27 protein-coding genes and 3 tRNA genes are annotated in these 52,569 nt (G+C 53.7%); 19 read left to right on the top strand and 11 right to left on the bottom strand.

What is annotated here, in order from left to right:
* Positions 1–6,467 (bottom strand): Ig-like domain-containing protein (locus J0A68_RS19000; protein WP_206579828.1); only part of this gene is annotated, 6,467 nt, incomplete at its 3' end.
* 127 nt (positions 6,468–6,594) lie between these two features.
* Positions 6,595–8,835 carry a hypothetical protein gene (locus J0A68_RS18995; RefSeq protein ID WP_206579827.1) on the bottom strand — a complete coding sequence of 747 codons (2,241 nt, stop codon included), beginning with the start codon at positions 8,833–8,835 and terminating at the stop codon, positions 6,595–6,597.
* Between the two features lie 674 nt (positions 8,836–9,509).
* On the opposite strand from J0A68_RS18995, the gene J0A68_RS18990 reads away from it, so the two are divergent.
* Together J0A68_RS18990 and J0A68_RS18985 are read left to right on the top strand one after the other, a co-directional pair.
* Positions 9,510–10,160: a LytR/AlgR family response regulator transcription factor gene (locus tag J0A68_RS18990; protein ID WP_206579826.1), complete on the top strand. Its 651-nt coding sequence runs from the start codon at positions 9,510–9,512 to the stop codon at positions 10,158–10,160.
* Positions 10,161–10,600: 440 nt separating this feature from the next.
* Entirely contained in the window at positions 10,601–17,908 is a 7,308-nt protein-coding gene (locus J0A68_RS18985; RefSeq protein WP_206579825.1) for an Ig-like domain-containing protein, read from the top strand.
* A 322-nt stretch (positions 17,909–18,230) separates the two neighbouring features.
* On the opposite strand, the gene J0A68_RS18980 is transcribed toward J0A68_RS18985, so the two are convergent.
* Both J0A68_RS18980 and J0A68_RS18975 read right to left on the bottom strand, forming a co-directional pair.
* A complete protein-coding gene (locus J0A68_RS18980) occupies positions 18,231–20,696 on the bottom strand; it encodes a GumC family protein (RefSeq protein ID WP_206579824.1) in 2,466 nt (821 codons plus the stop codon).
* 3 nt (positions 20,697–20,699) lie between these two features.
* Positions 20,700–21,518: a polysaccharide biosynthesis/export family protein gene (locus J0A68_RS18975; protein ID WP_206579823.1), complete on the bottom strand. Its 819-nt coding sequence runs from the start codon at positions 21,516–21,518 to the stop codon at positions 20,700–20,702.
* Between the two features lie 135 nt (positions 21,519–21,653).
* Here J0A68_RS18975 and J0A68_RS18970 point away from each other — a divergent pair, with 135 nt between their 5' ends.
* The 3 genes from J0A68_RS18970 to J0A68_RS18960 all read left to right on the top strand — a co-directional run bounded on the left by J0A68_RS18970 (position 21,654) and on the right by J0A68_RS18960 (position 25,006).
* Positions 21,654–22,583 (top strand): GNAT family N-acetyltransferase, encoded by a 930-nt coding sequence (locus J0A68_RS18970; protein WP_206579822.1) that lies wholly within the window; start codon positions 21,654–21,656, stop codon positions 22,581–22,583.
* 203 nt (positions 22,584–22,786) lie between these two features.
* Complete coding sequence (locus tag J0A68_RS18965) at positions 22,787–23,788, top strand: polysaccharide deacetylase family protein (RefSeq protein WP_206579821.1); 1,002 nt, start codon at positions 22,787–22,789, stop codon at positions 23,786–23,788.
* Between the two features lie 42 nt (positions 23,789–23,830).
* Positions 23,831–25,006, top strand: coding sequence for a glycosyltransferase (locus J0A68_RS18960; RefSeq protein ID WP_206579820.1), 1,176 nt, complete (start codon positions 23,831–23,833; stop codon positions 25,004–25,006).
* 140 nt (positions 25,007–25,146) lie between these two features.
* On the opposite strand, the gene J0A68_RS18955 is transcribed toward J0A68_RS18960, so the two are convergent.
* The 3 genes from J0A68_RS18955 to J0A68_RS18945 all read right to left on the bottom strand — a co-directional run bounded on the left by J0A68_RS18955 (position 25,147) and on the right by J0A68_RS18945 (position 28,308).
* On the bottom strand, positions 25,147–25,503 hold the full coding sequence (locus J0A68_RS18955; RefSeq protein ID WP_206579819.1) for a hypothetical protein: 357 nt from the start codon (positions 25,501–25,503) through the stop codon (positions 25,147–25,149).
* A 258-nt stretch (positions 25,504–25,761) separates the two neighbouring features.
* On the bottom strand, positions 25,762–27,933 hold the full coding sequence (locus J0A68_RS18950; protein WP_206579818.1) for a TonB-dependent receptor: 2,172 nt from the start codon (positions 27,931–27,933) through the stop codon (positions 25,762–25,764).
* A 45-nt stretch (positions 27,934–27,978) separates the two neighbouring features.
* Positions 27,979–28,308, bottom strand: coding sequence for a hypothetical protein (locus tag J0A68_RS18945; protein ID WP_206579817.1), 330 nt, complete (start codon positions 28,306–28,308; stop codon positions 27,979–27,981).
* A gap of 239 nt (positions 28,309–28,547) precedes the next feature.
* On the opposite strand from J0A68_RS18945, the gene nirB reads away from it, so the two are divergent.
* The 9 genes from nirB to J0A68_RS18900 all read left to right on the top strand — a co-directional run bounded on the left by nirB (position 28,548) and on the right by J0A68_RS18900 (position 44,464).
* On the top strand, positions 28,548–31,058 hold the full coding sequence (gene nirB / locus J0A68_RS18940; RefSeq protein ID WP_206579816.1) for a nitrite reductase large subunit NirB: 2,511 nt from the start codon (positions 28,548–28,550) through the stop codon (positions 31,056–31,058).
* Between the two features lie 17 nt (positions 31,059–31,075).
* Entirely contained in the window at positions 31,076–31,453 is a 378-nt protein-coding gene (gene nirD / locus J0A68_RS18935) for a nitrite reductase small subunit NirD (protein ID WP_206579815.1), read from the top strand.
* 9 nt (positions 31,454–31,462) lie between these two features.
* Complete coding sequence (locus J0A68_RS18930; RefSeq protein ID WP_206579814.1) at positions 31,463–32,053, top strand: DUF4202 domain-containing protein; 591 nt, start codon at positions 31,463–31,465, stop codon at positions 32,051–32,053.
* Positions 32,046–33,854 carry a sensor histidine kinase gene (locus J0A68_RS18925; protein WP_206579813.1) on the top strand — a complete coding sequence of 603 codons (1,809 nt, stop codon included), beginning with the start codon at positions 32,046–32,048 and terminating at the stop codon, positions 33,852–33,854. Before J0A68_RS18930 ends, J0A68_RS18925 begins: the two co-directional genes overlap by 8 nt.
* Before the next feature lie 60 nt (positions 33,855–33,914).
* Complete coding sequence (locus tag J0A68_RS18920; RefSeq protein ID WP_206579812.1) at positions 33,915–34,574, top strand: response regulator; 660 nt, start codon at positions 33,915–33,917, stop codon at positions 34,572–34,574.
* A 238-nt stretch (positions 34,575–34,812) separates the two neighbouring features.
* Positions 34,813–36,237: an MFS transporter gene (locus J0A68_RS18915; RefSeq protein WP_206579811.1), complete on the top strand. Its 1,425-nt coding sequence runs from the start codon at positions 34,813–34,815 to the stop codon at positions 36,235–36,237.
* A gap of 96 nt (positions 36,238–36,333) precedes the next feature.
* Positions 36,334–39,858 carry a molybdopterin-dependent oxidoreductase gene (locus J0A68_RS18910; RefSeq protein ID WP_206579810.1) on the top strand — a complete coding sequence of 1,175 codons (3,525 nt, stop codon included), beginning with the start codon at positions 36,334–36,336 and terminating at the stop codon, positions 39,856–39,858.
* Positions 39,859–40,160: 302 nt separating this feature from the next.
* Positions 40,161–41,603: a rubredoxin gene (locus J0A68_RS18905; RefSeq protein ID WP_206579809.1), complete on the top strand. Its 1,443-nt coding sequence runs from the start codon at positions 40,161–40,163 to the stop codon at positions 41,601–41,603.
* Between the two features lie 1,583 nt (positions 41,604–43,186).
* Positions 43,187–44,464: an alginate export family protein gene (locus tag J0A68_RS18900; protein WP_206579808.1), complete on the top strand. Its 1,278-nt coding sequence runs from the start codon at positions 43,187–43,189 to the stop codon at positions 44,462–44,464.
* A gap of 153 nt (positions 44,465–44,617) precedes the next feature.
* On the opposite strand, the gene moaCB is transcribed toward J0A68_RS18900, so the two are convergent.
* The 4 genes from moaCB to J0A68_RS18880 form a co-directional block, all read right to left on the bottom strand.
* A complete protein-coding gene (gene moaCB / locus J0A68_RS18895; protein WP_206579807.1) occupies positions 44,618–45,499 on the bottom strand; it encodes a bifunctional molybdenum cofactor biosynthesis protein MoaC/MoaB in 882 nt (293 codons plus the stop codon).
* A gap of 105 nt (positions 45,500–45,604) precedes the next feature.
* The gene (gene cobA, locus J0A68_RS18890) at positions 45,605–46,405 is read right to left on the bottom strand and encodes a uroporphyrinogen-III C-methyltransferase (RefSeq protein WP_206579806.1); all 801 of its coding nucleotides are present in this window, start codon (positions 46,403–46,405) and stop codon (positions 45,605–45,607) included.
* A 1-nt stretch (position 46,406) separates the two neighbouring features.
* Entirely contained in the window at positions 46,407–47,030 is a 624-nt protein-coding gene (gene mobA, locus J0A68_RS18885) for a molybdenum cofactor guanylyltransferase (RefSeq protein ID WP_206579805.1), read from the bottom strand.
* 2 nt (positions 47,031–47,032) lie between these two features.
* Entirely contained in the window at positions 47,033–48,214 is a 1,182-nt protein-coding gene (locus J0A68_RS18880) for a molybdopterin molybdotransferase MoeA (RefSeq protein ID WP_206579804.1), read from the bottom strand.
* A 367-nt stretch (positions 48,215–48,581) separates the two neighbouring features.
* Here J0A68_RS18880 and J0A68_RS18875 point away from each other — a divergent pair.
* From J0A68_RS18875 to J0A68_RS18855, 5 genes are all read left to right on the top strand, one after another.
* A tRNA-Pro gene (locus J0A68_RS18875) sits at positions 48,582–48,655 on the top strand.
* Between the two features lie 297 nt (positions 48,656–48,952).
* Complete coding sequence (locus tag J0A68_RS18870) at positions 48,953–50,380, top strand: sulfatase family protein (protein WP_317195133.1); 1,428 nt, start codon at positions 48,953–48,955, stop codon at positions 50,378–50,380.
* A 224-nt stretch (positions 50,381–50,604) separates the two neighbouring features.
* Positions 50,605–52,026 (top strand): alanine/glycine:cation symporter family protein, encoded by a 1,422-nt coding sequence (locus J0A68_RS18865; RefSeq protein ID WP_206579802.1) that lies wholly within the window; start codon positions 50,605–50,607, stop codon positions 52,024–52,026.
* A 109-nt stretch (positions 52,027–52,135) separates the two neighbouring features.
* Positions 52,136–52,218: transfer RNA gene (locus J0A68_RS18860), tRNA-Leu, on the top strand.
* A gap of 138 nt (positions 52,219–52,356) precedes the next feature.
* Positions 52,357–52,429, top strand: a tRNA-Thr gene (locus tag J0A68_RS18855).
* Positions 52,430–52,569: the final 140 nt, after the last annotated feature.

The following is a 52,569-nucleotide window of genomic DNA, read 5'->3' as shown; positions in this document are numbered from 1 at the left end:
ACCGTGCCGGAAAGGGCGGAAAGCACCACGCTTTCCCCTTCGCAGATCGTCAGGTCCGACACATTGATGTCGGCGGCGGTTGCAGCCGTATTTACATTAACAGTCAGCACAGCGGCTTGGCCGGGGGAATTTTCGCAGACCCCGTCGCCTGCCACGGTCACGTAGTAGCTCGTGGTCACCGTCGGGCTGACGCTGAGGTTGGTCAGCTCGGTGGTCAGGGCCGCGTCGGTGTAGAAGCGGAAGACCGGATTCGAAACCGTGCCGGAAAGGGCGGAAAGCAACACGCTTTCCCCTTCGCAGATGGTCAGGTCCGACACATTGATATCGGCAGCGCTTGCAGCCGTATTTACATTAACAGTCAGCACAGCGGCTTGGCCGGGGGCATTTTCGCAGACCCCGTCGCCTGCCACGGTCACGTAGTAGCTCGTAGTCGCAGTAGGGCTGACGCTGAGGTTGGTCAGCTCAGTGGTCAGGGCCGCGTCGGTGTAGAAGCGGAAGACCGGATTCGAAACCGTGCCGGAAAGGGCGGAAAGCACCACGCTTTCGCCTTCGCAGATCGTCAGGTCGGACACATTGATGTCGGCGGCGCTTGCCGCACTATTAACGGTGACCGCTACTGGGATTCTTTGCGGATCTTCGCATCCGTCTCTTACCACCGCGATATAGAAGGTTTGCTCACCGGCTGAAGAAAGAGGAGCTGTGGTGAAAGAAGCGCCAGTTCCCAGCAGGCTGCCGCCAGTAGCTTGCCCATACCATCTGATAGCGGTTCCGGCTGCCGCTGTGGCCGTCAAGGTTGCCGTCTCTCCTTGGCAAACCTCGACCCCTTCGGAAATAGCGCTAGGTCCAGGGAAGTTGATCGCTGCCTGATAGATCCTCCAACCGCTTGAGAGTGCTCCCAGCAGGGGTCTATATTCTATTCTTACCCGATCAAATGAGCCTCCCGCCACAAACCTGACCTGCCCTTTGGCATCTCCACCGAGTAGGCGAAGGTGCACAAGGTTATTGTCCGCAACTCCCCCGTCGTTGTTTCCGGAGGCACCGTTGTAGGATTCAAAAGAAAGTCCGCCGAGCAGATCCAGATCCAAAAGGGAACCGCCTGTGCCCAAAGTGACCACAATCGTATCTCCTGCCGCTCCGCTTTGGCCAAAAACCAGTTCTTGCCAAACCCCGCCAGTCACGGCAACCGGCGCAACGAACCGGGCATAGCTTTCCAGATCTCCATCCACGGCAGCACCGGGATTATCCACGGTACACAAAACACAGACCGCGTAAGTGCCGTTGTTCTGGGCGTTTGCTTGGGTACATTCCGCATCGTTTTCTATCGGCTCTACTACCACCCGAACTTCGTCCCTTCCGATGGAAAGACAGCCAGTCAGGGTATTTCTTGCTCCTGCGAAATAACTGTACACTCCTATCGAAAGCGCTCCGGTATCAAACGTGTTGCCGGTACCCAGCTCCGTTCCCCCTGCGCCATACCATACTATCTCTACGTCAGCCGGCATGGGGTCCAAGTTGGCAGACAACGTGGTGCCAAATCCCTCGGAGATCGTCAGGTCTGCGCTCGCCGTCGGGATCTCAGGCAGGTCGCCCACCGTGATCTGGAAAGCGGCAGCAGGGGTAGAATAACAAAATCCATCTGCCACGACGATCACATAGTAGGTCTGGCTTCCTGAAGGCGTGACCGAGTAGTCTGGCCCGGTAAAGTACGAGCCGCTCAAGTCCGCACTCAGATACCAGCGAAACTCCGGATTGGAAATGGCCACTCCAGTCAGGCTTGCGTGCAGAACTGTGCTTTCCCCTTCGCAAAGGGTAGCGCTATCGGCAGTCAAAACGACATTTTCGGCATTGACTACCACGCAGTCCGTCGCCATGCTATGCTGCGCGGTCTCGGACTCCGTCCCGCCGGTAGGGTTGGAGTAAAAGGCCTCGGCATTGTTGATGATTGGGTCGGAGCCGCTTACGGCATCCACCCTGACGGAAAAGACAAGTTCCTCCGACTCCCCAACCATTAGCGAAGCAATGGTGAAGGTCAGGGCACCATCGGCTAGTGTTCCTCCACCGTTGTCGATCACGGTCGTGTTTGCAGGAATCTGATCCACTACCGACACATTGCTCAGTGCTTTGTTTCCGGAATTGCTGACTGTCAGGGTGTAGGTGATCTCATCCCCCACTACTGCCTTTCCATCGCTCTCCGCATTGTTGCTGAGGCCGATCTTTGCAAAGTCCAACACGTGGAGCGGCGCTACGTCGAGTACCGTCCCCGGCTCTGCAGTGGTATCCGGGTCTATAGGATTGGTGTTGTCCAGGGGAGGCAAGGACTGCAACTCAGATGCCAGCTCTGCTGAGCTCAGGCGCGCGATGTTTCGAATCTCCTCCACTCCGGTCAGGTCTTCGTTGACGGTGGCGGTAAAAGTCCCTCCGACGATGGTCTCTCCCACCGCAAGGCTAGGAATGGAAAAGCCAACGGTGTTCCCAGTGAGCGTACCTCCCGAGCTGTAGCTCAGCCCAAGAGGGAGGTCGTCCCCGATGACCAGATCGATCAGATCCTGATTCCCAGTGTTTCTTATATAAATAGTGTAGACCAGCGTCTCTCCACCCTGTACTTCCAGGGTTGCCGCATCACCATCGACGGTTACGGCTTTCCATATTTCAGCAGAGAAAATCTTCTGAACGGGAATATCCGTAACTGGCTCCCCACTCTCGTCCGGGTCGCTTGGGTTTTCGTTTTCCAAGGGCGGAAAAGTCTCTGTGCCTGGATCTTCCGGAAGGGACTTGACCAGTGCGACGTTGGATATCTGATCTACCCCCGTCAGATTTTCATTCACCAAGACACTAAAACTTACCGTCTCAGTAGCACCTGGAGCGATGTTCAACCCGGTAAAAGTGACCACTCCGGCACTTTCCACTCCCCCACTTCCTGCGATGTAAGTAGTATTTGCCGGGACGGCGTCTGTCACCAGATAGTCCGTCATCGCCACGGTACCGGTGTTTCGTACATGGATGGTATAGCGTAGGGTCTCACCGCCCGAGACGGAGTTCAGGGCCGGGTCTCCGTCCACGACGTAGCTTTTCCAGGCTTGGAACAAAGGAGTCTCACAATCCTGCTGAATGTAATACAGCCTCAGATCGGGCACCGCAGTGACAGACACGAGCGACCTAAGCCGTACGGCCACCTCATCGACCTCGACGCCCATTGCGACGCGGATCTCCCCATTGTTTCCGTTGTTGAAAAGATCGACCAGGTTTACGTTGCCGAGCACCGCATTTTCCAATGTCTCATCATACACCTCTACTCCGTCCAGATAGCCGAGGACATCAATCCTCGCAAACACCCCCGCATCCAACACACCGGAACCTACCCCAATTTTGATCTTGAAGGCTCCGCTTGCAGGGATGGTCTGGCGGAACTGGATGTTTTGCTGGATCGAGCCCGCTACTCCCAGTGTTCCAAGGCTGATTTCGGAGTAGTCGTCGTTGTTGTTATTGTCAAGAGCGTGGTCGGCATTGGTCACGCCATAGCCACCTATTGCTCCCGCATCGAGCGTCAGTCCGGTTCCATCAAAAGAAGTCGTAAACCCAGTGGCACAGGCCTCAGCTCCCTCATCGTAGCAGAGGCCGTAGATATTGATGCTGTTGGCCTGGCCTACGAGTAGGGAGGAAGTATGGTCCTCGATGCGTATGCTGCTGTAGTCCTGATCAGGTGTGATGGCCAGATAGTATCTTCCAAGCTCGTCCTGGACGACTTTTACCTGGTCGTTAAAGCCAAAGAAAGCATTTGCGCTGCTGGCGGTGAAAATCGGCAGGCCGTCTGTCCCATTGACCACGACATTAAAATAGTGGTTGCCCAAAACGACCGTGTTGAGCAAGTCGCCCAAGACCTCTCCCAGACTTCCAGCCAAGAGTGCCTCCAACAGGCCCGCCTCCGCATCTATCCTCATGTAGGAAGTGGTGCCGGCACCCGCCGTCACCCCATCTCCAAATCCCAAGGCAATGTGACCAGAAAACGCACCCAGATCTCCGACAAGGCCCCCACGGGAATTGATCGTGGCATAGCTGTTGAAATTTCCGTCGAAGAGATTCTGGAGATTGTCCGCAAACCTCGAGCTCACCAGCTCCTCCGCGCACACAGGACTCAGGTAGGGCGGCTGAGCTACCTCTGGATCTGGACAGGCATCGGAAATCCGGGCTATCCCATACAGTCGGATCGGGGCACTTGTATTGATCGCCGCGACAGACTGGAGGCCAAAGCTCACCCTGTCATAGACTACGCCCGGTTCGATGGTCAATTCTTGGACCCCTCCTGAATTCAGGAGTCCCAGTAGGTCCAAATTGTTCAGCACAGCTGCCTGCAAAGGCTCGTCGTAAACCAGCTCGCTGCCGCTGTAGAGCATCACGCGATAGGAACCGACCAGATCCAGATTGAGGATACCCGGTTGGTCCAGTTGCAGGCGGATCCTCAGGGCGTCACTGGCCTGGGACTTGGTTTTGAAATAGACATTTTGGTACACGCGGGCACCTACGCCAGCTACTCCCAGATTGATGGTCGAGTAGTTGGAGGAGTTTTCGTCTATCGCATTCTCGGGAGCAAACACGCCGCCGGCAGAGATATCCGCCAGGCTCAGCGCGATACCCGATCCGTCGAAATCGGTAAATACCGCCTGCTCGCAGAGGTCAAACTCCGTCTCCCTGCACATGCCAAACACGTGCATGGTGGCGGTGTTTTCCATCCCCAGCAGGGAAGTAAGGAAGTGCTCGATCCTCACCGACTGGTAGGCTTGGGCAGCCGTCACTGCGATGTAGAATTTTCCAGACGCATCCCTGACTACCCTTACATTTTGGGCTCCAAAACCATTCTGGCTACTGGCAGTATAGATCCCGGAGCCGCCAGGCGTCTTGGGGGTCACGGTAAAGTAGTGGTCACCCAGTGCCACGGTACCCAGCAGGTCCGCCAGCTCAGAGCCGAGGCTGCCGCCCAAAAGGGCATCGAGCTCGTCATCCTCAAACCCAATCCTGATGTAAGAGGTCTCCCCAGCTGGGACAGGGGAACTGTATCTTAACTCGATATGGCTGCTATAAGCTCCCAGCCCCAGCGCTGTCCCGGCACTTGCTGAGAGTACCGCAAAGGAATCCCCGTTTCCGTCTATCGCGTTTTGGGGAAAATTGGCATAAGACCAATCGACCAGTTCCACGGCACAACTCGGGGCGGTAAATGGCGAAATCGTCTGTGCGGGCTCTGCCAGCTCGGGATCGGGACATTCCGCATTGAACCGCTCGATGCTGAAAATCCTCACCGGATTCTGGATCACATTAGCACTCACCAGGGATTCAATCCCGACCGACACCCGGTCAAATGCACGTCCAGGCCCAAAGGGGAGGTTTAGCGTCGCCCCACTTTGCAATAGCGCCAGCAGATCCAAGCCTGAGATCAAGCCATCCCGCAATCCTTGGGAATAGACCTCGGTGTCTCCAAGGTAGGCTTTGACGACGATGCTGCCCAAAACCTCCGCAGTCAGCAGGTTGCCGCCTTCCATAGCGAGCTTCACCCTGAAGTGGTCCCCAGGCGCGGACGGGGAATCAAAATATACGTTTTGATAGATCCCTGATCCCAAGCCCAAGGTACCAATGCTGATCTCGGAGTAGGTCAAAGGGTCTGAGTCGATGGCATTTCCCGCATTGGAAACACCTGCCCCACCCAAGTCCAGCACATCCAGCAAAATGCCGCTTCCGTCAAAGGAGGTGAAGGGATTCTCCCCGCAAGTATCTTCGCCCGAGAGGTAAAAAGCATTGAATACATCCAAGGAGTATTCCGTACCGAGCCCTACCAGGGAGATGGAGCGGTTGATGATCCTGATTCTATCGTATGCCTGGGCAGGTTTGATCGCCAAAAAATAGCTTCCCTCTCCGTCCTGCACGAGCTTGACCCGGCCTGATCCAAACCCCTGGGTGCTCGTCCTCGACAAGACAAGGTCGTTAGACGCATTGCGAGCCTGAATCTCTATGCCTTGGTTTCCAAGCAGCGCCACTCCGAGTACCTCACCGAGCAGCTCTCCCAGACTCCCTCCGAGCAAGACATCCAGCAAGCTCTCATCCGCATGGATGCGTACATAGGACCAAGTCTCCGCAGGCAAGCTTGTGCCAAACTTCAGCTCTAGGACTCCGCTGTACGCCCCAGCACCCAGGAGCAGGCCCGGACTCGCCAGCAACCTGGCGTATTGGGCGTCGTCAGAAAGTGCGTTGGCCGCATTTAAAACCGTGGGCTCATAGCACGGCCCTAGCCCACAGCCCAAGAGAGAGGTAACCTTGTCGTTGGGACTGGTATAGCTCACCTCGTTTGCCAGGGTCTTGGTCACCTGGGAATAGGCCCGATTCCCCAAAAGGAAAGCCGCCAAAAAAGTCATACAAACGACCAGAAATACATGTCCGCCCCTTCTCTCACCCACTCCCATCACTGTATCCATTCTACTCATAGTCAAAATATTATCATTTAAAAACTGTTTCAATTATCCTATCTCAGGAGGCTCGGAACCCAAATCCCACTCGCTTGCTGCGTAGGTGGGCATCCCCAGCCTGTTCCTCTTTTTTCTTCCCAGCACCTCACTTTTTCACCAGATGCAGCGAGACCGCAGTCTCCTTCGTGGCGATCTGCAGCACGTAGTTTCCAGTCGGCAATCCATGAAGCCCTTCCATGGAGAATTCCCTTTGGCTTCCTGCAAAGGCTACCCGCTCACGCCTCAGCAGACTTCCCCTGCCGGAGTAGAGCAAGACCTCGGCTTCCACCCTTTCCTTTTTGGTATAGGCGAGATGGAGGCGGTTTTCAAAATGGTTGGGAAACACGCGGAACGCAGCCTCCTCGGCAAAAGCAACCTCAACCAGCTGAAGTGCCGAGACGAAGACCACTTCCCCGGCTTCGCTTTGCAGCTCCAGCCGATAGTAGTTTGAGCCGGCTAGGGGCTTTTGGTCCAGAAATTCCCCAGGGCTGTGGGCCTCGGCAGTGAGGCTGGCCAGTTCCACAAAGCACATATCGAGTCCAGCCCTCATGACCTTGACCCGCTCAATGTTGGCATTGGCGGCTAGCTGCCAAGTCAGGCGAACCTGCTCGGCACCAAACTTCCCTGCGGTAAATCCCCTCAGCGTGATCGGCAAGATTCTGAGCTGGGCCACTAGATCTACCTGCTTAGGCTGTCGGGAGGCGCATCCGTCTGCCGGATTCCAGTTGAGATAGTAGCGGAGAGGATTTGCTTCCTCTGAATAAGGCAGGCCGCTGATTCGCAGCACTCCGTCAGCTCCGACCTCATAGACCACTTCGTCCCTGACGCTGCCATGGTAGATGGTATCCTGCATATCGGTATCGAAATACCATTCGAAATACCCATCGCCCACGGCAGCGTCGGCTACAGGAGTGAGGACAACGGGGTCAGGCCCTTCCTTATATCGGTAGTTTCCATGTTCATCCCGGGGCAGCTCCTCGGAGGACTCCACTTCAAAATCGTCCGGCAAAGTCCTGGCAATCACCTTGACGGTAAAGCTGGACGGCAGGCTCTCCGCTGCGCAGCTCTCCAGCGCAGTCCTCACGAAATAGTCGTACTCGCCGGGGACCAGGTCATCCGGGATGGCATAGGATGCGGCCTCTCCTATATAGTCCGCTCCCTCCCGGTCATGATACCAATGCAGCACCCGCCCAGCGAGAGCCTGGGGTGTGATCGTTACCGTATTTCCCTCACAGACCACAAAAGAGTCTTCCTCCCAGACAGGGTCAATCGTGGGGGGAGACGGAGCTACTGTCACGGAGTTGACAAGCAGCTTGCCCTCCAATACCCCTACCGCCAACAAGGAGGAGACGCGTATTCCTATTCGGTCGATGGAAAGTGTTTCGCTGCTGATGGGAAACTGGAAGACCTGCCCCGAGGAAAACAGTCCCAAGAGATCCAGATCAAGGAGAGAGGACAGCTCCAAGGCCTTGATTTCCACATCTTCGGCATAGGCGACCAGCTCGACATGGTTGAGCAGGCTCAGATCGACCAAAGAAGCATCCTTGGACATGCTCACGAGGATGTCGTTGCCAGGCGCTATAGGGGTATTGAAAAATACCATCTGCTCTACTTGGCCGTTGAGGCCCACGACGCCGAGGGAAATTTCGGAATAGGTAGTGGTAGGTTCGTCTATCGCTTTGTATAGCCCTGCGCTCTGCTGGTTTAGCGTCAGCAGATCCAGCGTGGCTCCACTTCCATCAAAGCTCGTGAAGGTAGGACGGTCGGTACATCTGTCTTCCGTCCCAAAATAAAAGGCATGATACACGTCCAGGGTGTACTCCGCCCCCAGCCCCACTCCTGCCACGGAAAAATTCCGGATTCGTATCCGGTTGTAGGCTTGGCTAGGTCGTATGGCGAGGTAGTAGTGCCCGTTTTTGTCCATGACCAAGCGCACCCGGTCGGTGTTGAATCCTTCGGTGCTCCTTCTGGACAGGACTGCGGTACCGGCTGAGTTTAGCGCCTGCACGCGGATCTCCTGCCTTCCCAACAGGACAGAACCTAGAATACCACCGATAAGATTTCCCAAAGACCCGCCCAGCAGCGCTTCGAAAAGATCCGAGTCCCCCTGAATCCTGACATAGGACCAGGTATTGGCGGCAAGGTTGGATGCGAAGCTCAGCTCGATCTCGGCTTGATACGCGCCCGCGTAGCCGAGAATGCCCGGACTGGAGTAGAGTCGTGCATAGTTGGCGTCTTCGGCCCCCACCGCATTTGCCCTATTCTTGACAGTGGACTCAAAGCAGAGACCACCGCAACTCCTACTGTCGCTGCTGATGGTAGAGGAAGCGGTAGGGTACACTTTCACGGATTGGGCATAGCTCCAGGAACAGCCTCCAAAGCAAACGGCCACAAAAAATAAAAGCCTCCTCAGTCCAATATGGTCAAAATCTCCGCTGGTCATCACAGTCTCAGTCTCCTTTTGCCCAAGTATAGCCGATCCCAAACGAAAATCTTAAACCACGATTTTCACCCTCTCAGAGACCTAAACAGATTCCATATATGTGCTTCCAAACAGCAAAAAACACCGCTCCTATGCATATCCCCAGAAAACCAAAGCACATTGGATAACATAACACTATCTTTTTCTTACATAAAAAAGCCATTCGGTCACAAAACAGATGTAAATTTGGACTTTCGTAGTTATCCAGCCGATTACGCAGGATGTTAAGACAAAAACAGAAGCTTAATTTGGATAAGCAGAATTAATCCACTCTAATATTTTGACTACAAAAACAGTTCAACACATAGCTCCCCGCAAGGCAATCGTAGCCTTCCCTTTTGAAAAACGGAGCCCTCTTTTACTTTTTTAAAACAAGCCCTAGCCATATGAATACCAAACCAGCCTGTCCACTCACTAGAGGACCAGGCCATCCCTTTTTCAAATTTTAAGATGAACTTCATTTTTTTTCCGGCCACCGAGCCATTCAAGGCCGATTGGACAAGAGAGTGGCATTCGAGCACCCGCAAAACCCCTAGCTTATGCACTTGAACAGCAATGAAGCCCAACAGCGAATCCTGATCGTGAAGGACACGCCCGATTCCGATGAAGACATCAAAGCGCTATTGATTGCGTCGGGCTACCCAACGACGACTATCCCACCAGGGGCTGAGCCAATGCTCAACCTGATGGCAGACCATACCACAAACGCCGTCCTTGTCGATATCCATCCAAAAAGGGCGAGCTCCGGTATCCAGCTTGTGAAGCAACTCCGCGAGCGCTGTGGCGTGCCCCTAGTCCTACTGACATCGCCCTCTGAGCCTGAGAAGGAAGACTTGCAGAAGCAGCTGCAGCCGGAAGTAACGCTCGGGAAGCCATGCACTCCGGAGAGCATGGCTGCCGCCATCGAATTGGCTAGGGAAATCTTCAGGAAAAAAGGCGACAATCCGCAAACTGACGCGTCCAAAACGAAAAAGACGACAAGGGAGCTCTTTGTCCGGGAAAGTGGCTGGCTTAGGAAAATCCACGTGGCGGACATCCTATGGATCAGGGAAGAGGGGAGCTATATTCACATTTTTGCCAAAGGAAAACAGCACACGCTACGGGCCAGTTTGAGCGAACTGTCTGTCGGACTTCCCCTGGTCAATTTTACAAAACCCAGAAATCCCACCTCGTCAAGCTCCAAAAGCTAAAGGCACCGACTACTGCGGAGCTACCCTAGAGGACAAAACATAGCCTATCGAAAAAAGATCTGCCTATAGCTCCTAGCCCTCCCCTTGGAAGCACGATGCGGGTCGCTTTTTCCCATTCTTGGACAGCTGCCGTACCTCTTCCGCGGCCGCTGCCAAGAAATCCCCAAATACATAGGGCACTTTTGCTGACTTTAATCAGGAAACTCAAAATAGCAACCCGATTAATTTATGCCAAATACATTTTTCGGTATATTTTGAGCGTTACAGGAAGGATTTTTAGACAAAAAAGCATGGCTATCGCTAGCGTCCTACTGCAAGCAAGCCTGCCCGAGCAGATGACCTGAGGACGAACCAACCTTCCCACACACCGGACTTCCGCAAAGGCAAACCGGATAAGTTTTTAGTTCTTAAACCTTTTATTTTCACCAACCGACAGGGCCATGGAACCTCTCTACACCCGATGCAAATCCGATTTGAGGCTTTGCAAAAATCCCATCAGCGCACTTCCCATTCTTGGGCTTTTGGCGTTTTGCCTGTTGTACCCCCTGGCTGGCTACAGCACCGACTACTACTTCTCCACCAGCAGAGGGGATGACAACCGCTCGATCACCGAGGCACAAAACCCGGACACGCCCTGGAAAACCATCGACAAGCTCAATGCGGTGGCCAGCGCCCTGACGGCCGGTGACCGGGTGCTTTTTGCCGCAGGCGAAGTCTTTTACGGGACGATCAACATCGTCAAGGGAGGAGACACCGGAAACCCCATCGTATACACTTCTTATGGCACTGGAGCCCCGGCGATCATCACTTCCCTGGAGGAAATCCAGACCTGGAGATCCTTGGGCGGAGGCCTCTACGAAGCCTCCCTTCCCAACCTACACAGTGCGAAAATCCAGGTTCTGGAGATGGACGGCCAGCTTCGTGAAATAGGAAGCTACCCCAATGCGGGCAGTGAAAACCGCTTTTTGGACATCGTAAGTATCGCCAGCCCCAACTCGCTCGTGGGCCAAGCCAACGGAACTGACTGGACCGGAGGGGAAATAGTCATCCGCAAAAACAACTGGATCATCGACCGCCACCCCATCACGTCGGTCTCCGGCAGCACCATCAACTACGAGACCATCAACACCCCCTATGCAGCCAAGGTAGGCTATGGCTATTTTATCCAAAACCATGTCAAGGCTTTGGATCAGTTTGGCGAATGGGCCTACAATGCCGGCCTGAAGACCGTCACCGTCTACGCTGGCCCGACCCGTGCTTCCGGTACCACCGTCAAGGTCGCCAATCGGGACTATCTGGTGACCAACCAAGCCTATGTGAAGAACATCACCTTCACCAACCTCCACTTCAAAGGCAGCAACAAAAGCATCTTCTACGTCACAAAGTCGGGTAACTTCACCATCACCAACTGTACCCTTGAGTCTGCCGGTGAAAACGGGGTGTATATGGAGGAGGTGCCTGACTTGAACATCAGCGACAACACCATCAAAAACAGCCTAAACAGTGGCGTTTTTGTGTTTTACGGTAGCCCCAGGATCACGCTGCGAAACAACCTGGTGGAAAACTCCATGCCCTTCCAGGGAATGGGAAAATCCAGCGACCTCCAGAGCATAGGCCTGTATATCGGCTCCGATTCTGACAATTCCATCATCGAGAAAAACCGCATCCTCAATACCGGATACAATGGAATCCACTTTGGCGGGGACTATACCATCGTGAGAAACAATCTGATCGACCGCTTTTGCGTGTACAAGCAAGACGGCGGCGGAATCTACACCAACGCGGATGGACAAACCACCCAAAACAACCAAGGGAGGGAGATCCATGGCAACATCATCCTGAATGGACTCGGCAACATGGAGGGAAATGAGGAAAAGGAACTCCTGGCCCATGGCATCTATGCTGACGACATGGCAGCGGGGATCAAGCTGTACGAAAACACCATCCACAACATCAGCGGCAGCGGAATATTCCTCCACAACAACAACAACCTGGAGCTCACCGAAAACACCATCTACAAAGTTCCCATCAACATTCTGGCTTCCCATGACAACATCGGCACGCCCATCCGGGATATCACCATAGAAAACAACCATCTTTCCCGGGTGTTTGATGAAGAACTGGTCATGTCCCTGACGACCAATGACTACGATATCGCCGAATTTGGACAGCTGGACAACAATTACTTTCTCGACCCTTACAACAGCGAATTTATCTTTCACTCCAAGGACGCCGGCGACACGCCCTCCGGACAGACCCGAAACATCACCAGCTGGCGAGACGCGTTTGCCTACGACCTGAACTCCAACAAGCCGCGCTTCAACCTACAGCGCTACGACATCGTCACCAGTTCGCCCATCAAATCAAGTTCATTCGATTCCAATATCGACATCGTGGCGGGCACCTATGGAGGAGTTTCGGAATGGCTCCCAGACGGAATCGAGGGTGGTTCGCTATCCATCACCCCCAATCCCGGAGAGCACGTTTTAACCTACATACAGATCGGTGCCGTAGAGGCGGGAGAGGAAATCCTGATCGAGTTTGACTCGAAAAGTGAGGTGGAAAACAAGGAAATCCAGTTGTTTTTGGAAAAAACCTATGACGACAACCAGGAGGGAACTCTCCGGTACTTTGCCACCAGGCTAGAGCCTCAAAAAATACAAATCCTGTTTCAAGCCGGCGTCTCCGCTTCCAACGAGAGCGTGGTCATCAAAATCAACCAACCTTCAGAATCCGTCATATTTGATAACATGGCTATTTCCAAGGTCACCACCAAGGAGCTCAATATCCTCGAATACATTCACTTTGAGTACAACTACTCCGATACAGAAATCGAAGTCCCCCTACCCGGAATCTACAGAAATGCCAAAAACGAGATTTTCAACCAGAAAGCCACTATCCCCCCCTACGGCTCGGTGCTGCTGGTCAAGACGAACATCAACCTGCCTGATCTCCCTCCTTCACCCATTGGAATAGCCATATCCGAGCCCGAACCCGACGAGACGTTCTATGCCGGAGAAGATATCTTCATCAACACCGAGATCAACGACCCAACGGGATTGCTCAACCGGGTTTTTTTCTTCCAGGGGGACACCATTATAGCCAGGGTGTATGCTCCCCCCTTCCAATACACCTGGCCGGCACCTATTCCGGGAAACTATGATCTAAAGGCAGTAGCGCTCGACAACTTTGGACAGCGGGCCGAGTCGGAGCTGGTCCCCATTTCGGTTTTGGTAGGAAGCCCCCCAAACCTTCCTCCGACGGTTGAAATCACTTCTCCCGCGGACAACCAGTCCATCGACCTGGGAGTGGACATTCTGGTCAGCACCTTGCCCAGCGACCCCGACGGAACGGTGGATAGGGTGGAGATTTTTGAGGGAAACAACCTGCTCGGCACGCTCACCGAGGCTCCCTATGAACTGATCTGGTCACCAAGCGATATCGACTACTACACCTTACAGGCTGTGGTCTACGACAACCTGGGTAGCAGTGGGGTCTCTGCGCAGATCAAGGTCAACATCACTGAACCTCCAACGCCAAACCAAGCTCCCAGCATCCAAATCAGTGAACCAAGCGAAGGGGACTATTTCCTTTATGGCCAAGGTATCCTGATCCAGACAGACCCCAAAGACCCGGAAAATGACATCGACAAAGTCGAGTTTTACAGCGGATCGGACCTCATCGGCACAGCAAGTAGCGCGCCTTTTGATCTAAATTGGCCGAATGCGGCTGCGGGATCACATGCCCTAAAGTCGATCATCTACGACAGGGAAGGTCTAACAGGAGAATCCGACCTGGTAAATATCAGTGTGATAGACACTGCCTTGGTAAACTTCCCTCCCATCGTCACGGTCGAGGAGCCTATCCGCGAGTCGGTAGTCGGCACGGGAGCGATCCTCAAAGTATTGATTTCCATCTATGATGCGGAAGACGATGTAGAACGAGTCGAGTTCTATGCCAACGGAGAATTGGTAGGAACGATAGAAAGCGATCCGATAGAACTGGATTGGCCTGTCCAACTCGGCGTAGGCACCTATCTGACCTATGCAGTGGCCTATGATGCGGGAGGAAACCAAACCCAGTCCGACATCGTCATCCTCCACGTGGTCCCACAGTCCGAAGTCAATCTTCCCCCCACCATCTCCATCAGCCATCCTACTGATGGCTACGACTACAGCTACGGGGAGAGTATTTTGGTCAAGACCAACCCGTATGATCCAGAGAATGGAATAGACAATGTCTCGCTCTACATAGATGGTACGCTGATGGCGCAGATGCAAGAAGCGCCCTACGACTGGGAATGGGCATCAATACCAATTGGCACTCACCAGCTGTATGCGGTCGTCACCGACCAAAGTGGTCAGACTGGAACTTCCGAAACCATAGAAGTAAGCATCTCAAATTACGCCCCCTCAATCGCAATTGTCGAGCCGTTTGATGGGCAGGAATTCGCCCTGGGAGAGGACGTCCTGATCAAGACCAACCCGATCGATCCCGAGAATGAAATCCAACACGTGGAATTCTTCTACAACGAAGAGATTTTCGCCCTGATCACTGAGGCTCCATGGGAATACAACTGGGTGAGTCCGCCAGCCGGCACCTACACATTGAAAACCAAGGTATTTGACATACATGGCCTGACGGCCGAGTCATCGAGACCGGTGATTTCGGTCATCGAAAACCTCGCCCCGACCGTAGTACTCACCACTCCTACCGACGGAGCCCTAGTGGACCTAGGCGATGACGTCCTGCTGAGCGCCACTCCAAACGATCCGGAAGGGCTGGTCGAAAGGGTTGAATTCTACTCCAACGACGGCCTTCTCGCCACGGTCAACGCAGCTCCATACGAATTCATTTGGCCGACGCCGCCTGCGGGAACCCACGCGATCAGGGCGATTGCATTTGACCAAGCTGGATTCAGCGGCGAGTCAGAAACAGCGACGGTCACCGTCAGGGAAAACCTTCCTCCTAGCATCACGCTCGTCGAGCCAGTGGACGGTCAGGTCTTCAACCTTGGTGACGACGTCCTGATCAAAACTGAACCTGTAGATCCCGAAGGCCAGATCGAGCACGTCGAGTTCTTCTACAACGAGCAGATCTTCGCCATCGTCACCGAGGCGCCATACGAGTTCAACTGGGTCAATCCTCCCGTGGGAACCTATACGCTCAAGACCAAGGTCTTCGACGCCAAGGGCCTTACCGCTGAGTCAGCCAGGCCGACTATCGCCGTCGTAGAAAACCTGCCGCCTACCGTCAGCCTGACCGCACCGGCAGACGGGGCAGTCATCGACCTGGGCGATGATGTCCTGCTCAGCGCAACGCCTAGCGATCCGGAAGGAAGGGTGCAAAAAGTCGAGTTCTTTGCCAACGGCAGCCTGCTCGCCACGCTCACGGCGGCTCCTTACGAGTTCAATTGGGAAAGCCCATCGGCAGGAAACTACGCGGTCAAGGCCGTGGTGACCGACGATGCCGCACAGACCGGAGAGTCCGCCGAGGCGACGATCACCGTCAGGGAAAACCTACCGCCTAGCATCACGCTCGTCGAGCCAGTGGACGGTCAGGTCTTCAACCTTGGTGACGACGTCCTGATCAAAACTGAACCTGTAGATCCCGAAGGCCAGATCGAGCACGTCGAGTTCTTCTACAACGAGCAGATCTTCGCCATCGTCACCGAGGCGCCATACGAGTTCAACTGGGTCAATCCTCCTGTGGGAACCTATACGCTCAAGACCAAAGTCTTCGACGCCAAGGGCCTTACCGCTGAGTCAGCCAGGCCGACTATCGCCGTCAGGGAAAACCTGCCGCCTACCGTCACCCTGACCGCTCCGGCAGACGGGGCAGTCATAGACCTGGGCAATGATGTCTTGCTCAGCGCCACACCAAGCGATCCGGAGGGAAGGGTGCAAAAAGTCGAGTTCTTTGCCAACGGCAGCCTGCTTGCCACGCTCACGGCGGCTCCTTACGAGTTCAATTGGGAAAGCCCATCGGCAGGAAACTACGCGATCAAGGCCGTGGTGACCGACGATGCCGCACAAACCGGAGAGTCCGCCGAAGCAATGATCACCGTCAGGGAAAACCTGCCGCCTACCGTCACCCTGACCGCACCGACAGACGGGGCAGTCTTAGACCTGGGCGATGATGTACTGCTCAGCGCCACACCAAGCGATCCGGAAGGAAGGGTGCAAAAAGTCGAGTTCTTTGCCAACGGCAGTTTAGTTGCCACGCTCACGGCGGCTCCTTACGAGTTCAATTGGGAAAGCCCATCGGCAGGAAACTACGCGGTCAAGGCCGTCGTGACCGACGATGCCGCACAAACCGGAGAGTCCGCCGAGGCGACGATCACCGTCAGGGAAAACCTGCCTCCTAGCATCACGCTCGTCGAGCCAGTGGACGGCCAGGTCTTCAATCTTGGCGACGACGTCCTGATCAAGACCGAACCTATGGATCCCGAAGGTGAGATCGAACACGTCGAGTTCTTCTACAACGAGCAGATCTTCGCCATCGTCACCGAGGCTCCTTACGAGTTCAACTGGGTCAATCCTCCCGTGGGCACCTACACGCTCAAGACCAAGGTCTTCGATGCCAAGGGCCTTACCGCGGAATCATCCAGACCGACTATCGCCATCGTAGAAAACCTGCCGCCTACCGTCACCCTGACCGCTCCGACAGACGGGGCAGTCATCGACCTGGGTGATGATGTACTGCTCAGCGCCACACCAAGCGATCCGGAGGGAAGGGTGCAAACAGTCGAGTTCTTTGCCAACGGCAGCCTGCTTGCCACGCTCACGGCGGCTCCTTACGAGTTCAATTGGGAAAGCCCTTCGGCAGGAAACTACGCGATCAAGGCCGTGGTGACCGACGATGCTGCACAGACCGGAGAGTCCGCCGAGGCGACGATCACCGTCAGGGAAAACCTACCGCCTAGCATCACGCTCGTCGAGCCCGTGGACGGTCAGGTCTTCAATCTTGGCGACGACGTCCTGATCAAGACCGAGCCTGTCGATCCCGAAGGCCAGATCGAGCACGTCGAGTTCTTCTACAACGAGCAGATCTTTGCCATCGTCACCGAGGCTCCTTACGAGTTCAACTGGGTCAATCCTCCCGTGGGCACCTACACGCTCAAGACCAAGGTCTTCGATGCCAAGGGCCTTACCGCGGAATCATCCAGGCCAACCATCGAAGTGAGGTCAAACCAAGCGCCAAGTATCACGATAGTCGAACCTACCGATGGACAGGTATTCCAAGCTGGGGAGAATATCCTGATCAGGACTGAGCCTAGCGATCCGGAAAACAGAATCCAGCACGTAGAATTCTTCTACAATGAGCAGATCTTCGCATTGATTACCGAACCTCCCTATGAGTTTAACTGGGTCAATCCTCCCGTGGGCACCTACACGCTAAAGACGAAGGTGTTTGACCTAGACGGATTGACTGCCGAATCAGCCAGACCGACTATCATGGTGGTCGAGGGTAGCGCGGCAGGAACCTTAGGAGAGCAGCCTATGGTACATGCGAGCCCGAATCCCGCCCAAAAGTTTGTCAACCTCCGTCTTTTCAATTTCCGCCAAGTGCAAACAATCAGCATCCAAGTCGTGGACATGACAGGAAGACTGGTTGAAACATTCGAACTGGAAAAGGGAACGAGCAAGATCAAGGTCGATTTGGAAGACTATGTGCCGGGCATCTACCTCTTCAAAATCCTGGGAGACAACAATGTCCTCGTAGTCAAAAAAATAATCAAGCACTAAGCAGCGCCCTGCCTCCAAGCGGGCCGAGCTTTAACTAAACGAGAAAACTCCAGCGCGGGAAGCTATCGCTTTCCTCGTTGGAGTTTTTTTTGGCCACATATCAGCCTGCTTAAGACTTGTTAGAAAACTATGAAACAGGGCATCCAAAGGCTATTTTCTAGGTTTTTTGACAAAAGTGTTCCCTACTTGCGTCAGTTGCAAAACCATCCCCGTCAGATAAGTAGGCAATTACGCCCGGTCAACAGCAGCGCAAAACCCGAGTCTCCTCAAAAAAAAAAGCCCGGAAATTTCCCGAGCCCCAATTGCCTGCTTCTATTTCATTTTATTTCCTAAGCCTAAATGCTCTTTTCAGAACCTTGACGGGATCAAACGACTGGGTCTTTTTGATCTTCTTTTTCTTGGCATCCAGGTCCTCCCCATAGTAGTTGTACATGTATTTGTTGTTTTGTGAATACAGGTAGGTATTCCCATAGCCGTAGTTGTACCCTTCGTAGTGATAGCCGGAATTAATGATTCCATTGAACACCCCGTAGACATTCTTCACCTGTTTGTTGTTAAACAAGTCATTGATCATGACGAGGTGATCCTTGTTGGTGTAGTTTTGGCGTACCACATAGAGATTGATGTCAAAGAGTCGCATGAGGTCAATGGTCTCGGAAACCAGGCCCATGGGAGGAGTATCGAAAATCACGATATCAAAACGCTGCTCCAAATAGTCCAAAAACTCCGGCAGCTTTGGGGTCTGGAGGAGCTCTGCCGGATTCGGCGGAATCACACCTGAGGGCACAAAAAAAAGATTTTCCTGCTGCGTCGGCATGACAATCGATTCGGCGCTCGCCTTCCCGATAAGGTAGGTGGACAAGCCCACTTTTTCGGAGTGTTCGAAATAGCTGGCTAGCTTGGGCCTACGCAAGTCCGCTCCCACCACCACGGTTTTCTTGGAGCCCAGCGCCATCGCGGAGGCCAGGTTGAGTGAGGTAAAAGTCTTCCCTTCACCGGAAACAGAGGAGGTGACCAAGATTTTCTTCGTGTTTTTGCCCGAAGCCAAATAGGTGATTGCCGACCTCAGAGACCTAAACGACTCAGCAACCGCAGACTTGGGATGGTCCAACACCACCTTGTTGGTGTCTTTGGTACTGTAGCCTATGACGCCGAGCTGGGGGATCATGAAGTGTTTTTTCAGGTCCCGCTGGTCCTTGATGCTTTCGTCAAACATATCCCTCAGGACGATGAAGCCAAAGGGCAAAAGCAAACCTAGCGCTACAGCCAAGCCATAGTTTTGTGTCTTCTTGGGAAATACCAAAGTACCCTTCTTTGCCAAGTCCAAAATAGCATTGTCCGATACGTTGGCCGCCCGGGCAATCCCCGCTTCGGCCCGCTTCTCCAAAAGATAGGTGTAGAGGGATTCCCGCAGTTTGAACTCCCTGAAAATACTCGTGTACTGGGACTCGGACTCGGGCAAAGTCGCAAACTGCGCATCGTACATCCTGATCTCGTTCACGATACCCTGCTTTTGTTTTCTTGTGTTCTCGATCAGGTTGACCACGTTTTCAAATAGCGCATCTTGCACCTTGGTCATCTGAACGTCTATCTTGATTACTTCCGGGTGGTTTTCGTTGACAGTAGCCAAGAGCTTTCTCCGGTCTTGGGAGAGCGTCACCAGGGTTTGGATCAGCCCGTTTAGCAGAGGATCCGGCACCCCGATCACCGAGGGTGCGATCACATCAGAGTAGTCCTTGCTTTTGCGCTCCATATAGCTACGGATTTCCTCAAAGTACTGAAGCTGAAAATCGAGCTCGGCACTCCGCTCGTCCAGCGTATTCATCTTGCCAAGAATATTGGAAAATTCGGCCGAGACATCCAGCATCTTGTTGTCCACTTTGAATCGCTGCAGCTCCCGCTCTTTTTCCTTGAGTGAATCTTCCAAAAAGCCCAGCTGCTCCTCAATGAAGCCGATTGTGTTTTCCTGGATTTTGTTTTTCTCGTTTAGGTCATATTCGATATAGGACTGCATCAGGGCATTGATGTAGTCTCTGCCCTTTTCAGGGACTTTCGTGGTGGTACTGAGTCTCAAGACTGAGGAGTAGTTGTTTTCCAAAACTACCTGCACGGAGCCTGCCAGCCGCTCTTCCAACACCGTAGGATTGATCAGCCTGAAGACTATCAATTCTCCAGAGCGGGAAGGATTGACCAGATGAACGACAAACTTAGACCTGGAGGTCTCAATTTCCTCCCCAAAGGTATAGGTCTTGTCGTAGATCGACTCGTCGCCCGCCGCCTGTACCGAATTGAAGTCCATCAGGCCTCCCTCTGGTTGGTTGAGTTTGAAATTGGATTCGGAGAGGATCTCCAGCTCCACGGGTACATCCGTCACCTGAAGATGGTCCCAATCCACCGCAATCCTCACCGGGGAGCGGTCGTATAGCTCTATATCTTTGATGTTGGTTTTTGCATAGTACTCCACATCAAAATGAAGCTTTCCCAGGGCCTCCCGAGCCATGTTTTTGGAGCGAAGGCGGAGAATGTCATTTTCAAGGTTGATCCCCGAGTTGAAAATATTGGACCTATCCATGATCCTCGACTCGGGAGTATTGCTGTTTTTGATCACCAAGGACCCAGTCACTTCGAATTCGTCCACCGTGTAGCGATGAAACAAAAAGACCCCGGTGACAAAGATCAGGATGAAAAGCACATACCAAGGCCAGTAGCGGATGTACTTGGCTATCACATACTGGATTTCCAGTGCCTTTTCCTCATTGTCCAGCTGACTGAGATCTAACTTCTCCATAGTTTACAATTCCCCGCTTACCAAATTTACTATTAATAGTACGGATGCCAATAGTCCGGCGATCAGGGCAAGTGAGGCCGTCAGGTTGTCCGCCGTACCGATCTGCCGGATTCTCATAGGTTCGAGGTAGAGGATATCGTTGGGCTGGATAAAATACCAAGGGCTGCCCAACAAAGCCCGGTCGTTTAGGTTGATCTGGTGGATTTTTGTCCCGTTGTCGTATTGACGGATAAGGAACAGCTTATTCTTCTTGGCAAGAAGGGAAGTCTCCCCCGAATTCGCCAGCGCATCAAATATGGTCGCCCGGTTTTTGTAAATGATCTGTACACCCACTGAGTTGAACTCACCCAGCGTGGTGTAGCGGATACCGGCGATCCTGAGTCGGACAAAGACCTCCTCCTTGAAGTATTCATTGATTTCCCTTTGCACGAGCTGCTTTGCTTCTTCCTCAGTCAGGCCGGCTATCCTCAGTTTTCCGAGTTTGGGAATCTCCACCATTCCGTCTTGGTCTATGGAAAAGCCCGTCATATACAGCGGGTCACTGCCAGCCCCGCCACCTCCGCCTCCTCTCATCCCCAAATTTTGGGGCTCATTGAGAAAAGTAAATCCCTCTACCAGCTCCGGATCTGCGCTGGCAAAGTCTATCTGCACGATATCAAAGGGTTGGAGCACGTACTTGTACTCCACCTCCGCAAAGGGAATAAACTCATCCAATTCGATCGCTGTACTGTCGGATAGATTTTGTAAATACGTGATCCGCTTGTTGCTGATACAAGATACCGTAAGCAATACCAGGCAGGATAGGTAGAAAATACGCTTCATTCAGGGTGATTTGAACTCAATGAATCAAATATATACAAATGTGATTGAGTATCCTCAACTGGGCCCCTCCCCCTTCTCTTTGCCTTGCCCAAACCTGAGCATGACCAGCGGCAGACATCCAAAGCAAACCGGCCGATGACTATACGCCCAGCAGACCAAGGCGACCTCCCTGCCATCATAGACCTCCTGCGAGCTTCTCTTGGGGAAAAACTCACCCCCAAGTCGGAAGCGTTGTGGAGATGGAAACACCAAGCCAACCCCTTCGGAAAATCGCCCGTACTCCTCGCCGAGGATGCCGGGGAGCTGGTCGGTGTAAGGGCTTTTTTGAGGTGGGAGTTTGAGCATCGAGGCAAAACCATCCGGGCATGCCGGGCAGTCGATACCGCCACCCATCCTGATTTCCAAGGAAAAGGGATATTTAGCAGGCTAACGACCAAGCTCGTCGAGCAGGTTTCCGGCGAAGGCGTCCACGTGATTTTCAATACCCCCAACGTCAAAAGTGCTCCGGGCTATCTGAAAATGGGCTGGAAAGAGTGGGGAAAGCTTCCCCTTAGAATCAGTCCCCACCTGAATGCCAGATCCGGCTCCAAAGACTCCGTCGACTGGAAAAGCATCGCCACTCTAATCCAAAATTTAGAAAACCAAGAAAAATGCAGCCCCAAAATTCGGACACGACTGGTGCCCGGATACATCAGGTGGAGATACCAAGACATTCCACTGGCTGACTACAAGTTTTTGAGCGACGGTGAAAGCTACCTCTTGGTATATAGGATCAAAGCGGGAAAATTGGGAAGGGAATTCAGGCTTTGTGATATTTTCACCACCCACGACCTGAGAGAGCAACAATCCAAAGACCTCGGGAGGCTTCTCGGCATGGAAATCAGGAGTTCCGGAGCCAGATTTTCATCATCTTCCGGGCTCGCCCCCCAGATCGGAAAGTCATTGCCGACTGGGCTGGTGACGCTACCCTTCGGCCCCTTGGTGACCATCCGCGAGCTAAGTTCAGGTGAGGCCATTCTCGACCAAGATTGGGGCTGGACCTTAGGGGATCTGGAAGTGTTTTGACGGATACAATCCCCCACAATCCATTTCTGTACAGCCTCACACCATTGGATCTTTACTAGATCGATCTATCTTTAGGCGAACTACTTGTCGAGCAAGCCCAAAAACCAAGAAGCGCAAGTCGAAGTATAGGCCGGTTTCCTTCAGGCCGAAAAGAAATAGACGAACCATAGAATTTTTGCCAATTTCAAATTTTTAAGACCTCCATGCCCCAGCCTGTCTTCACCATCTCCCTTGACTTCGAGCTGCTTTGGGGTGTATTTGACAAAGTAGGCAATTCCTACCCGCCCGATTACTTCGCCAATACCCGCGAGCTGGTACCACGGATACTTGACGCCTTTGGTAATCACGGCATCGAAGCGACCTGGGCCACGGTAGGGATGCTTTTCGCTGAAAATGAAGAGGAATGGCACCACTACTCCCCCGTCCACAAGCCATCTTATCGCGACGTAAAACTGTCGGCTTACGAGTTTGCAAAACAGAAGGGACTGGATCCAAAAGTCCATTTCGCTCCTGAGCTGATCAAGAGAATTTTGGAAACCCCAGGCCAGGAGCTCGGTTCCCATACCTTTGCCCACTACTACACCCTCATGCGGGGCCAGAGCCCCGAACAATTCCGCCATGACCTGAAAGCCTCGCAACGTATCGCGAACGAAAAATTTGGCGTACGCCTGAAATCGCTGGTCTTCCCGAGGAATCATATCAATGAGCTGTACCTGCCCATATGCCTCGAAGAAGGCTACACCCAGGCAAGAAGTAACCCAAAGGACTGGTTTTGGCAGGAGACCCAACACGAAGACTTCAGCAAAAAATGGTTTCGCTCGGCGGATTGCTTTTTCCCAATTGGCAAAAGGACCTCATTCGTGCCAAATGAGCTTATTGCCCTTCCTTTAGAACCTTTGTTGATTCCCGCTTCGCGAATTTTGCGTCCCATATCGAAAAACAACATGCTATTCAATGCGGTGCGTCTCAGCAGGGTAAAAAAAGAGATGTCACTGGCTGCTAGATTGGACGAAACCTACCATCTTTGGTGGCATCCCCACAATTTCGGCACTGATCCAGCGGCAGCGATGGCCGAGCTGGAGGATCTGCTCTCCCACTTCCAAAAGCTAAAGGCGGAATACGGGATGGTCAGCAGAAACATGGAAAACCTCGCCGCAATGGTCTGCTCAAGAGCTAATCCAGAAACAATGGCGGTGGGTCGCTAGCCTACCCGGTGACCGGGGCCAACAATGGGGAAAAGCAACCGTATGCAGCGCAAAGTAAAAGACAAAATAAAAGTACTTCACCTGATCAAAAGCTTGGGCCGCGGCGGAGCCGAAAAACTGATTCCGGAAACTGTCTTGGTCCATGATCAAAGCCTTTTCGAATTCCATTGCATTTACTTTTACCATCAGGAAAGCAACATCGCCGAAGAACTGGAAAAAGCGGGGATAAAAGTAAGCCTCATCCCCTCAAGCAACTTGGGTCTCTTTTTCCAGATCGGAAAAGTCCGGGATTTCATCGTCCGGCACCAAATCGACCTCATTCACGCACACCTTCCTTGGGCGGGAATTCTCGCCCGCGCCGTCGGGAAGATGCTGCCGGTACCCATCGTCTACACAGAACACAACACATGGGAACGGTACAACTTGGTATCCTACTGGGGCAACCGGCTAAGCTTCAAAAAACAGGACATTGCCATAGCCGTATCCAATGAAGTTGCGCTGTCAATGCGGCTCAACACGATCTGGGATCCTTACCGAAGAGGAGGCCGCATGAAGGTAAAAGTCATCCAAAACGGCGTCAATACAGACACGTTCTACAGAGCGGCCTCATCGGAGCTTTCCCCATCCCATCAGGATACCTTCAGCACCTTGCGATCCAAGCTTGGGATTCCCAAAGAAGCGCCTGTGGTCGGGAAAGTCGCAGTCTTTCGATCGCAGAAAAGACTTTGGCTGTGGGTACAGGTGGCCTTGGATATTCTGGAGAGCTGTCCGCAGACACACTTTCTCCTCGTTGGTGACGGAGAGTGGAGAGGCAGAATACTACAGCAAATTCAAGCCTCGGGCAAGGAAGCAAATTTTCACTGGGTAGGCGTGCAAAAGGAAGTTGTCCCCTATTTGTCGATCATGGACATTTACCTGAGCACTTCGGAATTTGAAGGATTGCCCATCGCCATGCTAGAAGCCATGTCTTGCGAAGTCGCCGTGGTCGCCACCAGTGCCGGTGGAATCGGTGAAGTGATCCAACACGGCTACCAAGGCTATCTCACCGAAATCGACAAATGGCAGGATCTCGCCGAGCACTGCATCGAGCTCATCAATAACGCGGAGCTATTGGAAAAAATGCGTACAGCCGCTCGCCAAAGAGTGCTGGACGGCTTTAGCATGAAAAGGATGGTGAACGAGCTGGAAGAGACATATCGCGAGGTCCTTTACAAATAGTCCCGCTCCTGTGTTTCCCAAAAGCTCACTTTTCCCCAACAGCCGCACCGAAAGGCTAGCCCCCTTAGACCGGATAAAAAGAAAGGGGCGCACTGCGCTTACGTTCCCATCCAGACAAAAAATCGAGCAGATGCGGAACGCTAGTCAGCCTTCTCCTTCTGCTCGGTTGCCATAGCCAAGGCCATCATCTCCAGCTCTTCCTCAAAGAAGATCGGCATGTAGTCGATCACGAATTTGGAAGTCTCCTCTCGCTCTACTGACGTGGTGTGGCCCTCAAGGTGGCTCTTTTTCTGGTTTTGCATTGTCAACAACTTTTTCTTTTCAAAATTAGACTTCACCTTAATCCTCTGTGTCGGAAGCTTCGCGCAAGCGCTGATCTCCCTGACTCCGAAGCCGGCATTTCCATAAGCTAGTGTCGGTTTTACTCCCCCTTTTAATGGCAAAAGTTTGATGCTGGGGATAGAGGTGTTGCCTTTAACAATCGTTTTTGTTCTCATCACACAAAAAATTTAGTACCCCACGAAGGTAAAAAGTAATAGGTCCAAAAACATACCCAGTACTGGGTATTTTTCTCATTTTCAACAAGAACCCGGTCATTTCCCAATCCAGCTGCCAGGTTTTGCCCAATTTTAATAAGGGCATCCGCCCCTAATTTCCCGCAAAACGCCCCCCATTCGTACCAATAGCGGCCTAAAAAAACCTGTCCTTAAAAAGACAGGTTTTTTGGAAAACAAAGCAGAGACTTGCCGGGAAACCTACAATATCCTGAGCTTAAAGCCTCCGTTGATCACAAAGCCATCCACGGGAGCGTAGATGTCACGAAACTGGGGATCGCTGATCGAGCCGGTGAAAATCGTGTCAAACGCAGTCTGCCGGGTGTCCAGAAAATTCTCAAAGTTCAAAAACACGGAAAGCCGCTCCCCAAAGCTTTTCTCGGTCATCAGGCCTGTAATCCAGTAGGACTTTCCGGTCTCGCCATCACCAAGCAGCTGGGGGCTGTAGTAGTAGGCTTCCAGCCCTATCCTGAAATTTTCGTGTTTCTCGTACATCAGCACATTGTTTAGCCGATGTTTTGCCACCAGAGCGTATGCTTGGCTTTGCCCGCCGTACTGTTGGGCCACGTCCGCCAGCGTATAGCCAACAAACAACTTGAAGTCCCGATAGGCCCACTTCATGTTCACCTCCATGCCCTGCGTCCTCAATTGTCCCTCAGGTTGCTGAAATTCATAGAACTCTCCCACCCTGGTCAACACCAGTGGATCTTGGATTTGGGTCCAGAAAAGCAACGTGTTCACGTTCAGCGTCAGCTCGTTTCCCAGCGCAAGCCGATAGTTGACGTCGAGGTTTGCCCCTGCAGAGCGCTCGGCGTGGACCTGACTCGGGTCAATCGGCAGGATATTGCGAAATTGCAGGCGCTCGGCCTCTTCCGAAAAGACGGTGGGAGACTTATATCCCAGCCCTCCTCCGAGGCGAAAAGTCAGGAGCTCACTGGGCTCAAACATGGCCGACACTCTTGGCAAGGCGAAGAAGCCATAGTCCTTCTGGTAGTCCAGACGAAACCCAGACTCCAGTGTCCACTGCTCGGCGGCATTCCAGATATTTTGGACGAATCCCCCAAAGGTATTCAGGCGATAGTCCAGCGGGGCCTCGGCGTTGCCTTCCTTTTGGACAAATTGATCCGTCCAAAGATTCAGACCCCCAATCCATTCTGCCTTTGCGTCGGTTTTGGAGATGTTCACTTCGGAAAACGAAGACCATTGCTTTCCGGAAAACAAATAGTCGGGAATCTCCATGCTTCTGTCATAGAAACTGACACTGTTTTTCACGGTCAACGCAGCTTCGGAAGCCAGTTGCCGAGAGAATTGAAGCTGGCTGGATATCCTCCGGGTAGCATTGTCCTCGTAGTACGGATCGCTCACCGCCTCCCCTTGGACAAAGTCGACGTTCCCGCCAAGACGCTCCTCCTGCATCAGATTGATGCCCACCATCAGCTCCGAGCCATCCCCGATTTCCCAAAAAACCTTCGGGTTCAAAGTCAGCCGGTCAAACTTTGGTATCGCCGTCAGGCCGATGTCCGCGGGATCATAGGCCGTCCCTTTGTTGTAGGAGGCAAAGACACTTGTGCCCAACTTCCCGAAATCCTCAGAGTAAAATGTGCTGGCATCCAAACCCAAGGCCGAGGTCCCATTCAGCAAAACCCCCAACTCGGCCTCTTCCCCGGGTGTTTTGGACACCAAGTTGACCAGGCCGGCAATCGCCCCTCCCCCATAGAGAGTCGAGGAGGAGCCTTTGATGACCTCCACCTGCTTCAGGTCCAGAGGAGCGATCTGCATTAGGCTCAGCCCTCCAGAGTAGCCTGAATATAGCGGCAAGCCGTCTCGGATCAGCTGGGTGTATTTGCCGTCCAGGCCCTGGATGCGGATGCTTGAGTTATAGCTCGTGGCGGAGGTTTGCTGGGTCTGGATGCCGGTGCTTTCATTGAGCAGCATGCGGATGTCTCCGGGCTTCATGTTGCCTTTTTCGGCAAGCTCCTCCCCGGCAATGATCTCCACCCGGGTAGGCACGTCCTCTATCAGCCGAGAACTGCGCACCGACTGTACGACCAGTTCCTCCAGTTCATCCTCGTGGTGATGGAGATAGAGCACCTGCTCCTCTTCCGATTCCAGAGGGAAAGTAAGGACGAAGCGAAACGTTTCATACCCCAAAAACCGCAACTCCAGCGAGTAGGTACCGGCGGGGATTTCCTCCAGTAGGACTCGTCCATCAGCATCCGACACGGCACCTTTGCCCAGTTCTTTGAGCAGCAGGCTCGCTCCGGGCATGGGCTTGTCGGTTTCGTGGTCAATGACTTGCGCGCGATAGGTACTTTGGGACAGCGCAGGGCCTGCCCAAAACATGGCCATACAGGCCAATAAATATTTGATCATGGTTTATTTCTAAGGTGTAAAAAAGAATAAAATCCCTCGACGGGATTAGCGGCGGCCAAACGGACCTGCCGGAGGTCTCAGCAGCACTCCAAAATAGGCTTGGGAAAATGCCATTTTAAAGACCCCGTATTCTTGGGAAAATGCCTCCTGCGGAAATCCCAAAGGAAGGACAGCCCCACCTGCCTCCACAAAACCCAAACAGGTCCCGCAGGAAAAAAACGGAGAACAAGGCCGCTCGTGCCCAAAGTCTTCGTCGGCTCCGTGCAGCTCTTCCCCAGTACACTCGCTCTCGGCGCAAGTATCCTCAGCGCTACAGCAAGGCACCACGGCCATCAGCAGCACGAAAATTCCGAGAACCAGGGAAAAAATTTTCATGTCCAAAGATAGGAATTGACTCGAAACCCCGAAAAACCAAAAACTCTTCGACAGCCGAAAATGGCTGGATCGCCTTCGCTTTTCCACCTATCGGGATACGTACACCTAGATCTACGTACATGCCCAGTCTAGTTCTAGAACCATTTTTCCAATTATTTACGTAGAAATCTCCCGTTTATTTTGGAAATGGATTTTTTAAATACGTATATTTACTTACTTTTAATTCAAAATACGTAGATATGAAAAGGATTATAGTGGTCGGAAACGGAATGGTAGGCTACAAATTTTGCGAAAAACTAGCCGCCCATTCCCATCGCAGTCAGTTTGACATCCTGGTATTCGGAGAGGAAATCAGGCCCGCCTATGACCGGGTTCACCTCAGCGAGTACTTCACGCTGGAGTCTCCGGACGAGCTCCTCATGGCGTCGAGAAACTGGTACCAGGACAACGGAATCACGCTACGTACCTCCGAGCTCGTCTCTTGGATCGACACGGAAAACAAGAAAGTTACCACCCACAAAGACGAAAGCTTTGACTACGACTACCTGGTCTTGGCCACCGGCTCCTCCCCTTTTATCCCCTCCATCAAAGGCTCCGAAAAAGAGGGGATCTTCATCTACCGCACCATCGAAGACCTGGAGGCCATCCAGAGCTACGCGGAGAAGCTCAAGGCCCAGGGCAAATTCCAGTCGGCCGTATTGGGAGGTGGACTCCTAGGCTTGGAAGCCGCCAACGCCAGCAAGGAGCTCGGCATGACCACGCACGTGATCGAATTTGCCGGAAAGCTGATGCCCCGACAGCTGGACCAGCCCGCTTCCGATCTGCTCCAGGCCAAGATCGAAAGCCTCGGCATGAGCGTCCATCTGGGCAAAAATTCCAAGGAAATCATCGGCAACGGCCACATTGAGCGCATCGACTTTGCCGACGGCACCACGCTGCCCGTGGACATGATCATCATCTCCGCAGGCATCAGACCCCGCGACGAGGTCGCCAAAAACTCCGGTATCGCAGTCGGCGAGCGCGGCGGCATCGTAGTCAACAACAAAATGGAAACCTCCGTACCCGATGTCTACGCTATCGGCGAGGTAGCCCTCTACAACAACAATATTTACGGCCTCGTAGCCCCAGGCTATGAAATGGCCGGAGTCGCCCTCGACCAGATCATGGGCGGGGACAAACTCATGAGCCCGACCATCGACATGTCCACCCAGCTGAAGCTGGTCGGCACCGAGGTCGCTTCCTTTGGCGATCCCTTCATCGAGGGCGAAGAAGCCTTGGCCATCCGCTACGAAAACAAGCAGCGCGGCATCTACAAACGCATCAACGTCAGCAAAGACGGCTCAAAGCTCCTCGGCGGTGTCTTGGTCGGAGACTCCTCGGATTACAACACCCTTTTTCAGCTCTACATCAACGAAATGAAACTCCCCGAAAACGCCGAAGACCTGATCCTAGGCGCCCGGGGAGGCGAATCCAAAAACCTTCTTGGCTCCGTGCTCGACCTGCCTGACAGCGCGCAGATCTGCTCCTGCGAATCCGTCAGTAAAGGCGAGATTTGCGGAGCCATTACCAGCGGCGGCTGCCAAGACCTCAAAGGGGTGATCAAGGAAACCAAAGCCTCCACCTGCTGTGGGGGCTGCAAGCCGATGGTGGCGGACTTGGTGAAGGAAACCCTCAAGTCCCTGGGAAAAGAAGTCAAAGAAACCATCTGCGAACACTTCGACTATACCCGCCAAGAACTCTTTGACCTCGTGAAACTCCACAACGTCCTGGGCTATGACGACGCGCTGGATCGCTTTGGCAAAGGGCACGGCTGTGAGGTCTGCAAGCCGGTGATGGCCTCCATTTTCGCCAGCATCTTCATGGAGACTGCCAACAAGCAGGTAGCCATCCAAGACTCCAACGACCGCTTCCTGGCCAACATCCAGCGAAACGGCACCTACTCCGTCGTACCGCGCGTACCCGGAGGCGAGATCACTCCCGAGAAACTCGTCGTGCTCGGCCAGGTCGCCAAAAAGTACGACCTCTACACCAAGATCACCGGCGGGCAGCGCATCGACCTCTTCGGCGCCCAGCTCAACGAGCTGCCCCTGATCTGGAAAGACCTCATAGACGCCGGATTTGAGAGCGGCCACGCCTACGGCAAGTCCCTGCGCACCGTCAAAAGCTGCGTAGGCTCCACCTGGTGCCGCTTTGGCATGCACGACAGCGTGAGCTTTGCCATCCGCATCGAGGAGCGCTACAAGGGCCTCCGCTCCCCGCACAAGCTGAAGGGCGGCGTATCCGGCTGCATCCGCGAGTGTGCGGAGGCGCGGGGCAAAGACTTTGGCGTGATCGCCGTGGAAGGAGGCTGGAACCTCTACGTCTGCGGCAATGGCGGCGCAAACCCCAAGCACGCCATTTTGCTGGCATCCCAGCTCGACGACGAGACCTGCATCAAGTACCTCGACCGCTTCCTCATCTACTACATCCGCACCGCGGGACCTCTGGTGAGAACTGCCCCCTGGCTGGACAAGCTGGAGGGTGGCATAGACTACCTGCGAAAAGTGGTCGTGGACGACTGCCTGGGCATGGCCGAGGAGTTTGAGCGGGAGATGGACGGACTCGTGGAGCGCTATGCCTGCGAATGGAAAGAAGCCATCGAAGACCCCGAGACCATGAAGCGCTTCAAGCCCTTTGTCAATACCGACGAAGCCGACGACCAGCTGGTCTTTGTACCCCTGCGTGAACAAAAAATGCCCAAACCTTGGTAAAAGCCTTTTGAGAAATCATGGAAGAAATCGTAAACCTATACCAAACCGTCCAGCATGCCGATGTGGTCTCCTGGATCAGAGTGGGAGCCGTCACTGACTTCCCCGAAAACGCCGGAGCCTGCATCAAGCACAAGGCCCGACAGATTGCCGTCTACCACTTCACACGCACTCAAAAGTGGTACGCCTGCCAAAACCTCTGTCCGCACAAGATGGAAATGGTACTGGCACGCGGATTGACCGGCGACGCGGGCGGCATTCCCAAGCTGGCCTGCCCCATGCACAAAAAGACTTTCTCGCTGGAGGACGGCTCCAACCTGAACGGGGAAGATTACAGCATCGCCACCTATCCGGTCAAAGTTGAGGACGGAAATGTCTATATTGGTTTTGCCGATTAACGATACTTTATGTCCCCCTACGACCACGCCATCCAGCTCATAGACCAAATCAACACCGACGACCCTACCAAAGAAGCCTGGAAAGGCAAGGATTTTCCCAAGGAGCTGCTCTACTCTCACCGCATGAGCAAAAAGCTGGCGGACTTCGCCCCGGATGCCTCCGAGGAGCTGAAAGTAGCCGCCCGCGCCCAGCATATTGCCCGATGGAAAATCCAACGCTCCGAGTACCCCATGGACCGCGTGGGCTACCTGACCTGGAGGGAAGAGCTCAAAAAAATGCACGCCGACCTGACGGGGGAAATCCTCGAGAAAGCCGGATACGGCGAGGCGTTCATCTCCCGGGTGAAGTTTTTGATCCGAAAAAAACAGCTCAAGACCGACGCGGAAACCCAGACGCTGGAAGACGTGGTCTGCCTGGTCTTTTTGGAACACTACTTGGAGGACTTCGTGGCCAAGCATGAGTTTGAAAAAATCAAGGACATCCTCCGAAAGACCTGGGCCAAAATGTCCGAACAGGCCCACAAAGAAGCGCTAAAACTCAATTTCTCCTCCCAAAGCCTCGCCATCATCCAGGAAGCACTTTTCGAAAGTAATGACTGAGCATACCAATACCCTCGACCAGGTCACCTTCAATCGCCTCCGGCGCCTCTACATCATCGCTCTCGGCGCCATCGCCTTCTCCCTGATCACCAGCCAGATCCTGATCCGTCAGTACCTAGCCGACCAGGAAGACGACAGCCGTCTGGTCAACGTCGCCGGTCGGCAGCGTATGCTCAGCCAAAAGCTCAGCAAAGAAGTACTGCTCCTGACTACGGAAGCCACAGAGACCGGTCGACGATCCCTGAGCGACACCCTTCTCGCCACCAAGACCACCTGGGAAGAGGCGCATCGGGGCTTGCAGCACGGCGATCCCAAGCTGGGTATCAGCCCCAAAAACAGCCCAGCCGTCAAGGAAATGTTTGCGGCGATACAGCCTCACTTCGAATCTATCGTCGCCAACACCGACACGCTGGTGCGGCTTTCCGACACCGCGGAGCCAGACTCGGCCCAAATTGACCGGCTGCGCACCGAGATCCTGGCAAGCGGACGGGAGTTTCTCCCCAAGATGGAAGCCATCGTCAACCAATACGACTTTGAGGCCAAGGAAAAAGTAAACAAGCTCGAGCAGCTGGAGCTCATCATCACGCTTTTCACCCTGCTGGTCCTGCTGGCTGAATTTCTGATTATCTTTTGGCCCTCGGCCAGAGCCATGAAGGCCAGCATCCGCGCCCTGATGGAGTCGGAGAAAAAAGCCATCAAAATGGCCCAGGATGCAGACATCCTCAGTCAGGCCAAGGAAAAGTCCGTGCGCGAGCTCCGAGCCCTGAGCCAAGCGATGGACCAAATCCTGCTCTTTGCGCGGATCACGCCGGACGGACACATCACACACATCGGCGACCGCTTTGCCAAGCTGCTCAAATTCCAGAAGTTTAACCAAAACGCGAAGTTTTCCGAAGTCCTGAGCCCCCTGGAAAACGAGCGCCAGACCATCGACCGCATCGTGGCGGAGCACAAAAAGGCCGGCTGGCAGGGAGAAGTCAAGGCTACCGCTCCCGGAGGACAGGATCTGTGGCTGGACCTTTCGATGATCCCCTTTCACTCGGGAGAAAAGTCCGAGCTCATCATCATCTGCATGGACATCTCCAAGCGCAAGGAAGCCCAGCTGGAAGTGGCGCAGCTTACCAAGGAGAGCTTTGAGGAAAAGATGGAGCAGCAGCACGTCATCAGCCGCCAGATCATCGAAAACCAGGAAAACGAGCAAAACCGAATCGCCAAGGACATCCACGACGGCATAGGCCAGATGCTAACTGGACTGAAATACCTTCTGGAAAGCGTGGACCTCACTGAGGGCGAAAAGGCCCAAACCAAGCTGGACAAACTCAAGGAGCTCACCTCAAACATCATCAAAGGCGTGCGCACGGCCACCTTCAACCTCACCCCTCCCGAGCTGAAAGACTACGGCCTCGTCCCCGCCCTCACCGAACTCACCCAGGAGCTGGCCAAGCTCACCGGCAAGGACATCATCCTGATGAACAAGTCCGACTTCAGCCGCCGCCTGGACTCCCTCGTGGAGATCAACCTCTACCGTATCACCCAGGAAGCCATCAACAACGCCATCAAGTACGCCGACTCCTCGCTGATCCTGGTCACGATCTCACATAGCGAAAAGATCCTCAGCATCACCGTGGACGACAATGGGAAGGGTTTTGACAAAAAAACGCTCAAGCCCAAGCCGGACAAGGACGGAGGCATGGGGCTGACCTTCATGCAGGAGCGCATCAAGTACATCAGCGGCCGCCTTTTCATCAATTCCGCCCCGGAAAAAGGCACCAAGGTCACGCTGAATGTACCACTGAACTAATTTCCGCTCGCAGGATTACGTAAAAATCGTTTACTTTACTAAGTAATAACTTTAGATCCGATGAACCCTACCCGAATCGTACTGGCGGATGACCATGAGCTCGTCCGTGACGGCATCAAGTCCCTTTTGGAAAACGAAAGCGAATTCAAGGTCGTCGCCGAGGCCGCGGACGGCAAGGAGGCCCTGGAGGTCATCGCCGGGGAGCAGCCAGACCTGCTGATCGTGGACATCCGCATGCCGCGGATGACCGGACTGGAAGTGGTGAAGCAGCTGAGCCGGGATTTTCCGAAGGTCAAAAAACTCGTCCTGTCCATGCACGACTCCGAGGAGTACGTAGTGGAGTCCATCGAGGCCGGTGCCGACGGCTACCTGCTCAAGGGAAGCAGCAAGGCCGAATTTCTCAAGGCACTCAACTCCATCGCAGCGGGCGGCAAGTATTTTTCGGGAGACATCTCCCAGATCATCATCGACAATTTTGTAAAGGGAAAGGCCAAGACTAGCAAGCCCCTCGCCGAATCGGAAGAAATCTCCCAGCTCACCAACCGTGAAAAACAGATCCTCGAGCTCATCCTGGACGGCAAAGGCAACAACGACGTGGCCGAATCCCTTAAGATCAGCCGACGTACCGCCGAAGTTCACCGATTCAACCTCATGAAAAAGCTGAACGTCAAAAACCTCATCGAGCTCACCCAAAAATCAAAGGAGCTGAACCTCATCTAAATAAAAACTACGTACAACAAGTTTTAAAACAAACCCATCTCAGTCGATTGAGATGGGTTTTTTATTTTTTTTTACGTAAATAATTTACGTATCGTTTGCACACAGTAAGTATTATTACTTATTTTTATATCATACAAAAGTAAGTAATGTGAAATCAAGCAGGATCAAACATCCCTCACTGGGATAGCTGACCACCGTGCGGGATTCCATGTGGCCATCAACAAAAACCAGTAATCACATGAAAAATCAAGCTCAACTCAAAGCCACGCGACTGAACCTCCGGGATATCAAGAGCGTGCCGATCCGGACTTTCTGGATCACGTCTTTCGCGTTTTTCATCTGCTTTTTTGCGTGGTTTGGCATCATCCCCTTCATGCCTGACGTGGTGAGGGATCTGGGCCTGACTGCGGAGCAGAAATGGAACTCGGTGGTCTTTGCCGTGGCAGGGACTATTTTCTCCCGCTTGCTCATCGGGAAGCTCTGCGACAAATACGGCCCTCGGATCTGCTACACCTGGCTGCTGATACTGGGATCTATCCCCGTCATTTTGAGCGGCTTGGTAACGACCCCCATGCAGTTTTACATCTGCCGTCTGTTGACCGGATTCATCGGCGCTTCCTTTGTCATCACGCAGGTACACACTTCCCTGATGTTTGCACCGAACGTAGTCGGCACGGCCAACGCCACCTCTGCTGGCTGGGGCAACCTGGGCGGAGGAGCAAACCGCCTCGGAATGCCGCTTTTGGCCGCTTTGGTGATCGCCTTTGGCATCGCTGAGACGGAAGCTTGGAGGTATTCTATGGTGATCATCGGGGTGATCTGCTTTCTGGTTGGCGTACTGTATTACTTTTTCACCCAAGACACTCCCGCCGGCAACTATGCCGATCTGGTAGCCCGGGGCGAAAAAATCCCGAAAGGCAAAAAGGACAGCGTAGGCTTCCTCGAGGCAGCCAAAGACTACCGCGTTTGGGTTCTCTTCATCGTGTACGCCGCTTGCTTCGGGATAGAGCTCACCGTGTACGGCACCATGGACGACTACCTGCAAAACACCTTTGGGCTGAGCAGGATCACCGCCGGAAACCTGGTCTTGTCCTTTGCCTTGATGAACATCTTCGCAAGAACGCTTGGAGGCTGGTTTGGAGACAGATTTGGCAAGGCTAGCGGTCTCAAGGGACGCGTTTGGTTCCTGGCAGCCATCATCGTAGCCGAGGGACTGATGTTGGGGCTCTTCTCCACCGCCACCACCCTGTTCATAGGAATTGCCCTGCTGATAGGATTCAGCCTTACGGTACAGATGGCCGAGGGTGCGACCTTCTCCGTCGTTCCATTTATCAACAAAAAGGCCATCGGCTCCATCTCGGGCATCGTGGGTGCCGGGGGTAACTTCGGGGCTTTCATGACCGCACTTTTCCTCAAATACAAATCCGCAGAAGCGGGAGCCGGCGTGCTCCAGGGAGGCGAATCCCTCAGCGCTGAGGCACTCAAAGCCGCGCAAACCGCAGCAGAAGCAGGCGCCGTCTCCAGTGGCTACCTACAGATCGGACTGCTAATTGTCCTGACTGGCATCGCCACACTCATCATCCGCTTCAGTCTCGAGGACGAAAAAATCGCCAAGAAAGAAATGGAGCAGCTATCTCCTGAATTAATCCGATTGGAGGACTAAATTGCATGAGTGACTTTCTGAAAAGCACTTTCTTCGGCGAGTTTCCTCGGGGAAAGTGCCTTTTACTTTATACTTCTTCCGGCCAAACTGTTACCCGTGAACTCTAAGAAGAAACTAAAAACCACCTGTTCCTATTGCGGCGTCGGCTGCGGCATCCTCGCCGAGGTCAATCCACAGGCGAAGGTCAGCGTGCAGGGGGACCCGGAGCATCCGGTCAACGCTGGCATGCTCTGTTCCAAAGGGATGAACCTCCACTACGTGGTCAACGATACCTCAGACCGCATCCTCTATCCTGAGATGCGCTGGAGCCGGACGCATCCCCGCCAGCGGGTCACTTGGGACGAGGCGCTGGATCGGGCGGCAGCGGTATTCAAGTCACTCATCCGCAAGCATGGCCCAAACAGCGTCGGTTTCTACATTTCGGGCCAGTGCCTGACCGAGGAGTATTACATCGCCAACAAGCTCGCCAAGGGCTTTCTCGGCACCAACAACATCGACACCAACTCCCGGCTCTGCATGAGTTCGGCCGTGGTGGCCTACAAAAAGACTTTCGGCGAAGACTCCGTGCCCATCTCCTACGCGGATATCGAGCTGGCGGACACCTTCCTGATCGCCGGGGCCAATCCGGCCTGGAACCACCCCATCCTTTTCCGCAGGCTAGAAAAGCACAAGGAAAAGAACCCCAACACAAAGGTCATTGTGGTCGATCCGCGGAAGACCGACTCGGCCTCCTTCGCCGACATCCACCTACAGCTCATTCCCGGCACCGACATCATCCTCTACAACGCCATCGGGCGTAGGCTCATCGAGACGGGCTATGCTGATGAGAGCTTTGTGAAAAACCACACCGAAAACTACCAGGCCTACCGCAAGCAGGTCATGGAAACCTCCCTCAAGGACGCCGCTGCGCTCTGCGGGATCACGGTGGACGAAATCAAGGAAGTCAGCGAACTGATCGGCAAGGCGAAAGGCTTCATCAGCATGTGGGCCATGGGACTCAACCAAAGCTCCATCGGTACGGACAAGAACTTTGCGCTGCTGAACCTGTCCCTGGTGACCGGAAAAGTCGGCAAGCCCGGCAACGGCCCCTTCTCCCTCACCGGCCAGCCCAATGCCATGGGCGGACGGGAAGTGGGCGGCATGGCCAATCTCCTGGCCGTACACAAAGACCTCCAAAATCCACAGCACCGACAGGACGTGGCGGACTTCTGGGGCGTAGACCAGATCTCCCCCACTCCGGGCTACACCGCCACGGAGATGTTTGACGCGCTGGCGAGCGGCGAGATGAAGGCCGTGTGGGTCATCTGCACCAATCCCATGGTCAGCCTGCCCAACCTCGGCCAGATCGAAAAGGCCTTTGCCAACGCCAAGTTTGTGGTGGTGCAGGACATATCCCATCGCTCGGACACCGTCGCCTATGCCGACTTGGTGCTGCCAGCCGCCGGTTGGCTGGAGAAGGAAGGCACCATGACCAACTCCGAGCGGCGCATCTCCTACCTCAACAAGGGCATCAACCCTCCCGGCGAAGCCCGTCCGGACGTGGAAATCCTCTGTGATTTTGCAAAACGGATGGGATTCCGGGGCTTCAACTTTGCCAACGCGGAGGAGATCTACGAGGAGTATTGCGCGATGACCAAGGGAACCAACATCGACATTTCCTTTCTCAACTATGACCGCCTGAAAAACGAGGGCAGCATCCAGTGGCCCGTGCCTGAGTATCGTCACCCGGGCACTGCAAGGCTTTTCGCAGACAAAAAATTCTACACCCCCAGCCAAAAAGCGATCTTCAATATCCCCGCGCAGATCGAAAACACCTCGGAAAAGATCAGCGCAGAATTCCCCTTTGTCCTCACCACCGGCCGTATCCGCGACCAGTGGCACACCATGACCAAGACCGGCAAGGTCGCCCGCCTCCGCACCCACTACGCCCAGCCCGTGCTGGAGATCAGCCGGCTGGACGGGTATATCTACAAGGTCAAGGATGGGGATGTGGTCGAGGTGAAAAGCAAAAACGGAATCGTCCGCGTGCGCGCCAAGATCTCCAACTCCGTGCGAAATGGGGTCGTTTTTCTCCCCATGCACTGGGGAAAACAGCTCGAAAACGACCTGAACCGGGCAAACAACCTGACCTTCACCCGAGTCGACCCGCAGTCCAAAGAACCGGACTTCAAATACACGACCGTCTCGGTGACCAAGTACCAAAAGCCGAAGGAAAAAATCATCGTGGTGGGCGCTGGCGCGGCTTCTTTCCGCTTTATCCAAAACTACCGCGAGCACAATTCCGCGGACGAGATCCACGTCTTCTCCAAGGAGCCACACCCCTTTTACAACCGGGTCTTGCTGCCCGAGTACGTGACCGAAGAGCTGACTTGGGAGCAGCTGCTCAAGATCAAGGAAGCCGAGCTCGCCAAGCTGAAGATCGCGCTACACACCAATCTTTCGATTGAAAAGATCGACCCCGAAGCCCAACAAGTCTGGGACAGCGATGGAAGGGCCCACTCCTATGACAAGCTGATTCTGGCGACCGGCAGCCGGGCGTTTGTCCCAAAAGATGCCCAGCTCGACCTCCCTGGCCGCTTTACCATGCGCAGCCGGGGCGATGCGGACAAGTTCAAGGCCTATCTGGAAGACACCCAGCTACCCGCCGAGGTGCAGCATGTGGCCATCGTCGGTGGGGGTTTGCTCGGCTTGGAGCTTGCGGCGGCACTCCAGCATACCAACGTGAAAGTGACCATCATCCAGCGGGCCTCCCGCCTCATGGAGCGTCAGCTCGATCCGATCTCCAGCCGCCTGCTCGCACTGGACGTACAGGAGCGCGGTATCCACATCTACTTTGACAATGAGGTGAGTACGGTCTTTGACGACCCGGTGTCCAAAAACCTCAGTATCACGCTGAAAAGCGGCAAAAACATCCAGGCCAATGCCATCGTCTATGCCATTGGCACCCAGCCCAACATCAAGATCGCGCGGGAAAACGGCATCATCTGCAGTCGAGGCGTGAAAGTTAACAAGCATCTCCAGACCAACTATCCCAACATTTTTGCCATCGGCGAGATCGCGGAGTTTGAAAACCAGCTCTTTGGCATCACCTCCGCCGCAGAGGAGCAGGCCGCCATCCTGGCCAACTTCATCGCCGGAGATATCAGCAGCACCTACAGCGGCTCAGTTCTGATGAATATCCTGAAGTTTAAAGACCTGGAGCTCTGCAGCATCGGCGACATCATCGTGCCGGAAAACGAGGAAGGCTATGAGGAAATCGTCTTCACCGACATCAGCAGACGCTACTACAAAAAGTGCATCGTCAAGGACGACCTCCTCATCGGAGCGGTGCTAATGGGGGACAAAAGCGAGTTTGCCGAATTTAAAAGCCTGATCGAAAACAAGATCGAGCTCTCCGAAAAGCGCAAATCCCTGCTCATGGGCAACTCCGAGGCACGACCCGTGATCGGCAAGCTCGTTTGCAGCTGCAGCCGGGTTGGCGAGGGAAATATCCTGGAGGCCATCGCGGGAGGTTGTACCGAGTTTTCGGCACTTTGCACGCAGACCGGAGCCGGACTGGGCTGCGGCAGCTGCAAGACGGAGGTGAGGGAAATCCTGAGTCAGGCGAAGGTGAAGGTGTAATGGGGGTAGCGCAACTTTGACAGTGATCGGATTTGCTTCTTCATTCGGGACGGAAGACCGATGACGGAAGACCGAAGTGTCGGCAAGGCCAGGGGTTTAGCGTTCTTTCGGATAGACCCGTTCTTCGGAATTTGCAATTCCGAAGCGGTAACCCAGGATTTGCAATCCGAACAAAACTGTCCACGAAAGCTGAACAGGAATTGCAAATCCTATGATAAATCCTCGGGATTACAAATCCCTAGGAACCAGAGCTTCAGCATAAAAGCCGGTGTTCAAAAAGCATAAAAAAGAATCGTGAAGAAATGAAACAGACATTTTCCAGAGTAGTCGTCAAAGGCGGGGTGCTTTCCCCGGCAGAACTCAAGCAAATCCTGGAAATCGCGGAGACCGCGGGCTTGGACACCATTTCCCTGGGCTCCCGGCAGGACATCCTCTTCATCAAGGAGGACGGAGAGTTTTCCATTGACCCCCAGGACAAGTTTCAGATCATTTCTCCCGAGCAGGAAGGCGCCGAAAACATCGTCTCCTCTTACGTTTCCTCCGACATTTTCCCCAATACGCCCTGGCTCACCGGCGACCGCTACCTCTACATCTTGGAGCAGTTTCGGGCCCAGTCCGCGCTGAAGATCAATATCACCGACCCGAAGCAGCGCTTGGTGCCGCTCTTCACCGGCCACCTGAACTTCATCGCTTCAGAACACGAGGACTACTGGTATCTTTTTGTCCGGCTGCCGGACTGGGAAAGCAACCAGATGTTTCCCGCGCTGATCTACAGCTGGGATCTCGCCAAAGTCGCCACCGCCATCGAGGACATCCTGCAGGAGGAGCCGGAGACGGTGGATTTCCTTTTTGACCTGGTCAACGACTCAGCGGACCTCAACAGCCGCACGGTGGACAAGCCCCTGGAGGTGCCCTTCTACCCTTTCCCCTACTACGAAGGCATCAACCGCGTCGGCTCGGAGAGCTACTGGATGGGACTGTATTGGCGAAACAACAAATACTACATTGACTTCCTCAAGGCGCTCTGCGACCTCTGCTCCGACTGCCGGATCGGAAAAATCTCCATCACCCCATGGAAATCCCTGATCATCAAAGGTATCCAAGAACCCTACAAACTGGAATGGGAAAAGCTCCTCGGGAAATACGGCATCAACGTCCGCCACTCCATGCTGGAGCTCAACTGGCACCTTCCCGTAGCCAACAAGTCTGCCCTGAAGCTGAAAAAATACCTGGTCTCCTACTTTGACAAGCACGACATCAGTACCTACGGACTCACCTTTTCGGTGACGGACTACACCAAAAAGGCCTACTACTTCACCTCGATCATCATCGAGAAAAACGAGCCGCCCATCCAGCTCGAGGGCCTGAAGATCCGAAGTACCTACAACCTGCTCCATGCCAAAAACTTTGACCCCAACACCCAGGAATACCTCGTGTACGTGCAGGAAGTGGACAAATCCGATCTGCCGGAGCTGCTCATCGAGCTGAGCAAGATCTATTTTGAGCAGCTGGGACAGGAAAAATCCCTTCCGGAAAAAGCCGCCAAACCCAAGGAGCAGCTCAGCAGGGAAGTGTACCAGTGCCGGGATTGCCTCACCGTGTACGACCCCAGCTACGGAGATCCCAGCCAGGGAATCGCCGAGGGCACGCCTTTCGAAACCCTGCCCGCCAGCTACCAGTGTCCGCTCTGTGAAGCCCCAAAGACCAGCTTCGCCAAAAAGACCTTTGTCACGCAGACGGAATAAATTTCTCCAAGCAGCGCCGTCATTGCGAGACGAGGAACGAGGCGAAGCAATCTCTTCGCTTTTGACAACTGATATTGCTTCCCGGAACTTGCCTTTAGAAGACTGAAGTACCAATAGGCGCATTCCCCCTTGAAAAGGGGCTGAGCCTGTCCCGAACTTGCTTCGGGAGGGGATTTGTCAGCCAAACTGGGAGCCAAGGATTTACGCAATTCATGAAAGGTTCAACCCCGTTGGGGTTGGGATGCGCTGGAACCACTTGGTGCCACCAGTTGCACCGGCGGCAATTGAAAAGTTTGACCACTCCGTTGTTTTTTCGGCAAAGCCTTGGCACAGATCTTCGGAATTTGCGATTCCGAAGTGTGATCGCGGACTCGGGTCTGAACCTAGTGCTGTGTTAACTTCGAAATGGCCTTTTGACTACATACCTATCGGAGGCACCAAATTTTCGCCCCGGTCGGTGCCCCCACCGAACGGAATTCCCATCTGCCGGACATCTTTTTTAACACAAAGGTCACCAAGAGGAGAAGAAACCTTGTCTCATACGCTACAGGAACCCCGCTCCTTGGTTTCCTTTTTTCAAGCCATTTCAAGGACGCAAAGTTAAAAGCTTCGCTTTTTTTAGGATGGACGGAGACTTGGTGGCATGTCAACTTTTGACAACCTGCCTACCGGCAAGGCTGCCAAAACGCCGAATTACGCTTAACCTAACACTAGTTTACATTAGGGGCGTAGCCCTGAATTCTTCGTAGGAAGTCTGCTTTTTGAGAAAAATAAGGGGCGTAGCCCTGACATCCACCATAATTTTACTGATGCAAACAAGGGAAAGATGACAGAGCTACGCTCCTACCGGGAAATGCCTTGAAATTCCGCTACGAAGATCAAAGGGCTACGCCCCTGGATCCCGCTCCAATCTCCTTCCCTATTTACAATTGGGTTAATCCCATCCCGAAGGGATGCCATGTTTATAGGAGCAAGTTCACCGCCCACATTCGAGCCCCGATGGGGTCGGACCTATCATGGCCTCAATCACCCAATAAACATGTGACCCGTTCCGGGTCGGCTTTGCGATCCGGATTAAGTTTGTTTCGAAACGCGTAGTCTCTAGGTGCCTAGCCACATGTCCTCTCCGACTTCATCACCGACCCGGTCAGGGGTCAAACCTTGATTAACCATGGGTGCAGCCCATGGACCTAGGCAGCTCCAATCGTCCCGACCCCGAAGGGTGTCAAACTTGCGGGTAAGACTCTTTGCGCCCTTCACAATGGTTCAAGCCGCTTGGGCTTGGGATACCTTGGGGATCATCTGCCACCTCCAATTGCACCGGAGGCTATGGAAAGGTTTGACCACTCGGCGGTCTCTTCGAAGAATCCATCGCATTGCTTATTGGAATTTGCAATCCGAACAGAAAATGCCAGACATAAAGGATTGCTTGAAGGCCTTGGCCTTCCAAAGAATCCAAAAGCAGTTGACGTCCTTCATCATGACAAATTTCACTAGATTGAAAAATACTTATATTTTTACGTATTTATTTTCCTATTTATAAGTATTTATACTTATCTTCATAGCAACCTATTCTACCTGTTATGAAGAAGATCCTCTACACTTTTGGCCTATGCGCCGGGCTTGCCATGCAGGCAAAAGCCCAGACAGTCTCCATGGACGCCGACATTCGGCCCCGCTTCGAATACCGTCACGGCTACGGAGCCCTGCTCCCGGAGGGTGCTGACCCTGCGGCCTTTGTCACCCAGCGCTCCCGCCTCAATGTCAACTATGCCGACTCCAAGCTCAAAATCCACCTCAGCGTGCAGGACGTGAGCACCTGGGGCGACACCCGGCAGCTGGCGATCAACGATGAAAACAACTCCTTTTCCCTCTTCCAAGCCTGGCTGGGCTATGCTTTCAGCGAAAACTGGTCGATGAAGCTGGGCAGGCAAACCCTCTCCTACGATGACCAGCGCATGCTCGGCGAGGTAGATTGGACGATGCAGGGTAGATTTCACGACGCCGCGATGCTGACGTTCTCCAAATCAGGTTTCAAGACGGACCTCGCCTTTGCCTTCAACCAGGAAAGCCAAAGGAACGAGGGTTCAGGCTACGGGATTAACGGGATGTTTTCCTACAAAGTCATGCAGATGCTGCATGCGAAAAAGACCTGGGAAAAGGCCTCCTTCAGCTTCCTTTTCATGAACAACGGCTTCCAGAAGTTTACCGAAGACGCGACTCCCCTCCCGGACGGCGTGTACTACAGACAGACGACTGGGGCTTACTTCACCTTCCCGCTCTCCGCCCTCACACTGACGGGTTCCGCCTACCTCCAAACCGGAAAGTCCACCCCCACAGCCGACCTGAACGCCTACCAATACATGCTGGAGGCAAGGTATAGGCTGGGAAAAGTGGCCTTGATGGCGGGATTTGAATCGCTGAGCGGCTCGGACCAGGTGTCGGATTCCAAGGAAAAATCCTTCTTCCCGCTCTATGGCACCAACCATAAGTTTAACGGCTACATGGACCTCTTCTACGTAGGCAACCATGCGAACAACGTCGGTCTGAACGACGGCTATTTCACGGCTTTGGTCCCTACGGGAAAAAGCTCCAACCTTTCCGCCCAAGTGCACTTTTTCTCCGCCAACGCCGAACTCAGAGATGGACAAAGCAAGTACCTGGGCTCGGAGCTAGACCTCATTTTTTCAAAAACGATCGCCAAAAACATCAAAATGAACGCAGGCTACTCCCAGTTTTTTGACACCGGCAGCATGGCCGCGATCAAGGGAGGAGTCCAAGCGGCAAAAACCCAAAACTGGGGCTGGGTCCAGCTCATCGTGACACCTACGCTGTTTAAGCACAGCTGGGAGGAAAAGTAGCGGGAAGAAAGGAGGTGGGGAAGCAGGAAGTTAGGATGCAGGAAGCCGGGAAGTTGGAGGCAAGCAATCTTCGACATTTCGAAGCAATGACATGAAATCCGCGTGCCGATTTCCAATCTCGAATCTCAAATCTCGAATCTCAAATCCCGAATCTCAAATCCCAGCCCCTTCCAGCAGCTGCGGAAACAAGGCCTCCATGGATTCAGCTGCGCCTCGGGAAGAGCCGGGAATGGCCAGCACGAGGCAATTCCCGACCATTCCGGCTAGGCTTCTGGACAGCATGGCGTGGGGAGTACGGCACTGTCCGTAGCTCCGCATCGCCTCTGCTATCCCGGGGATCTTTCGGTCTAGGAGTGGCTCCAAGGCTTCTGTGGTCACATCGGTTTTTGCCAAGCCCGTACCCCCGGCGAAGATGACCAGTCGGTTTTCCAGGGCGAGGGATTTTGCCTTTGCGCGGATCAGCTCTAGGTCATCAGGAAGCAGTTCGTAGGAAGTGATTTTTGCCTGATAGCCTCTGAGTTTTTCGAGGATCGCCTGTCCCGCTGAGTCGGGCTTGATGCCTTTGAGCACGGCATTGGAGCAAAGGACAACCGCCGCGTTAAAGGGCTGGGTAGCCCCGGAGGAAAGCTTTCTCTCCTCTTTTTCCAAAATCCCAATCCGCGCTATGCTGATCCCCTTATCCAATGGCTTCAGCATGTCGTACATGGTCAGTGCCGTGATCGACACACCATGCAGGGCGTGCATTTCCAAGCTGGATTTGCTTACTGATCTGACTCGCACTGTAATGCGGATCTCCAGGTCTTCGACCTGATATTCCACCGAGGTAAACTCGATGGGCGTGGGATAGGCCTGGGGGAGCTGGAGGTGGGTGTTTTTGACCGCAAAAAGCCCCGCGACCTTGGCCATCTCCAGCACGTCTCCCTTGGGAACGCGCTTCTCGAGAATAGCCGCGACGGTTTCGGATTTGCTTACTTTCAGCACCGCCTCGGCCTGGGCTTCCTGTAGCGTGGTACTTTTTGGGGTGATGTCTTCCATTCCTTGGGCTTTGCAATTGTGACTATCGCCGATCAACGCTGGTCTCTCGTCCAAAAACATTTTCGAAGCATCGGTCGACTGTCGTCCGTGGACTGTGGACGGATATCAAAAAGGAAAGGCCCCGAGGTTTTGCAGGACAAACTCGTCCTCAAAAATGTAGTCCTCCGCAGTCACCGCCTCGATGGTCGCCAGGTTGACCACTTCGCCGATCACGAGGACAGCTGGGCCTTTGATGGAGGCCGTTTTGGCACGGCGCACGATATTGCCGATGGTGCCGACGACCTCGCGCTGGTCCACCCGAGTACCGTTTTGGATGATGGCAATAGGCATATTGGCTTTTCCTAGCTTTTTGTAAATGCGGGTGATCTCCTCCAGCTTGGACAGCCCCATCAGGATCACCACTGTGGCGGTAGACTGGGCGGCCAAAGCCACATCATCGGAAAGCCGGTGCGCACTGGTGGTGCCGGTAATGACCCAAAAACTCTCCGAAGCGCCTCGATAGGTGACCGGAATTCCAATAGAGGCCGGAACGGCGATGCAAGACGAAATCCCCGGAATCACCGTGCAGGCCACGCCACGCGCCGCGGCGTACTCCTGCTCCTCTTTGCCCCGACCGAAGACAAAAGGGTCGCCGCCCTTCAGCCGCACCACCGAACCAAACTCGTGCGCATAGGTCACGATCAGTTCGTTGATCTCGTCTTGGGTGAAAGAATGCTGCCCCTTCCGCTTGCCCACGGAGACTTTCACGGCATTTTCCGCCAAATCAAGGATGTCCTCGTTGACCAAGGCATCGTATAGGATGACCTCAGCCTGCTGCAGGGCCTTCACGGCCTTGATCGTGAGCAGTTCGGGATCGCCCGGGCCAGCGCCGATGAGGGTCAAGTGGGGAGTCTGCGTGGTTTTCATGTCAGTATAGGTTTGATAGGGTGATGAGTTCGGTTTTGGTGTTGATGTTTTGCAGGCGGGAGACGTCTTCGGGCTGTATCACAATGCGCTGATGCGGCAAAGTTTCGACCAGTCGACGGAGCTTCAGCCTATTCTCGGCCACCGCCTCGGCAAAAGCCGGCAGGCAGGACTTGGGGTAGACGGCGATGAGGGGGTAGTCGTTTTTGCCGTCCGAGAGAAAGGTTATTTTTTCCGGGCAGCTCCGGGCTTCGGTGATCAGTAGGTCCAAAGCCGCGACGCTGATCCTGGGGATGTCGCAGCTGAGGATCAAAGCTTGAGCAGTGTTGGAGTGGCCCAAAGCGGTAAAAATACCGCCCACAGGCCCCTGGCCGGCAATCCGATCAGGAATCAGCTCCAGTCCAAATTGGCGATAGGCAGAGTTTTGGGTAACCAAGACCGGTTCGCCTACAAACGCAGACACAGCGTCCAAAATCCACTGCACGAAGGTTTTGCCCCGAAACTTGACCAGCCCCTTCTCCTCTCCCATGCGTGAGCTTTTACCCCCGCAGAGAATATAGGCAGAAAGTGAAATACTCTCCACCGCTTGTGCTGAGCGTAGTCGAAGCATCCGTCTCCCGTCTTCCATTTCTACCATCGATTGATTCTTAAAAACTGAACTTTGTCGCCAAATCCCAGCTGGGACACCGACTCCTCCACATAGACCAAGGCATTGGCCTGCGCCAAGCCGCCGAGCGTGTTGCAGGCCTGCTGGCCCAGAAGCCGGAGCATTCCGCTTTCCTCGCTGGCGCAAAGGAAGCGCCCCTTTCCGCAGGCATTGTCCAAGTCTCCGAAGAGAATGCCCTTCTCCAGATCAAACGAAAAATCGCCTCCAGCCGAAATTTTGCGCAGCAAGGGCATCACATAAACCTGTAGACAGACGGCCATGGCGGCCGGGTTGCCGGGTAGGGCGAAGACCAGGGTCTTTCCTTTTCGCCCAAACCAAAGCGGTCTTCCGGGTTTTTGATTGACTTGGTAGAAAATTTCGGCCACGCCGTTGGCCTCCAGGGCGGTTTTGACAAAGTCGTAGTCTCCTGTGGAGATGCCTCCGGAGATCAGCAGCACATCGGCCTCCAGCGCCTTGGCGATGGCCTTGGTCGTGGCAAATTGTTCGTCTTCGACTTGGCCAAGGCTGGCGACAGGAAATCCCGCTTCGGCGAGGGTCGCCTCCATGGCGATGCCATTGCATTCGTAAACGCCACCGGGACGCAGGGGCGATCCAGCCGTCTGCAGCTCGTTCCCGGTGACGATCACCGTGATTTTGGGTTTGTTAATGACTAAAACTTCCTCCAATCCAAAACCGGCCAGAAAGCCCAGCAAATGCGCGTTTACTTTTGTGCCCTTTTTGGCGATGCGGTCTCCTTGCTTGACCTGCTCACCGATGGGACGGACGTTGGCAAAGGGCTTGGGCATGCGCTGGATGCGGATTTTGGAGCCTTCTCTACAGATATTCTCCTGAACTACCACGGTGTCCGCCAGGTCAGGCACCCTGGCACCGGTGAGGATGCGGACGGCCTCGGCCCCTTCCATCCCAAACTCCCGAAAGTCTCCCGCCTTGCTTTCGCCCACCACCTCGTAAGACTCCGCAGTCCCAAAACGGATCGCGTAGCCGTCCATGGCCGACTGGCGAAAAGGAGGAATGGAAATCGGCGCATGGATATCCTCAGCGAGGAAGTAGCCCAAACTCTCCCTCAGAGGCAGTTTGACTGCCGGGAGATCTTGTGCATGCTTACTGATGAGGGAAAGGGCTTCGGAGACTGACACCATCTTCATTCTTGAATTGTATCGAAATGTAGCCAAAAAATTACGTATTTGTACTTACTTACTACGTATTTTTTTTTGAAAAAGACGTTACTTCTTCCTTTCCGAGATGGGACAATTCTGGCTTTGAAAAAAAATATGGCTTTTTTCCATTCACGACTGCGCGACAAAAATTAAAATCCGTATGTTTGCAAGCCGTTAGAAAAGGGGGCTGATTCAGCAACATTTTTCCAACGGAAGTCAAGTTCCAGAAGAGGAAATTGCCAATCAAAATAGCTCGGGGTGTAGCGTAGCCCGGTATCTCGTCCCGATTTTGATCGGGAAGGTCGTAGATACGAAACCTACCAAGTTGTGAAAAGCACAGCAATGTCATAAAGCTCGGGGTGTAGCGTAGCCCGGTATCGCGCCACATTTGGGATGTGGAGGTCGTAGGTTCGAATCCTGCCACCCCGACTTAGTTTACAGAGGTTGCTTCTAAGAAGCGACCTCTTTTTTTTGAGCAATAAAATTCCCTACTCAGCTTAGCCCTGTATTGCGTCCCGATTTTGATCGGGAAGGCCGTAGGTTCTCCCGATCGTCATCGGGATGCCACCCCAAGGAATTTCTCCCAACTTTTTCAGCGCAAGGAAACCATACTTTCCCCTTGCTTTCGAAAGCTCCTCTCCCATTTGCCTGCCGGCAAAACAAAAACAGGAGGTTTTAGAAAAAAATCGACAAATTGAAGCGCTATTGAATCAAAAAATAAGACAAGTGAAAAAACCCCACCTCCTACTTTTAGCCATTCTGCTCGGCTCTTTTGCCTGCCAGCCAAAAGCCACCGAAGACAACACAAGCGAAAACAGCAAGCCGAACATCGTCCTGATCTTCATGGACGACATGGGCTACGGAGACCTGGGCAGCTACGGAGCCACCGGTTGGCAAACGCCAAACCTAGACCAGCTGGCAGCTGACGGTACGCGTTTCACACAATTCTACGTACCCCATGCCGTCTGCTCCGCCTCCAGAGCCGCACTCCTCACAGGCACCTACGCCAACCGGCTGGAAATCTTCGGCGCACTGGACCACTCCGCCAAGCATGGGCTCAACCCAGAGGAAACCACCCTCGCCGAAATGCTCAAGGCCCAAGGCTATAGCACCGGCATCGTCGGCAAGTGGCACCTGGGCCACCAGCCTGAATTCCTGCCCATCAAGCAGGGCTTTGATTCCTATTTCGGTCTGGCCTACTCCAACGACATGTGGCCCCACCATCCGGAGACGAAAGACTACTACCCCCCACTTCCCCTCTATGAAGGCGACTCCGTGATCCAGATCCTCGATGACCAGAGCCAACTGACGACCTGGTACACGGAGAAGGCCGTCGATTTCATAGACAAAAACCAAAAACAGCCTTTCTTCCTCTACCTGGCACACTCCATGCCCCATGTGCCGCTCTTTGTCTCCGACAAGTTTAAAGGCAAATCCGAACAGGGCATGTATGGCGACGTGATGATGGAAATCGACTGGTCGGTAGGCCAGGTCCGAGCCAAGCTGAAAGAACTTGGGCTGGAAGAAAACACGCTGATCATTTTCACCTCCGACAATGGCCCCTGGCTATCCTACGGAGGCCATGCCGGCACCACCAGCGGACTCAGGGCCGGCAAAGGCACCTCGCTGGAAGGCGGCATCCGAGTGCCTGCCATATTCGCTTGGCCTGGCAAAATCCCCGCTGGAAAAGTGCAGAACCAAGCGGCGATGACCATCGATGTCTTCCCGACCATCGCCCAGCTCATCGGCTCCCCGCTGCCTAGTCTGAAAATCGACGGCCGCGACATCTGGCCTATGATCGAGGGAGAAAAAATGGAGGACCGCCCCTACTACGCCTATTACAACCAAAACGAACTCCAGGCGGTAATCTACGGCAAGTGGAAAGTGGTCTACCCGCACCGATACCGCATCATCCCTGAGGGCAGCGAACTCCGAAATGACGGCTTCCCTGTGAAATACGAATACCTTGATTTTGAAAAAACCGAGCTATATGACTTGGAAAACGACCCTGCAGAGACGACGGACGTGAAAGAGAGATTTCCCGAAGTCCTCGCCCAACTCGACTCCCTGGCCAACATTGCCCGAGCCGACATGGGCGACAAGCTCACGGAAAGTGAGGGGCCGGGCTTGAGAAAACACGGAAGAGTCGACTAACCCGAACCATGCTAGACCTTGGACCAAGGCCCAAACGCCAAAGTCCAAGGTCTATTTCTTTTTCCCGAAAACCGGGATTGAAAAAAACTGTATCACTTTGATGGAGAACGAGATCATTTTTTGACCCACCCATCAAGTTTTTGGTGTTTTTTACGGTACTTACTGTCAAATTCGATACTTAAATCCAATTTCAGTTTATCCCCAAAACAAATAAACAAAGCTAGATGAAGGAGATTATAGATACTATCAATGGTATAATATGGAGTAACGCGTTGATTTTTTTGTGCTTGGCGGCTGGTATATACTTTTCTTTCGCTCTCAAATTTATCCAACTGACCTACATCAAGGAAATGATCGGCCTGCTCTTCAAAGGGCAGTCTTCCGAAAAAGGAGTTTCCTCGTTTCAGGCCTTTGCCATCGCCATCTCTGGTAGGGTGGGCACAGGCAACATCGCCGGTGTGGCAACCGCCATCGCCATGGGCGGTCCCGGAGCGATCTTTTGGATGTGGGTCATTGCGTTCCTTGGAGCCTCGTCCGCATTTATCGAGTCGACACTGGGCCAGATCTACAAGGAGGTGAAGGACGGACAATATCGTGGCGGCCCGGCCTACTATATAGAAAAAGGCCTGGGAATCAAGTGGTACGCAATGCTCTTCGCCTTTGCCACCATCCTCAGCACTGTGCTCTTCCTGCCTGGCGTACAGAGTAACAGCATCGCGCTCAGCGCGCAAAACGCCTTTGACATCCCCGTTCACTACACCGGGATCGCCGTCACGGTCTTCCTTGGCCTGATCATCATCGGCGGGGTAAAGCGGATCAGTAAGGTTGCCGAAGTGGTCGTACCGTTCATGGCTGCGGCGTACATCCTGATGGCCGTGACCATCATCCTGCTCAACATCACCGAGATTCCCGCGGTCTTCGCCCTCATCTTCAAGTCGGCCTTCAACCTTGAGGCAGCTTTCAGCGGAGTCTTTGGCATGGCGATCGCCTGGGGCGTGAAGCGGGGCATCTACTCCAACGAAGCCGGACAAGGCACCGCTCCGCATGCTGCAGCGGCGGCCGAAGTGACCCATCCCGCGGCACAGGGACTCGTACAGTCCTTTTCCGTATATGTAGACACCCTGTTTGTCTGCACGGCCACAGCGCTGATGATCCTCTTCACAGGCCAATTCAATGTGGTCCACCCAGAAGGGGGCTTTCTGGTGGAAAACCTGCCTGGTGTTCCCTTTGGCCCCGAATTCACCCAGTATGCCATCGGCACCCATTTCCCAGCCATAGGAAAGGGCTTTGTGGCAATCGCCCTGCTGTTTTTTGCCTTTACCACCATCATGGCCTACTACTTCATCGCAGAGACCAACCTCAGCTACCTTACCGGCACCAAGTCCTCCAAGTGGGCGGTGCGAGCATTGCAGCTGGCGATACTCTGCGCCACGTTTTACGGCTCCATCAAGACCGCGGAAGTCGCCTGGACTCTCGGTGACATCGGCGTGGGCATGATGGCCTGGCTGAACATAATCGCCATTTTCCTACTCCGAAAGCCTGCTTTCCGGGCCTGGGAGGACTACAAAAAACAGAAAAGGGAAGGAAAAAAGCCGGTTTTCGTCGCCAAAGACGCAGGGATCGAAAATACCGATCTTTGGAAGTAATTGGAGATCAAGCCTCTCTGCAATTAACCCAAGAAAAATTCAATTTTATTGCGGAGAGGCTTTGTTTCGACAGGATTGATTTGCGATATTTGCACACCAATTCAACGATGCGGATGTGGCGAAATTGGTAGACGCACTGTCTTCAGGTGGCAGCGCCCTCTGGGTGTGATGGTTCGAATCCATTCATCCGCACACTCGTTCAAAAAGCAGGCCTTTTAGGTCTGCTTTTCTTTTTTGCGGCAGGTTGGTAAATTCGGATCAGTCCGAATATCTGGGGAGCAGTATTTTTCAGGCATCCATATTTGAAAACCTGAAAAGGACGAATTCCAAGCCTCTTTAGCTCAGTTGGTAGAGCAACGCTTTCGTAAAGCGTGGGTCGCAGGTTCAAGTCCTGTAAGAGGCTCTGGGCTTTCCCGGGATCAGTCCAAAAAGTTGGGGGATTTGAGTGAATCGAGTTTCTTTGTTTAAAAAAACAATTGGAAGAAAAGGATTACCTCAGTTTACTTTTGCCACAGGGGCTTTTGGAATTTTTCAAGGTTACCT

Origin of the sequence: Algoriphagus oliviformis, from assembly GCF_017254915.1 — a bacterium.
Taxonomy (GTDB): Bacteria; Bacteroidota; Bacteroidia; order Cytophagales; family Cyclobacteriaceae; genus Algoriphagus; species Algoriphagus oliviformis.
The sequence above is the reverse complement of the archived record's forward strand: the minus strand, read 5'-3'. Positions and strand labels throughout refer to the sequence as shown.

What these genes read in the sequence shown, in the direction of transcription:
- J0A68_RS18915 (WP_206579811.1), top strand. Translation starts at nt 34,813, where the DNA reads ATGAAAAATCAAGCTCAACTCAAAGCCACGCGACTGAACCTCCGGGAT.
- J0A68_RS18920 (WP_206579812.1), top strand. Translation starts at nt 33,915, where the DNA reads ATGAACCCTACCCGAATCGTACTGGCGGATGACCATGAGCTCGTCCGT.
- mobA (WP_206579805.1), bottom strand. Translation starts at nt 47,030, where the DNA reads ATGGAAGACGGGAGACGGATGCTTCGACTACGCTCAGCACAAGCGGTG.
- J0A68_RS18880 (WP_206579804.1), bottom strand. Translation starts at nt 48,214, where the DNA reads ATGAAGATGGTGTCAGTCTCCGAAGCCCTTTCCCTCATCAGTAAGCAT.
- J0A68_RS18960 (WP_206579820.1), top strand. Translation starts at nt 23,831, where the DNA reads ATGCAGCGCAAAGTAAAAGACAAAATAAAAGTACTTCACCTGATCAAA.
- J0A68_RS18975 (WP_206579823.1), bottom strand. Translation starts at nt 21,518, where the DNA reads ATGAAGCGTATTTTCTACCTATCCTGCCTGGTATTGCTTACGGTATCT.
- J0A68_RS18925 (WP_206579813.1), top strand. Translation starts at nt 32,046, where the DNA reads ATGACTGAGCATACCAATACCCTCGACCAGGTCACCTTCAATCGCCTC.
- J0A68_RS18970 (WP_206579822.1), top strand. Translation starts at nt 21,654, where the DNA reads ATGACTATACGCCCAGCAGACCAAGGCGACCTCCCTGCCATCATAGAC.
- J0A68_RS18905 (WP_206579809.1), top strand. Translation starts at nt 40,161, where the DNA reads ATGAAACAGACATTTTCCAGAGTAGTCGTCAAAGGCGGGGTGCTTTCC.
- nirD (WP_206579815.1), top strand. Translation starts at nt 31,076, where the DNA reads ATGGAAGAAATCGTAAACCTATACCAAACCGTCCAGCATGCCGATGTG.
- moaCB (WP_206579807.1), bottom strand. Translation starts at nt 45,499, where the DNA reads ATGGAAGACATCACCCCAAAAAGTACCACGCTACAGGAAGCCCAGGCC.
- cobA (WP_206579806.1), bottom strand. Translation starts at nt 46,405, where the DNA reads ATGAAAACCACGCAGACTCCCCACTTGACCCTCATCGGCGCTGGCCCG.
- J0A68_RS18865 (WP_206579802.1), top strand. Translation starts at nt 50,605, where the DNA reads ATGAAGGAGATTATAGATACTATCAATGGTATAATATGGAGTAACGCG.
- J0A68_RS18990 (WP_206579826.1), top strand. Translation starts at nt 9,510, where the DNA reads ATGCACTTGAACAGCAATGAAGCCCAACAGCGAATCCTGATCGTGAAG.
- J0A68_RS18965 (WP_206579821.1), top strand. Translation starts at nt 22,787, where the DNA reads ATGCCCCAGCCTGTCTTCACCATCTCCCTTGACTTCGAGCTGCTTTGG.
- J0A68_RS18930 (WP_206579814.1), top strand. Translation starts at nt 31,463, where the DNA reads ATGTCCCCCTACGACCACGCCATCCAGCTCATAGACCAAATCAACACC.
- J0A68_RS18980 (WP_206579824.1), bottom strand. Translation starts at nt 20,696, where the DNA reads ATGGAGAAGTTAGATCTCAGTCAGCTGGACAATGAGGAAAAGGCACTG.
- J0A68_RS18955 (WP_206579819.1), bottom strand. Translation starts at nt 25,503, where the DNA reads ATGAGAACAAAAACGATTGTTAAAGGCAACACCTCTATCCCCAGCATC.
- nirB (WP_206579816.1), top strand. Translation starts at nt 28,548, where the DNA reads ATGAAAAGGATTATAGTGGTCGGAAACGGAATGGTAGGCTACAAATTT.
- J0A68_RS18945 (WP_206579817.1), bottom strand. Translation starts at nt 28,308, where the DNA reads ATGAAAATTTTTTCCCTGGTTCTCGGAATTTTCGTGCTGCTGATGGCC.
- J0A68_RS18950 (WP_206579818.1), bottom strand. Translation starts at nt 27,933, where the DNA reads ATGATCAAATATTTATTGGCCTGTATGGCCATGTTTTGGGCAGGCCCT.
- J0A68_RS18985 (WP_206579825.1), top strand. Translation starts at nt 10,601, where the DNA reads ATGGAACCTCTCTACACCCGATGCAAATCCGATTTGAGGCTTTGCAAA.
- J0A68_RS18900 (WP_206579808.1), top strand. Translation starts at nt 43,187, where the DNA reads ATGAAGAAGATCCTCTACACTTTTGGCCTATGCGCCGGGCTTGCCATG.